At 43.1% G+C, this 57671-nt stretch carries 52 protein-coding genes (2 of these 52 running past the window's edge); 19 read left to right on the forward strand and 33 right to left on the reverse strand.

All coding sequences use genetic code 11. The annotated features are described in order from the left end of the window. From IW18_RS01015 to IW18_RS01095, 17 genes are all read right to left on the reverse strand, one after another. On the reverse strand, positions 1–936 hold the 5' end (the start) of the coding sequence (locus IW18_RS01015; protein ID WP_041515710.1) for a heavy metal translocating P-type ATPase. 1602 nt of this gene lie to the left of the window's left edge; 936 of the gene's 2538 nt are visible here — the first part of the coding sequence; the start codon lies at positions 934–936; its stop codon lies beyond the left edge, outside the window. Between the two features lie 178 nt (positions 937–1114). Continuing rightward, entirely contained in the window at positions 1115–1654 is a 540-nt protein-coding gene (locus tag IW18_RS01020; protein WP_041515711.1) for a DUF3347 domain-containing protein, read from the reverse strand. Between the two features lie 18 nt (positions 1655–1672). Then, a complete protein-coding gene (locus IW18_RS01025; RefSeq protein ID WP_041515712.1) occupies positions 1673–2887 on the reverse strand; it encodes an efflux RND transporter periplasmic adaptor subunit in 1215 nt (404 codons plus the stop codon). Positions 2888–2890: 3 nt separating this feature from the next. Beyond that, complete coding sequence (locus tag IW18_RS01030) at positions 2891–4231, reverse strand: efflux RND transporter periplasmic adaptor subunit (protein ID WP_041515713.1); 1341 nt, start codon at positions 4229–4231, stop codon at positions 2891–2893. Continuing rightward, positions 4209–5459 (reverse strand): TolC family protein, encoded by a 1251-nt coding sequence (locus IW18_RS01035; RefSeq protein WP_240475519.1) that lies wholly within the window; start codon positions 5457–5459, stop codon positions 4209–4211. The genes IW18_RS01030 and IW18_RS01035 overlap by 23 nt, the downstream gene beginning before the upstream one ends. After that, entirely contained in the window at positions 5443–7377 is a 1935-nt protein-coding gene (locus IW18_RS01040) for an efflux RND transporter permease subunit (RefSeq protein WP_008463755.1), read from the reverse strand. The genes IW18_RS01035 and IW18_RS01040 overlap by 17 nt, the downstream gene beginning before the upstream one ends. Then, positions 7364–8674 (reverse strand): efflux RND transporter permease subunit, encoded by a 1311-nt coding sequence (locus IW18_RS01045; protein ID WP_008463756.1) that lies wholly within the window; start codon positions 8672–8674, stop codon positions 7364–7366. Before IW18_RS01045 ends, IW18_RS01040 begins: the two co-directional genes overlap by 14 nt. A gap of 4 nt (positions 8675–8678) precedes the next feature. Continuing rightward, entirely contained in the window at positions 8679–9149 is a 471-nt protein-coding gene (locus IW18_RS01050) for a heme-binding domain-containing protein (RefSeq protein WP_008463760.1), read from the reverse strand. A 1-nt stretch (position 9150) separates the two neighbouring features. Beyond that, positions 9151–9663 carry a DUF3347 domain-containing protein gene (locus IW18_RS01055; RefSeq protein WP_008463761.1) on the reverse strand — a complete coding sequence of 171 codons (513 nt, stop codon included), beginning with the start codon at positions 9661–9663 and terminating at the stop codon, positions 9151–9153. Positions 9664–9902: 239 nt separating this feature from the next. Continuing rightward, the gene (locus IW18_RS01060; RefSeq protein ID WP_008463762.1) at positions 9903–10595 is read right to left on the reverse strand and encodes a DUF3347 domain-containing protein; all 693 of its coding nucleotides are present in this window, start codon (positions 10593–10595) and stop codon (positions 9903–9905) included. Between the two features lie 131 nt (positions 10596–10726). Next, entirely contained in the window at positions 10727–11797 is a 1071-nt protein-coding gene (locus IW18_RS01065; RefSeq protein WP_041515714.1) for a hypothetical protein, read from the reverse strand. Positions 11798–11811: 14 nt separating this feature from the next. After that, positions 11812–12663, reverse strand: coding sequence for a DUF3347 domain-containing protein (locus IW18_RS01070; RefSeq protein ID WP_041515903.1), 852 nt, complete (start codon positions 12661–12663; stop codon positions 11812–11814). A gap of 149 nt (positions 12664–12812) precedes the next feature. Further along, the gene (locus IW18_RS23095) at positions 12813–13184 is read right to left on the reverse strand and encodes a hypothetical protein (RefSeq protein ID WP_035690951.1); all 372 of its coding nucleotides are present in this window, start codon (positions 13182–13184) and stop codon (positions 12813–12815) included. 274 nt (positions 13185–13458) lie between these two features. After that, positions 13459–14766, reverse strand: a complete 1308-nt coding sequence (locus tag IW18_RS01080) for a PcfJ domain-containing protein (protein WP_008463765.1) — start codon at positions 14764–14766, stop codon at positions 13459–13461. After that, complete coding sequence (locus IW18_RS01085) at positions 14763–15146, reverse strand: PcfK-like family protein (protein WP_041515716.1); 384 nt, start codon at positions 15144–15146, stop codon at positions 14763–14765. The genes IW18_RS01080 and IW18_RS01085 overlap by 4 nt, the downstream gene beginning before the upstream one ends. A gap of 23 nt (positions 15147–15169) precedes the next feature. Beyond that, complete coding sequence (locus tag IW18_RS01090; protein WP_008463769.1) at positions 15170–15532, reverse strand: DUF7222 domain-containing protein; 363 nt, start codon at positions 15530–15532, stop codon at positions 15170–15172. A gap of 44 nt (positions 15533–15576) precedes the next feature. Further along, positions 15577–15969 (reverse strand): single-stranded DNA-binding protein, encoded by a 393-nt coding sequence (locus IW18_RS01095; RefSeq protein WP_041515717.1) that lies wholly within the window; start codon positions 15967–15969, stop codon positions 15577–15579. A 601-nt stretch (positions 15970–16570) separates the two neighbouring features. Between IW18_RS01095 and IW18_RS01100 the strand changes: the two genes are divergently transcribed. Together IW18_RS01100 and IW18_RS01105 are read left to right on the forward strand one after the other, a co-directional pair. Further along, positions 16571–17662: an AAA family ATPase gene (locus tag IW18_RS01100; RefSeq protein ID WP_008463771.1), complete on the forward strand. Its 1092-nt coding sequence runs from the start codon at positions 16571–16573 to the stop codon at positions 17660–17662. A 7-nt stretch (positions 17663–17669) separates the two neighbouring features. Then, complete coding sequence (locus IW18_RS01105; RefSeq protein ID WP_041515718.1) at positions 17670–20042, forward strand: S8 family peptidase; 2373 nt, start codon at positions 17670–17672, stop codon at positions 20040–20042. Positions 20043–20295: 253 nt separating this feature from the next. Here the strand turns inward: IW18_RS01105 and istB are convergent, their stop codons facing one another. From istB to IW18_RS01130, 5 genes are all read right to left on the reverse strand, one after another. After that, on the reverse strand, positions 20296–21033 hold the full coding sequence (gene istB / locus IW18_RS01110; RefSeq protein WP_041515719.1) for an IS21-like element helper ATPase IstB: 738 nt from the start codon (positions 21031–21033) through the stop codon (positions 20296–20298). Between the two features lie 12 nt (positions 21034–21045). Continuing rightward, complete coding sequence (gene istA, locus IW18_RS01115) at positions 21046–22599, reverse strand: IS21 family transposase (RefSeq protein WP_041515720.1); 1554 nt, start codon at positions 22597–22599, stop codon at positions 21046–21048. A 156-nt stretch (positions 22600–22755) separates the two neighbouring features. After that, the gene (locus tag IW18_RS01120) at positions 22756–23691 is read right to left on the reverse strand and encodes a M14 family metallopeptidase (RefSeq protein ID WP_041515721.1); all 936 of its coding nucleotides are present in this window, start codon (positions 23689–23691) and stop codon (positions 22756–22758) included. A gap of 370 nt (positions 23692–24061) precedes the next feature. Further along, positions 24062–24397, reverse strand: a complete 336-nt coding sequence (locus tag IW18_RS01125; RefSeq protein WP_041515722.1) for a hypothetical protein — start codon at positions 24395–24397, stop codon at positions 24062–24064. Between the two features lie 237 nt (positions 24398–24634). Further along, entirely contained in the window at positions 24635–25024 is a 390-nt protein-coding gene (locus tag IW18_RS01130; protein ID WP_041515723.1) for a hypothetical protein, read from the reverse strand. Between the two features lie 268 nt (positions 25025–25292). Between IW18_RS01130 and IW18_RS22560 the strand changes: the two genes are divergently transcribed. The 11 genes from IW18_RS22560 (at position 25293) to IW18_RS01180 (ending at position 38848) form a co-directional block, all read left to right on the forward strand. Continuing rightward, positions 25293–26714 (forward strand): DUF6602 domain-containing protein, encoded by a 1422-nt coding sequence (locus IW18_RS22560; protein WP_052480037.1) that lies wholly within the window; start codon positions 25293–25295, stop codon positions 26712–26714. An 83-nt stretch (positions 26715–26797) separates the two neighbouring features. Beyond that, on the forward strand, positions 26798–27256 hold the full coding sequence (locus tag IW18_RS01140) for a GNAT family N-acetyltransferase (RefSeq protein ID WP_041515724.1): 459 nt from the start codon (positions 26798–26800) through the stop codon (positions 27254–27256). A gap of 275 nt (positions 27257–27531) precedes the next feature. Next, a complete protein-coding gene (locus IW18_RS23440; protein WP_368656264.1) occupies positions 27532–27855 on the forward strand; it encodes a DUF6660 family protein in 324 nt (107 codons plus the stop codon). A gap of 173 nt (positions 27856–28028) precedes the next feature. After that, the gene (locus tag IW18_RS01145; RefSeq protein ID WP_041515725.1) at positions 28029–32345 is read left to right on the forward strand and encodes a CusA/CzcA family heavy metal efflux RND transporter; all 4317 of its coding nucleotides are present in this window, start codon (positions 28029–28031) and stop codon (positions 32343–32345) included. Between the two features lie 65 nt (positions 32346–32410). Then, positions 32411–33700 carry an efflux RND transporter periplasmic adaptor subunit gene (locus IW18_RS01150; RefSeq protein ID WP_041515726.1) on the forward strand — a complete coding sequence of 430 codons (1290 nt, stop codon included), beginning with the start codon at positions 32411–32413 and terminating at the stop codon, positions 33698–33700. Between the two features lie 279 nt (positions 33701–33979). Beyond that, positions 33980–34396 (forward strand): Fur family transcriptional regulator, encoded by a 417-nt coding sequence (locus IW18_RS22830; protein ID WP_084607884.1) that lies wholly within the window; start codon positions 33980–33982, stop codon positions 34394–34396. A 54-nt stretch (positions 34397–34450) separates the two neighbouring features. Beyond that, positions 34451–35332 (forward strand): bestrophin family protein, encoded by an 882-nt coding sequence (locus IW18_RS01160; protein ID WP_041515728.1) that lies wholly within the window; start codon positions 34451–34453, stop codon positions 35330–35332. Positions 35333–35364: 32 nt separating this feature from the next. Continuing rightward, positions 35365–35817 (forward strand): MgtC/SapB family protein, encoded by a 453-nt coding sequence (locus tag IW18_RS01165; RefSeq protein WP_041515729.1) that lies wholly within the window; start codon positions 35365–35367, stop codon positions 35815–35817. 85 nt (positions 35818–35902) lie between these two features. Next, positions 35903–37966, forward strand: a complete 2064-nt coding sequence (locus tag IW18_RS01170) for a heavy metal translocating P-type ATPase (protein WP_041515730.1) — start codon at positions 35903–35905, stop codon at positions 37964–37966. Positions 37967–38232: 266 nt separating this feature from the next. Then, positions 38233–38502: a hypothetical protein gene (locus tag IW18_RS01175; protein WP_123902593.1), complete on the forward strand. Its 270-nt coding sequence runs from the start codon at positions 38233–38235 to the stop codon at positions 38500–38502. 121 nt (positions 38503–38623) lie between these two features. Then, positions 38624–38848, forward strand: a complete 225-nt coding sequence (locus tag IW18_RS01180; RefSeq protein WP_041515732.1) for a hypothetical protein — start codon at positions 38624–38626, stop codon at positions 38846–38848. Positions 38849–38934: 86 nt separating this feature from the next. On the opposite strand, the gene IW18_RS01185 is transcribed toward IW18_RS01180, so the two are convergent. The 7 genes from IW18_RS01185 to IW18_RS22850 all read right to left on the reverse strand — a co-directional run bounded on the left by IW18_RS01185 (position 38935) and on the right by IW18_RS22850 (position 47285). After that, positions 38935–39813, reverse strand: a complete 879-nt coding sequence (locus tag IW18_RS01185; RefSeq protein ID WP_041515733.1) for a diacylglycerol/lipid kinase family protein — start codon at positions 39811–39813, stop codon at positions 38935–38937. Positions 39814–39816: 3 nt separating this feature from the next. Continuing rightward, the gene (locus IW18_RS22835) at positions 39817–41775 is read right to left on the reverse strand and encodes an LTA synthase family protein (protein WP_084607885.1); all 1959 of its coding nucleotides are present in this window, start codon (positions 41773–41775) and stop codon (positions 39817–39819) included. Positions 41776–41942: 167 nt separating this feature from the next. Next, positions 41943–43208: a sensor histidine kinase gene (locus tag IW18_RS22840; protein ID WP_240475520.1), complete on the reverse strand. Its 1266-nt coding sequence runs from the start codon at positions 43206–43208 to the stop codon at positions 41943–41945. Beyond that, positions 43205–43879 carry a response regulator transcription factor gene (locus tag IW18_RS01205; RefSeq protein ID WP_041515737.1) on the reverse strand — a complete coding sequence of 225 codons (675 nt, stop codon included), beginning with the start codon at positions 43877–43879 and terminating at the stop codon, positions 43205–43207. The genes IW18_RS22840 and IW18_RS01205 overlap by 4 nt, the downstream gene beginning before the upstream one ends. 309 nt (positions 43880–44188) lie before the next feature. Then, positions 44189–44839, reverse strand: coding sequence for a DUF1345 domain-containing protein (locus IW18_RS22845; protein WP_084607887.1), 651 nt, complete (start codon positions 44837–44839; stop codon positions 44189–44191). A gap of 39 nt (positions 44840–44878) precedes the next feature. Further along, on the reverse strand, positions 44879–46399 hold the full coding sequence (gene eptA, locus IW18_RS01215) for a phosphoethanolamine--lipid A transferase EptA (RefSeq protein WP_041515739.1): 1521 nt from the start codon (positions 46397–46399) through the stop codon (positions 44879–44881). Then, positions 46386–47285, reverse strand: coding sequence for a phosphatase PAP2 family protein (locus IW18_RS22850; protein WP_084607888.1), 900 nt, complete (start codon positions 47283–47285; stop codon positions 46386–46388). Before IW18_RS22850 ends, eptA begins: the two co-directional genes overlap by 14 nt. A 358-nt stretch (positions 47286–47643) precedes the next feature. Between IW18_RS22850 and IW18_RS01225 the strand changes: the two genes are divergently transcribed. The 3 genes from IW18_RS01225 (at position 47644) to IW18_RS01235 (ending at position 54178) form a co-directional block, all read left to right on the forward strand. Continuing rightward, positions 47644–47889: a hypothetical protein gene (locus IW18_RS01225; protein WP_041515741.1), complete on the forward strand. Its 246-nt coding sequence runs from the start codon at positions 47644–47646 to the stop codon at positions 47887–47889. A 125-nt stretch (positions 47890–48014) separates the two neighbouring features. Continuing rightward, positions 48015–49061, forward strand: a complete 1047-nt coding sequence (locus tag IW18_RS01230; RefSeq protein WP_041515742.1) for an MBL fold metallo-hydrolase — start codon at positions 48015–48017, stop codon at positions 49059–49061. Continuing rightward, positions 49058–54178, forward strand: a complete 5121-nt coding sequence (locus IW18_RS01235; RefSeq protein WP_041515743.1) for an ATP-binding protein — start codon at positions 49058–49060, stop codon at positions 54176–54178. Before IW18_RS01230 ends, IW18_RS01235 begins: the two co-directional genes overlap by 4 nt. A 64-nt stretch (positions 54179–54242) precedes the next feature. On the opposite strand, the gene IW18_RS23285 is transcribed toward IW18_RS01235, so the two are convergent. Both IW18_RS23285 and IW18_RS01245 read right to left on the reverse strand, forming a co-directional pair. Beyond that, a complete protein-coding gene (locus IW18_RS23285; RefSeq protein ID WP_123902595.1) occupies positions 54243–54521 on the reverse strand; it encodes a hypothetical protein in 279 nt (92 codons plus the stop codon). Positions 54522–54525: 4 nt separating this feature from the next. Continuing rightward, complete coding sequence (locus IW18_RS01245; RefSeq protein WP_041515745.1) at positions 54526–54927, reverse strand: hypothetical protein; 402 nt, start codon at positions 54925–54927, stop codon at positions 54526–54528. 441 nt (positions 54928–55368) lie between these two features. Here IW18_RS01245 and IW18_RS01250 point away from each other — a divergent pair, with 441 nt between their 5' ends. The 3 genes from IW18_RS01250 to IW18_RS01260 all read left to right on the forward strand — a co-directional run bounded on the left by IW18_RS01250 (position 55369) and on the right by IW18_RS01260 (position 56796). Beyond that, entirely contained in the window at positions 55369–55833 is a 465-nt protein-coding gene (locus IW18_RS01250) for a hypothetical protein (RefSeq protein WP_041515746.1), read from the forward strand. 65 nt (positions 55834–55898) lie between these two features. Next, positions 55899–56291: a hypothetical protein gene (locus IW18_RS01255; protein WP_041515747.1), complete on the forward strand. Its 393-nt coding sequence runs from the start codon at positions 55899–55901 to the stop codon at positions 56289–56291. A 73-nt stretch (positions 56292–56364) separates the two neighbouring features. Continuing rightward, positions 56365–56796, forward strand: a complete 432-nt coding sequence (locus IW18_RS01260) for a DUF1810 domain-containing protein (protein WP_041515748.1) — start codon at positions 56365–56367, stop codon at positions 56794–56796. A gap of 23 nt (positions 56797–56819) precedes the next feature. Here IW18_RS01260 and IW18_RS01265 read toward each other — a convergent pair whose 3' ends face one another. Next, on the reverse strand, positions 56820–57257 hold the full coding sequence (locus tag IW18_RS01265) for a hypothetical protein (protein ID WP_041515749.1): 438 nt from the start codon (positions 57255–57257) through the stop codon (positions 56820–56822). Positions 57258–57268: 11 nt separating this feature from the next. Beyond that, positions 57269–57671 carry the 3' portion of an SOS response-associated peptidase gene (locus tag IW18_RS01270; RefSeq protein WP_041515750.1) on the reverse strand. It continues 221 nt past the right edge of the window, so 403 of the gene's 624 nt are visible here — the last part of the coding sequence; the start codon falls outside the window, past its right edge; the stop codon is at positions 57269–57271.

Below are 57671 nucleotides of genomic sequence, written 5' to 3' on the forward strand. Positions count from 1 at the left end.
CAATTGTCCTAGTAATACCAGTGTAAGAATTACCGTTGCCGCTTCAAAATAAAGATGAATTGTTCCGTGTTCCGATTTAAACTCCTCCGGAAATACATCCGGAAAAAACATTCCAACAATACTAAACAAAAATGCTACCCCAGTACCAATTGCGATAAGGGTAAACATATTTAAATTCCAAGTTACAATTGATTTCCATCCGCGAACGAAAAACATCCAACCGGCATAAAACATCACGGGGAGTGAGAAAATCAGCTGAACCCAATTCCATTTTTGAACGTCCATTATTTTCAATAATGGATTGTCATGCATCATCTCTATCATAGCAATAAAAAAGATAGGCACCGTAAAGAGTATTGCTATTTTCATTTTTTGCAGCAACTCCTTATATACTTTGTTCTCCTCTGTATCCGTTGGCTCCATAGGCACTAAGTCCATTCCACAAATTGGGCATGAACCAGGCGCATTGGTAATAACTTCCGAATGCATCGGACAGGTATATTGCTGTACTTGAATAGCTGCTGGCTCTTGTATCAAATCCATTCCGCACACAGGACAATCTCCGGCTTTATCATACATTTTATCACCTTCACAATGCATTGGGCAATAGTATTTTCCACCGGCATGATTATGAGGTACCGCTATTTTTTTATGATCCTTGTTGTGTTGATGATCATTAGCAGTACTACAGCATGATTTCTCAGCTGTTTTTTCGTGGGAATGAGTAGCATGAGTCATTTCAATGGTGTACTTTCCAACGGCAGTTAATGCGGCTTGAAGTTCTTCGGTGGCAATATGTTTTTCCATCGTAATGGTTGCCATCGGTGGATCTAATGTGACATTTGCCTTTATTCCTTCGACTGCATTTAATGTTTTTTCTACTTTGGTGCGGCATCCATCGCAAGTCATTCCTGATATTGTATAGGTATGTGTCATAAGGTTGTTTTTTTAGATACGATGTGTTATTTGTTTAGTATATAGAAAGTTAGTGTTTTTTTTTGAAGCTAATATGTATTTTAAACTTGTTTCAAATGGCTTGTTTCTCATCAGCTGTTTCAACCAATTGTTTAACACTAAAAAATAATTACAAACCGTCTTCAATCTTAGATTCTGATTATTTAATTGTTTCTTTCACCTCACCACATTTAAGCATTTTTTCTCCAAAGTAAGGGTTACGCACTTCTTTGGTAGTACTAATCCATACTGCCCCTTTATTATCAAAAGCCATTGGACAATAGTGCACATACAGCTCAGCGTCAGCCATTCCTGCTTTCTTCAGCAAGCCAGCCATTTCATTACTTAGTTGAGAATAAGCTACTCGCTGCTTTTCAATATCCGGAGCTGAAACGATTGCCCCAGCACTTGTAACAAGATTACTGTTGGCGCTGATTTTTTGCGCTCCCGCCTCAATCGCATTAGCTGCCAGTTTTGCCTCTGCGATATTACCTTGAGTAAGGGCAACTGTTAAATGAGTATACTGGCTGTAAATTGCGTTTAAAAGATCATCATTTATCTTTACTTCGGATTCCTTAGTAATTGCGACTGACGTTTTCTTATTCTGTGGAATCTCTTTCTTTTTGTTTTCATTATTACCACAGGCAATAAGCAACAAGATTGATAATATGGAGATTCCTGATTTGATTAATTCTTTCATTATTTGCTTGATTAATTATTACATTTTCATTCCTGACATTGGGTTTTTGCCTTTTTTTAATATAAATTCACTGTACAAGAGATAGGCGCCAGTTGCAACCACAATATCACCTTTTGTTAAGCCACTGGTAATTTCGACTTCATCGAAGGTTTCAGAACCAATAGCCACCATTCTAGGCTGATATTTGCCTTTTTCAATTTCAATCCACACATGTGTACCGCTGCCGTCTCTTATTACGGCATCTACAGGTATGGTTAATTTCATTTTTTGTTCTGATGAAGGCAGTAAAACAATTGCCTGTTGACCTGCCTGCCATTGCTTGTTTGGATTGGCAATAGCACCTCGCAGCTGTATGAGCTGTTTGCTTGTCTGCAGGGCAGGATTTATAAAATCTACTGTCATTGTTTGGGGCTGATCTTCATAACCCGAGACTATAACTTTTACTTTTTGGCCTATTTTAACTTTACCAGCATCTGCGGGATAGACATCAGCTTCGACCCATAAACGGGTATAATCTTCCAGTTTCATAATAGAGCCTCCTTCTGCTACATATTGGCCTTCTGTTATGGAAAGTTCTGCAACTATTCCTGAATCCGGGGCATAATAAACAACATAAGGAGAAGCTTTTTGTTTTTTTAATAATTCATTAAGCTGTGCTTCAGATTGTCCATATAATAATAGTTTTTGTTTTGCAGCATTTTTTATTTGGGCAAATCGTTTATCCTCAGTAAAGCTTGCAGCCTGTGCCGTAGCTAGAAGGTACTCCTGCTGCAGGGCTGAAAGCTGCTCTGAATATATTTTGTACAAAGGCTGGCCTTTTCGAACGGGAACACCAGTTTCTTTTACATACAACTCTTCAATCCTTCCTGCCACACGACTTGAAATGTAAATAGTTTGCTCAGGGTCAGTAACCAAACGTCCGTTAAGATGAGAAGAATTTGAAAATTCATTTTCCCCAGCAGTTATTGTAGTCAGATTAGCTAGTGCCTGCTGGCTGGGTCCCAAGGTTAGAAAGTCCTGTGCGTTGTTTTTTTCAAAAGGCACTAAATCCATTCCACAGATCGGGCATGAGCCCGGGCCATCTTTTACAATTTGCGGATGCATGGGGCAGGTATAGGTTTGAGCTTTTTCCTGACTGGTTTTTTTTTCTTCTTTTTGGGCACATGCTGTAAATAGAAGTGGAAAAACCATTGCAATGAGCAAAATAGTACGAATTATTAGTTTATTGTTCATGGCTTAATTTTTTAATTTATTTTCTGAAGCTGTCTTGATAAAACTCTCACTGTCTATCATATAAGCCGCATTACTGGCGATATTCCAATTATTGATGTCTTGGTCTATTAGCACCATTCCATCACCATTATTTTTCGTTTTAACTTCTCTGGGAACAAACACGTCCTGCTCTTTTTTGAAAACGATGGATTTATTTCCTAAATTAAGAACGGCGCTTTGTGGAAGCCACCAGCCTTTACTGACAATAGGAATGGCTGCAGTTACTAATTTTCCGGTCTGAAATTTATTATCCTGCAAATAAATTCGGGCTATGGTAAAGTTGCTTCCCTCTTTAAAGACGGGTTGAATGAGTCCGATAGTACCAGTATACACGGTTTGCTTATCTGAGGGTTCATAAAACACCAACTTTTGTCCTTTTTTAATCTGGGATGATACCGATGGATCAAAAGCAAACTCAGCGATAAGGTTTTTGTTGGTATATATTGTAAAAAGAGATTGTCCTGCACCAACATATTGTCCTTCTCTTAGCATAATAGCAGAGGAAGCAGGGGCAGATGCGCTGCTATTTGATGCTGCACTGCTACTTGAACCCATTGCGCCCATACCATCATCTGACGGTGCGCTTTGAGGCGAAGCCGCAGGAGCTGTTGCAGAAGCATTTGCCGCTCCCGTGTTGTCTAAGATGTACCCGGTGGCATTACTGTAAACAGGAATGCGATAGGAGATTTTACCTGTTTTTAATACCTGTTGAATTTGCCCCTGTTGCATACCCAGCAGAGAGAGTCTGTCTTTTGCTTTTTGAAGCATCGGATTGTTTGGGTCAGATTGATAAATAAATAACAACTCTCTTTGCGCGGCAGCCAGATCAGGGGAATAGATTTCCATGATTAACTGTCCTTTTTTTACGGGCTGATAATTGTACTTAATCAGCAGACGCTCAATCCTTCCGCTTACCCTGCTGGAGATACTGGTCTGCTCGCGGGTATCGTAGGTAATAATTCCCTGTACCTGCATAGAGAATATTTTAGTACCCTCGTCAGGTTTTATGACAGATATGTTTGAAACAACTTGTTCGTTAACTGGTTTTAAAAGGTGTTTCAGGCTGCTGTCTATAGCTGTTTCCGTTCCAGGAGTGTGTCTTGCAACCAATTCCATCCCGCATATTGGGCAGCTGCCGGGCTTATCCTGAATAACTTCGGGATGCATTGGACAAGTATATTCCTGATTTGTACTATGCTGATGTGCGGGCTTACTGTTATGCTCTGTTTTCTTGTTACAGGCTGTCAATACTAATATCGAAACGAATAACAATCCGACTAACTTAGCGATAGAGTTCTTTTTCATAATCGACAATCATTTGATATAGTTTTAATTTTTCATCTAATAAGTTATTCTGCAGCATATTTAAAGCTTCCCAGGAGTCAATTACTACAGGAATCTGCAGTTTGTTTTCCTGATAGTTCAGAAAGTTTACATCCAGCGATTTTTGCATTGAAGGGATTATTTTTGTTTCGAGTCCCTGGATTCTTTTTTGCATGGTCAGTATTTCATATTGCATACCATATAACATACCCTGGGTTTCCTGCAGCATGGCGGATTTCTCTTTCTCCATTGCCTGTACATTATATTGCATTGCTTTAACATCTGATTTATACATTTTTGATGACCATGGAGCAATAGGAATAGACATCATTGCCATTACCGAATAGGCTTTGGGCATCATTTTATCGAAAGAATTCATGTGGTCAAACTGGATTTTAAAAGAGGGATTTTTCTCCGCTTTCATCGCCTGAATACTGAGCTGCATCGATTCAATTCCCGCATCCATCTTTTTAATATCTCCCCGCACAGCAGCAAGACTTGTGGTGTCGTGCAAAGCAGGGTTGAAGACAGGAATAATACTTGTGTCGATTGAAAAATCAGCATTGCCAGGCTGGTTCATCAAGCTGTTGAGCCATGCTCTTGCTTTTGCGATTTCACCTTCCTGCATGCGGATCATATTTTTGTTCTCTTCAATCCTTGCGTCAATCTTGTATACATTACCCAATTGCGACTGATTGTAAGGATAGCGTACTTCCTCAATCTTTTTCATGGTCAACATTATCTTTTCGTTCTGATCCAAAACTTTCATTCGCTCTTCGGCTACCATCCAGCTGTAGTAGAGCTGTTTGGCCTGCGCTTTATAGTCGTTAAGGGTAACGGTCCGCGTAGCGTTCTCAATATTTCCTTGGGACTGGATAAATTTTTTCTTCTTGTTTAGCTTTCCTATATTGGGGATATCTTGTTCAACTCTGAACATTAAAGATCCTTTGTCGCGGTCATCCATAACTTCCTGAAAAGGATAGGGTGTCATAAATGTCCCAACACCCACCATTGGTGCCATCCATGCCGTTGCGGCATCAGCACTATATTTGTACCCTTCAGCCTTTAGGCTATAGCTTTGCAGGAGCACGTTTTTTTTATCAATCCTGTGAAGGATTGTATCAAGAGACAAGACCTGTTGGGTCTGGCTCAATAGCTGTAATGGCAGTAAAAGCAATAGTACTGCCAGTATTTTAATGTTTGACATCATGTACTTCAAGTTTGCCATATTTTCGTAATTCATATTCTTTAGACATTAGGAAAATAAGCGGGGTTACTAATAAGATATGTACGGCAGAGGTAAATACGCCGCCAATCATAGGCAATACGATTGGTTTCATTACATCCATTCCGACACCATTGGACCAAAGGACAGGCACTAATCCAAATAATGAGACACAGACGGTCATTAGTTTTGGGCGTAATCTCTTTGCGGCGCCGTGTACCACATATTCTCTGAGATCGTCTTTAGTAATGGTTTCTCTTGAATTACCTTTGGCCTTGATAAGCTGCTCCATTGCATCATTGAGATAGATAACCATCACAATTCCGGTTTCCACGGCAATACCAAACAAGGCTATAAAACCTACAGCTACTGCCACTGATAGATTGACATCCCAGAAAAAAATTATATAGGCACCTCCAATCAAAGCAAAAGGCACTGTTATAAGACTTAAGAAGGCTTCTCTAAGGGAATTAAAGGCAAAATAGAGGGAGAAGAAAATAATAAGCAATACTATCGGTGCAATGATTTTAAGGGTCTTTTCTCCGCTGATCAGGTTCTCATATTGTCCGCTCCATTCTATAAAGTACCCTTCGGGAAGTATATTTTTGGCACTTTCTAATTTTTTCATAGCTTCCTGTACGGTTCCCCCCATATCACGATCACGTATGTTGAACATGACTGCCCCGCGAAGGAGTGCATTTTCTGAACTAATCATTGGAGGGCCATCTACGAATTTAATATCGGCAACAGAAGATAGGGGCACCTCTCCAAAGGTTGGAGACTGCAGGGGAATGCGTTTAATGCGTTCTACGCTATTTCTATAGTCCTGTGCCATACGAACGCTTATTGAAAATCGTCTTCGTCCTTCAACGGTATTGCCGATGGACGCTCCTCCTAAGGCAAATTCCACGGTTTGGTTTACGTCATCTACAGTGAGTCCATAACGGGCCAGTTCGGAACGATTGACATCAACATCCAGGTATTTGCCACCAGTAATAGGATCCACAAATAAGTCAGACACTCCAGGGGTTCCCTCTAAAGCCATTTTTACTCTTTCTGATACTCGCGCAATGGTATCGAGATTTTGACCGTAGACTTTAATACCCACGTCGGTACGAATTCCTGTAGCGAGCATATTGATACGGTTGATGATAGGCTGTGTCCAACCGTTTACCACACCCGGGATCTGCAGTTTGGTATCGAGTTCCTTAATAATGTCTTTTTTGTCTATTCCTTTACGCCATTCTGATTTTGGTTTTAGCATGATAATGGTCTCAATCATGCTCATTGGGGAATTATCGGTAGCTGTATTAGCCCGTCCGGCTTTGCCTAAAACACTTTCTACTTCGGGAACTGATTTTATTATTTTATCCTGTACCTGCAAGATGCGTTTGATTTCTCCATTGGATACATCAGGCAGGGTAACAGGCATAAATAAAATGCTCTGCTCATCCAGTGGGGGCATGAACTCTGTTCCCAGCCGCATCAATAATGGAATGGAAATCAATAACGCCAAAATATTAACCGTAAGGGTTGTTTTTCTCCATTTTAGGACCCAGCGTATGATAGGCTCATAACCTTTTTCCAAAAAACGATTTACGGGATGTGCATCAGTTGGACGGAATTTCCCTTTCATAAAAAAAGAGATCAGTACCGGAGCTAATGTAAGTACCAACAAGGCATCCACAATCAGTATGAAAGTTTTTGTATAAGCCAAGGGATGGAATAGCTTTCCTTCCTGTCCGGTAAGCATAAATACAGGCAGGAAAGAAGTAATTATAATTATGGTGGCAAAGAATACCCCGCGAGAAACCTGCTTGCTGCTTTTCTCAATTACTTTAAGCCTTTCCTCTTCGGATATCCACTGTGTTTTTTTGCGAAATATATTTTTAATTCTTTTCATCAGAGTTTGTTTCAGTTTTTTGTTCGGATTCCCATTGTGCATACCGTTGTGAGAGATGCTGGTAGGCATTTTCACTCATAATAATACCGTTGTCAACTATTACCCCAATGGCAAGTGCGATACCGGTAAGGGACATGATATTGGAGGATATTCCAAAGGCATTTAGAAGTATGAAACTCGCGGCAATTGTAATTGGGATCTGGATTATGATACTTAATGCGCTGCGCCAATGGAAAAGAAAAATAATAACGATAAGCGAAACCACAATCATCTCTTCAATTAAGGTGCGCTTAACCGAATCAATAGACTCTTTGATCAGATGCCCTCGGTCATATACAATATTGAATTTTACCCCTTTAGGAAGCCCTTTTGCGACTTCTTTCATCTTTTCTTTCACATTATCAATAACGGCATCGGCGTTTTCACCGTAACGCATCACGACGATGCCTCCAACAGCTTCGCCTGTACCATTATGATCAAAGATTCCCAATCGGGTTTCTCCGCTCATCTGGACTGTTCCTATATCGCTGACTTTTATAGGGATACCATTCTGGTTTTTCAGTGGAATATCCTCAATTTCTTTTATGGATTTCAGATAACCGGATGTCTTAATGATATAGCCAATATCACTCATGTCGAATTTTCTTCCGCCGCTTTCGTTATTATTGGCTCGTACGGCGCTTATAACCTCAGGGACAGACAGCTTATAATATAGCAGTTTGTTTGGATCAATGGTAACCTGGTATTCTTTTTGAAATCCTCCAAAAGAAGCAATTTCACTTACTCCGGGGACATTTTGCAAAGCAAATTTGACATACCAGTCCTGCAGTGCCCTTTGTTCGCCAAGGTCAATGCCGGGAGCGTCCAAAGTATACCAGAGTATATGGCCAACTCCGGTTCCATCGGGTCCCAATTGCGGTGCAACTCCTTTGGGCAGGGTGCTGCTAATTGTACTGAGCCTTTCCAGTACTCTTGATCTTGCCCAGTATACATCAACATCATCCTCAAAAATGACATAGATAAAACTCATTCCAAACATGGAAGCAGCCCTTACATATTTAATTTTAGGCAATCCCTGAAGGTTGGTAACCAAGGGATAGGTGATCTGGTCTTCAACGAGCTGTGGAGCACGTCCCATCCATTCTGTAAAAACGATTACCTGATTTTCAGATAGATCTGGAATAGCATCAATAGGATTTTTTTGAATAGAGATAATACCCCAAACAAATATTCCTGCTGATAATAGTAATATGATGAAACGGTTGCGCAGGGACCATTCTATTAATTTGTGTACCATAGATTTAATTTATTTTTGAAAGACTATCACTTACTTTTTCAATCCAATTGAGTAGCTGTTCTTTCTGAACAGTATTCAGTACTGCATCTTTATGGATCAGCGTATAGGAAGCCAAAGGCATTTGATTGGCTTTTATCTGCTTGGCAATTCGGTCTAATTTATTTTCCTGTTTTCGTTTCGAATAACTTCCCCATTGGCTGAAATTCAAATTTTCTTTTCCTTCCTTGATATGTCCTTCCATAAAGGTACGTGCCGGCTGGATGTAGGAGTACCATGGATATTGCGTGTTGCTGCTGTGACAATCGTAACAAGAAGTCTTAAGAATCGTTTGTATATTTTTGGGAATGGGATAGACTTTTGAAATGTGAATTGGTAAAACCTGCCCGTAATCGGAATTGCGGGCAGGCTGATACAATTGCATCAGTAGAAAAATAATTAACCCAATAAAAAGAATCTTTCTGATGAACCGTTTCATTTTACAATTGTTTTTTCATTGAACCGCAGGTAAGCATTTTAGAACCATAGTAAGGGTTTTTTATCTCTTTTGTTTCACTGATCCAGATAGCTCCTTTTCCACCATCATACATAGGGCAAGAATCCTGATATAGTGTTTTTGCAGCTCCAAAAGTTTTGATCAAATCATTTATGTCTTTACTCAATAGAGCGAAATGCTCTCTTTGATGCTCAATATTACCGCCATTGGCCCCAATATGTTCTGCATGCTCTTTGGCATCGTCAGCTATATCAAGATATTCAGCTTTGGATTTTGGATTTATCGATTTTACATTTGTGGTTTTGAAAGCCGAATACAGTGCCTTGCCAGCTTTAGCGGCCCCGTTGCTGTCATCTTTTGCGAGTGCATTTTTTAACGCTAAATAATCTGCAACAATTTGCTGAGTTGAAAATTTTGCTTCTGTTTTTTTGCTTTGCGCATTGCCAGAAACCATTACGCATACCATTAATATGGCTGAAAGAATTGTATTTTTCATTTTAATTATATTTTAAATTGTTTAAAAAATAGGTTGCTATTGATTTTTTTTCTAAATATCTATTGGACTGTCTACACAATAAACACATGGGAAATAAGTGAATATTCAGCAAAGAGTATCGCACGGCGTAGTCTAAAAAAATTAGATACATTTCAATAAATTATGAACATCATTAGTCACGAGAAAATTGAGTGGTCATTATGTAAACAGCCCGATAAATTTATTAGTACTTAGCTGTACTATAGTTCTTTTTTCATAGAACCACAGGTTAACATTTTTTTTCCTTGATATGGGTTTTTGATCTCCTTGGTTTCGCTTATCCAAATAGCTCCTTTTCCGCCATCATACATAGGACAAAAGTCCTGATACAATTTTTGTTCTGATTTGAAAGATTTTATCAAATCATTCATGTCTTTACTTAACACGGCAAAATGCTCTCTCTGGTGTTCAATATTTCCGCCGTTAGCTCCAATATGTTCTGCGTGTTCTTTGGCATCATCAGCAATATCAAGATATTCTGCTTTTAATTTCGCATCTATCGAATTGGGATTTACACTGTTAAAAACTGCATATAATGCCTTGCCTGCATCTGCAGCTCCTTTTGTATCATCTTTGGTTAATGCATTTTTTAGGGACAGATAATTACTCACGATTTCGTTTATAGAAAATGTTCCTTGAGCAGTCTGGGCTGTTTCTACTTCTGCACTTTTTCCGGCCGTTTCCTTTACTGGCTCGGTTAATTCCATTCCGCATTTGGAACATTTGTCTCCTTTTTTTCCTGTAATTTCAGGATGCATGGAACAGGCATACAATTGCGAGTCATTCTGAGCTGTCCCGGAAGCCGCTTCAGGAGCTGCAGTTTCTTTGTTTTTTGAATTACAAGCTGTAAGTACAATTGCCATTACAAGGGTTGAGAAAATTAGTTTTTTCATTTTTTTTAGTTTTTATCTCTAATGAATGTTTTTTTGTCTAACATTCCTTTGTTTGAGTGTTATAAGAATTATTCTTTTTTTGATTGCAAATCCAATCTCTATTTTGCCTTTTAAATGCCTTTATATCAGATTTATATTTTCAGCACCAATCCGTTGGGTTTTCTACCGACATTAATCGTTTTAGAGACCGTATGGTTTGATACATTAACAACAGAGACCGTATTGGCGGTCTGATTGGTCACATAGGCAGTATTTCCATCTGCTGTAAATGTTATAGCATGTGCACCGGCACCAGTAGTGAATACACCTCCATGAACCCACATCATCTTAGTCTGGTCCCAGGTCCAATAATGGACTTTTGCATTGACAGGATCACTTACCCAAAGTTCTTTCTTATTTCCATTGTGAGACGCTATTCCAGGCATAAATCCTAGATCAATGGTTTGGCCTACGGCATCGGTTGCCACATTGATTACCGAGATAGATTGCCCGTCTTCATTATCAACATACATTCTGGCGTCAGTTCCTGTCCAGGCACCCACAGGGTTTTTTCCCACAGCAACTGTGGCTGTAACCTGCTTGGTTGCGGTATTTATAACTGACACAGTATTGTCATCTCCATTAGCAATATAAGCCTTAGTCCCATCAGAAGAAAAGGTAAGCTCAGCGGGCATCATGCCAACTGCAATGGTGCTTTTCAATGCGTATGTTAAGGCGTCATAAACCAGAACTTTTCCATTGATGTCCATTTGCGGCACCCAGATTTCTGAACCATTTGGGCTGTATATTGTGTTGTGGTTCATCATTGACAGGCTGATATTTTTTACTGTTGCCCCACTGGCTGGGTCAATTACAAGGAGTTTACCTGTCATTCCTCCCATACCTGCGGTATGGCCTGCAGAGAAGTCCATTCCGGGTACACCGATAGCCAGATGATTGGAATGTAAAGAAATGTGGTGCGGCCACATGATCATATCGTTGCCGCTGCCCATTAGGCTTAAGGTTTCTGTAACTTCATTAGTTTCCAATTTGATTACTGAAATTGTGCCGTCCTGACCATTGACCACATAAGCGGCAGGATAGTTTATATTCAGTTTTGGATCGGACATATTCATATCATCCATTTTACTGCAAGAAAACAGCGAAACGGTCCCTAAAATTAAAACTCCAAGCATTGAACTAACGGTTATTATATTTTTCATTTTTTGATTTGGGATTATTTGATTGTTTCTATAGTTGATCCACAGCTTAACATCTGTGAACCGTAATACGGATTCTTGATGCCGCTTTCTTTGCTGAGCCAATTCGCATCAACCATTGGACAATGATTATAATAAACCGGCTGCGGCTGATCAGCAGTTTTTATAAGATCGTACGTGTTTTTGGAAAGGCTTTTAAAGGATTCCCTTTGCTTTTTTACATCTTGGTTTTCAGAAATATTTGTGGCATCTGAAGCTAAACTTTTCATTGCATTCATCCATGCAGTATGTTCTTTTGGCTTTAGGTTCTCCATTTTAATAGCATTGATTGCAGTAAGGAGCTCTTTAGATTTCAATGCGGCAGTTTTAGCATCTGTTTTCACCAAAGCATCTTTTACATCAAAGTAGCTGTCGAAAATTGCTTTAAAAGGACTGTTTTCTTGTGCATCTGCAGGAACTGCGGCTGTATGCTGTGAATGATCCATTTTACCCATATCCATTTCGGATTTTTTTATTGGAGCCGCCATATTTGTTCTTTCATATTGGCAGCATTGTGGAAGTTTTGCATAGGCGTCACCAGGAGCTAAGAACTGGTCGCTGTCATATCCTGCTAAGGCAATTCTTTTCAGGACTTCATCCTGATTTGTTTTCTTCTCATCATAGGTAATAGCCGCTATTTTGGTGTTTTCATTCCAGTTTACCGAAGCGATATTTTTGATGTTTCCTGCTTTTTCAATAGCAGTTTTGCACATTAAACAATTACCATAAATTTTTGCATTTATGTTTTTTGCATTTTTTATAGGTGCGCCAAACACTATGACTGACAGCGATAGAGTGATTGCCATCAATCCTTTTTGAATTGATTTCATTTTAAAATGTATTTGAAGTGAATATTGCTTTTGAGAAATAATTGCATACAAGAACTGTATAGAGAATTATTCTACAAAAAGCGAAAAATAAAAAAATGAAGCAGTTAGGCTTCCTTTTTTGACACACGTATGGCTGTCAAAAAAGGTATTTAGCTTATTTTAGGGATAAGCCAGATAGTATAGAAACCAGAGAGAATGGAGGTTTCTGAACTGTGGAATTTTTGTTTTTTAGAAAAAACACTTATAGTGATGTTTTTAAAGTCAAGTTGGTTAAAGAAAGTAATTCCTCCGTTACAGATTGAGACACAACCGCATGACTTGTGCCCACATTTATGACCGCAGCAGCCATCATTATTTTTTTTGGAATGACTGCCATCTTTCGAGCAGCAATCATTGTCATGATTTTTGGAAGCTTCTTTAGTATAAGAAATCTTTCCAGAAAGTTTTCCACAAGCAAAAGTAGCCATTGGCATCAAGAAGAAACCTAAGGTAATAATTACTATGATGTGGAATCTTTTCATAAGACATGTAAAATCGTAAACAAAGATAATTATAAAAATATCTCTGTTTATAAATGAAATGTTAAAATTGTTATTTTTTCATAGTTTATTTAGAAATGGATTTTTCTTCCCCTGTTTAATAGTCTGCATTGAAGGCAGTACGCTATTGAACAGTAATTATTTTTTTTTGATTTGAACAATCTAAGAGGAAGATTGCTATAAATCAGCAAGGAAAATTTCAGTGTCTGAAATGTTATAAAGCGGAAAAACCGAAAGTTCTTCGGTTTTTCCGCTTTTAGCATTGTTCTGCTTTCTTCTTTTTCATTCGGGAGCGAATCTGATAAAGGTTTTTTTTCATCAAACTGAAAATAGCTTTATGATGTTTTGAATTGTGATTCCTCAAACCACGGCACTGTGCTATTTCCATTTTAGAAAGAGAAACCTCTATAGTTTCGATTGGTTTGTTGTCAATGCGTGCAGAGAAGAGCAGGGAATCTATCTTTTTGAAATACTCATTGGTAAAAACACAGTGTCTCAGGCTGTCGCCTTCGGTCATAAATTCAGAAACATTCTCCAATACTGAAATAGTAATTCCTGCCCCTGAAAAGCATAACCCGAAAAACTGTTTTTTCTCCTCAGCATACAGACCTTGCGCTTTTTCTATTTCCGCACGCATTTTCACAAGATATTTTTTTCTCAGCAACTGCTGTTTTTTCTCCACCAATCTGTCATGCTCCAAGTGTAAATCAGCAGGACAGACGAGCAGGGCGGAGGTTATGTCTTTTTTAAACCAACGCAAAAGTTCGATATAATCCTCCCAAATTCCAAAATCGGAAACTGTATAATTCTTTTTAAGACATATTTTTACGGCCTGCCAGTTGCGCAGGACATGCTGATGGGGAGATTCAAGGTAATAGCGGAGCCATGAAATCTGCCTAGTTTTCAGCAGAGTTTCAGCACAGTGGTCTTTTAATAATGATGAAAGCAACACCTGAGGTGCTACCTCATAAAAACTTGTCTTAAAGCCATTTCGTTTCAATACGGGAAGCACTTTCAAGCGTGGATAAAACCTGTAGGGGTTGATTCGGTACTTGGGAGAGTTCTGAAAATCCTTTGGGCGGATTTCAAGGGGCGAATAGTACTGCCATGCATCGTATGCGTGCGAAAAAACATTTGTACTGCGTGACATGGTGCGCACTTCGCCTTTTGGGTTTATCCAATGCTGCATCACTTCGGTATGGGAATAGGAGGGCAGACAGTTCTTCTTCATCTGTTTGGTCGAACAAATGATGCGCACTATTTGAAAATCCGAAAGACAAGTTACTACTGCGCTGTATTCTATTTCCTTGAAATGCACTTGATTGCAACCGTGCATTTTAAGTTTTCCTTTACAGGCTAAGCAAGCCGTAAATTTCGCAGACTGTTTTTCGGATTCGGGTTTCCAAGCGTTTCCACAGTCCAGACAGTGAAATTTTCCACGTGATAAAACGCCCCATTTCAGAAAAATGGTCTTTTCTGCCCATGAGTGTATTTCGGGGGTAATGGGCGCAAGGGATTCGCTTAATGCGACTATCTGTTTTTCTATGGCGGTATGCGGTTTCATAAGTCAAAAAGTGTTAAGGTTTGCTGTACGGGTTTCGCTGTATGCAACACTACAGTTTCAGGTCTTGCGACCTGCGGAGTCATTTCAGGAGTAGAGCTGAATAAATCAGCCTTTACAGGCTGATTTACCACCACTTTACAGTTGATTGGTGCAGGCGCACCAATACTGTCATCGTTATAATATTTGAGTGCCATATCAAAGATTTTCTGATTGTCAAAGGCGCACAATCCTGTTTTTTTGACCTCGCCAAAAATGTAACTGCAACAGCTCTCGATGTTTTTGGTTTCTTTGGCAAGGCTTTGGGCAAAGGCTGAATCGCCCTGCGCAGTTGTATTGAGATAATTCTCTATAGCAGTTTTAAAGTCTTCAGATGGTTTCATGATGGAAAAAGTTTGATTAATAGCTATTGTTCAAAGACATCTCTGTAAATGCCGTAGCAGTACTCCTCAAAGCAGAGCCAGCATAAAAAAGTATAGTGGGGCAGTTTATAGCGGTTGGCTACAGGCTCTCCGAATGCTTCTTCCAAGTCCTCTTTGATGCCTTCCAAATCTTCAATGTGTTTGATGTAAAAAGCTTTGCAGTCGTTGTGGTAGATAAATTCCCCTATCATACCGCTGATACAGCCCCCTTTCTGTAAGTCTTCGAGGAAAGACTTCAACTGCTGTTTTTTCTTTCCGTTATAGCTATCCAAATGGCTTAAAATGATTTCGTTGAATACATGGCTTACATCGTAGTCCGTATACTCGTTTTTGTCTAAGGCTTTCATAATGTGATTTTTTGGCGTTTATAAATACAATCCTAGTATCTGCCTTAGAAAGGCAGGTCATCGGGATCGTCTGAGGAATTTTGTTTTTTAGGTGCAGAAACTGCGCTCGCAGATGTGTCCTCTTTTTTGGCAAAAGCCAAAATCTTAAGGCTGTTGATGTGAAAGGTTAAAGACCCCATAGCCGAGCCGTCGTGACCGATATAAGTACTCAGCCCCACACGCCCGAAGAGCTGAACTAGCGCCCCTTTTTTAAGCCATTCGGCAAGTTTGGCATTGAGCCAATACGAGCAGTCGATAAAAGTTGTAATCTGTTTGTACTCGGTGCTTCCTTTGGGTTTGTAGCTATCATTGATGGCAATGGAGAAGTTAACGACCTGTTTTTTATTTCCCACTTTACGGGCTAATGCATCTTTTGTAATACGTCCTGTGATTTCCATGATTTTAAATTTTAGCGTTACTGTTATTTAAAATTTCTTTCTCCCTGCACTCCCAAAAATTGTTTTCAAAAGAAAAAACGGGAAAAAAGAAAGCAAGAATCAAGTGACCGGTTATGAGGATGCGGAGTGCTATAAGTCCCGAAGGGTGGCAAGCGAAAGCGGCGCCATTATGCGCATGCAGCATACGGCGGGCACTATCTTGGCTGCCTTTTTATGCCGTTTCGAATGAAAATGAATACTTATCTATTTGCTGATTTTTAAAGTTTTATGCAGTTGGTTTTACTACAACAAATGTGGCAGGACTTGAATTCTCATCTTTAGGGTACTGGCTGGATTCGTTATTAGGATGGGTTATGGTCAGCTAGCTATATGGGAGTTATTTTGAAAGAGAATTGATTGTAATCTTTAAGTAAATTTTTTAGATATGCTCTGAATACTGCTGAAGTCCAATATTAGCGAGGTTTTATAGGTTTGTTTGTGTGGTAATATTACGGTTAACCGTAAAAAAAATACGATTTTTTAAAAAAATATTACACTTTTTGTGTTTTGAATATCAAAATTTATTAAATTTGTACCATAACCTACAATAAAAAAACAGAAAATGTACACTGAAATATTAAGAATCATAGAAGGAGGATTGTCGAAAGACTCTAGCAAAGTTTATAGTTATGCTAAGCTTCTTGCTGATAAAGTCATGAAAGACGGTGATGAAAAGATGTCAAAAATGATTTTAAAAGTAATCGAGAAAAAAGAGCCCAGTGTGGCTGTGACTATGGATGAGTTATTGACTGTGCCTGTAGATCATGAAAGCAGAATGAGTATTGTTGATATTGAGATTCCAAATAAAAACGCCAGTCCAATTGTGCTGCCCCCATTGATGCACAATAAAATTTTGGATTTTATAAGTGCAGTTAAGCATCAGAATAAGTTAATTGGACACGGAATCGAAACTTCTAATACTTTGTTGTTGTATGGTATGCCTGGAGGCGGAAAGACAACTCTTGCGAGATATATTTCTCAGCAGACAGGCCTGCCTTTAGTTATTGCAAGATTTGATGCAATTGTATCTTCTCTACTTGGGAATACCGGAAAAAATATCAGAAAAATATTTGATTTTGCTGATAATAAACCCTGTATTTTGTTTTTAGATGAATTTGATGCAATTGCAAAAGCACGAGACGACCAGCATGAACTTGGTGAGTTAAAAAGGGTAATAAATAGTTTATTACAGAATATTGATAGTTTTTCATCAAGTAACATACTTATTGCGGCAACAAATCATCCTGAATTATTAGATAAAGCGATTTGGAGAAGATTTAATCATGTAATAGAGGTCGGAATGCCAAAGGAAAATGAAATCAGTGAATTATTAAAAGAGTTTGTAAACGATTTTAAAACTGATTTTTTTGATGATAAAAAGAAATACGACAGACTAATAAAATTATTGGAGGGTAAATCCCCATCAGATATAAAAACAATAGTTAATAATTCAAAGTCACAGGTTATTATTCATGAGAAAGAGGTACTAACTTATGATGAGCTACTTTTTGAAATTTTTGAATTTAATAATCACGGATCTTTTTCTTATGACAAAATGATTGAATTTTTAAATGATAATGGTATTTCACAAACAGCAATTGCAGATAAAATGAATGTTTCATTAAGACAGGTAAGAAATTATCTAAATAAATAATTAAGATATGGCAACCGAAAGAAATTTACCAATTAAGTTTTTCCAGAAAAGAGAAAAAGATGAATCCGGAACTGAAGGTGCCGGAGGAGGTCCTATGCCTAAATGGGTAAATAAGGACAACATCGCTGGAAAATCTATAATTTTTAGAGAGAAATTGATTGAGGTTGACCAGCTTTTGAAACGAAAAGTAAGTTCGGATAATTATACTCCAACTGTTTTAAGACTTAAAGTCAACGAAGACGCACTTGCCAAGAGATTTCGTAAAGAAATAGCTTTGATCTTCAATGTGGATAAAAAACTTAATTTAATAGGTTTCAATTCAGAAAGTGAATTACTGGTTAAAGTGGACAATGCACGTGATGTTAAGAAGATGATCGATAATTTTGCAAAAGCAGATCAGAATTTTATTTCAGATTCAATTATAATGGGTATCGATGCTATTGAGAATATTGAAGTTTATCATCCATTAATTAATGTTAATCCAAATACCGAATCTAAGATAAAAGTTAAGCTGTTTAATTATGGAGACAGTGAATTAAATAGAATTCTTATCCAGAACTTTGAATCTTTCTGCCAAAACAATGATATTGATGCAGAACAAACTGTTTATTCTGCAGACCTCAACATATATAGTATCGCTTCTATTACTGAAGATGCTCTTGATTTGCTGCAGGATTTCGATGGAATACAAATGATAACAGAAATGCCTACTTATGACATTACTTTTGATGAAATGATCGGTGAAGACGAAATTCCCATAAAATATCCAAAAGCTGGAAAAGAATATCCGATAGTAGGGATACTGGATTCGGGTGTGGCAAACATTCCGCATTTCGAGCCATGGTTGGAGAATGACCGCAGCACTTATTTTATTGATGATGTTATTAATAAGGGGCATGGAACTTTTGTTGCAGGCGTACTGTTGTATGGAGATGATTTCCAGGGTAATAAATATACCGGTCTTGAAGGGTGCAAAATTTATGAGGCTATCGTTATTGCAGATAAAAACAAACAGGCTATTTCTGAAGATGAGCTCATTGAAAACATCAGGGATGCGGTAAGCAGAAATAATCATATAAAAATTTGGAATCTCTCACTTGGTACTGCTACAGAAGCAGATTTATATGAGTTTTCAGATTTTGGAAAAGCATTGGATGAAATTCAGGATCACAACGATGTGCTGATTTGCAAATCGGCAGGAAATTGTGAAAATTTTAAATTCAAAGCACCAAAATCAAGAATCGCTAATTCAGCTGATACGGTTAGAGGGCTGGTAGTGGGATCGATTTCACATGATCAGAATGCAACGGATCAGGTAGGAAAGCATAATCCTTCGCCTTTTTCCAGAAAAGGTCCCGGGCCTTCCTATACGATAAAGCCTGATCTTACTCATATTGGAGGAAATGCAGGTTTGAATTCTAGAAATACTGCAATTTACAATACTGTTAAGTCATTTTCGACCTCTGGAGGGGTAGCTCATAATGTCGGTACAAGTTTTTCGACACCGCGTATTACAGCTATTGCTGCGGGTTTAAATTTTAAGCTAAACGAAGTGTTTAGCCCAACGCTGCTTAAGGGCTTAATCATACATTCTGCGAAATATCCAGATGAGATGAAGATGGAGCTTGCGGAAAAATTAAATCATGCCGGATTTGGTCTGCCTACCAATATTGATGATATCTTGTATAATGAACCAAATGAGATTACATTAATTCTGCAGGATAACTTAGAAAAGGGAAGCTTTATTGATATTTTGGATTTTCCATTTCCTCAGAGTATGATTGATGAGGATGGATATTATTATGGAGAAGTTACAGTTACGCTGGTAACTTCTCCAATTCTCGAAGTTTCACAAGGAGTAGAATACTGCCAAAGTAATATAGATGTTATGTTTGGCAGTTATGATACTAAAGTAGCCAGGGACATTACCCAGAAAACGATTAAAAACCCAATTGGAGCAGATAATCGACAAAATCTTTTGGCGCCTAATCTTTATTCACGAAAAACGCATAAATCTGTAACGGATAAATTTTCAACAGAGCGTATGCTTATTTCTTACGGAAATAAATTTCAGCCGGTCAAAAAGTGGTGCGTTAATTTTGATGATTTCACTCCTGCCAATAAAGAGCATTATTTAAAAGGCCCTAAAAACTGGTATTTAAAACTCGAAGGTTTGTTCAGACATTATACCGAGGCGAAGGCAGAAGCTCAGAATTTTACACCTAGTCAGGAATTTTGCTGCATAATAACAATAAAAGACACAAAGAAGCGCGGTAATATTTATAATGAAGTTACTCAGCTATTGAATAGTTTTAGCTTTATCCATGGCAATGTTAAAATTAGACAAGAAGTTGAAGTGAGAGTTGATAATAAAAATTAATAAAATGAGATAATTGATAAACATAAAAAAACCCAATCAGAACTTGGCGGTGCGGATTGGGTTAGGGAATAAGTTTGTTCGACTTCTATATAGAGGCTTATTGTAAAACTCAGTGATATTGACCACTGTTTTCCAATTTAAAGTGACCACTTCGTTTCGGTTTAAAGTGACCATCTAATTTCGGTGCAAAGTGAGCACCTAAAAAACTACTTTTTTTCGTGTGTTAATTATTGTTTCAAATATAAATAAATAATTATTCCTTGATTATGCTTTTTTTCTTTCTCATTGATTCCCCATGCAGCTCAACCCTGTGGGCTTGATGTATTAATCTGTCCAGGATTGCATCTGCTATGGTTTTCTCGCCTATTATGTCATACCATCCCTGAACGGGGATCTGCGAGGTTACAATAATAGAACCATTGTTGTGCCTGTCCTCGATGATCTCTAAAAGTGTGATTCTGTTCTGGCTGTCCAATGCCTGGAGTCCAAAGTCATCTAGTATGATAACATCCTGCCTTTGTATTTTCATCAGTTCTCTCAGGTATGTGCCATCTGCCTTGGCCATTTTCAGCTTTGCAAATAATTTTGCAGTATTAAAATAACTTACTTTATACCCTTCGATACAGGCCTGATAACCAAGTGCTGTTCCTAAAAAACTTTTACCAACCCCTGTGCTTCCTGTGATTAGTATATTTTCATTCTTTTCTACAAAACTGCATTCTGCAAGCCGGAGTATAAGATTTCTGTCAATGTTCCGGGACTGGTCAAAATTGATGCTTTCAATATTTGATTTGTAATGGAAGCGTGCATTGGCAATACTGCGTTCAATACGCCTGTTGTGGCGTTCATCCCATTCGGCATCTATTATCATTGACATAAACTGGTCAATGGTATAATGATCGGTTTTACCGCTTTCGATAGCTGTCATGAAGGCGTTATGCATTCCATGAAGCTTCATCTGTTTCATTTTTGCTACAGTAGATTCATTCATTGTAAATTGATTTTAGTTATAATAATTTTTTCCTCTGATATTGCCGTGGTCGGGAAGATCCTGATCTTCTTCCTTTTCGTGTTCCATGGGTATCTTATCCAGACTGTTTTCTAAGATGTTCTGTATGGTTTTAAAATTATAAATCTTAAAATCCAGAGCACGTTTGCAGGCATTTGCTAATCTTTCTGCACCTACTTTCTTATCAAAAGACAATATGCCTAAACAGCTTTTATAGGCCTGTTCGGGGTGGTTCCTGCTTTCTATTATCTGCATGATATATTCTCCTACTGCCGGATCAATACTATTGGCCCAGTCAATAAACCTTAAGGCATTCCACTGTGCTACAAACTGATGTGTGCTTGCCATATGTTCGGGATTTGTGGTATAGATATAGGGCTTGGGATTTCTGATATGAGTGGCTATACGGTTGTATTTGAAGTATATTTCAACAGTAGAGCTTGTGTAGAGCAGCTTTACTTTTTTCTTTAAATATTGATAGGGCACGCTGTAGTAGTTTTTATCCTGGCTTAACTGGACGTGCCCATTCTGCATTACTGTTGCCAGAGACTGGTATTTAATCTCAAAGCGTTCCAGAGGAAGAGGCTGCAGTTCATGTCTTTCATCTTCCATAAAGAGTTCAAAACGAGAGTATGGTCTTCCGGTAAGTTTCTTGTTGTTATGTGCATCGAGCAGATTCCATATTTCCTGGTTCAGTTCTTCTATGCTGAAGTATTTAGAGTCTTTCAGATTTGCATAAATTCTTCTGTAAAGTATCTTAACCGCACCCTCAACTAAAGATTTGTCTCTGGGTCTGTATGCTCTTGCAGGCAGAATAGTAGTTTCATAATGTTCAGCTAAATCAGCCAGAGTTTCATTAATGGTGGGTTCGAAGCGGCTGGTTCTGACTACGGCAGATTTTAAGTTGTCAGGCACAATTGCGGCAGGTGTTCCTTGAAAAAAACGCATTGCATTTTCTACCGAAGCTACAAAATCTTCCTTCTGCTGGCTCATTGAAGCTTCTGCGTAAGTATACTGGCTGGCACCGAGTATGGCAACAAAAAACTGTACTTCCTGAACCTCGGATGTGCTTTTGTCTATGATTGAAAGCGTCTTTCCAGCATAGTCAACATACATTTTATCGCCAGCCTTGTGATTCATATGCATCACAGGGTTTACCTTGTTGCTCCAGTCTCGGAAGCGATGCCTGAACTGTGTTACTCTAAGACCGTCAGGATGGGTTTCAATATATCTTTCCCACATAGTCTGTATGGTGATGCCTACCTTTTTTAATTCACGTTCCATCTGAGGAAAATAAGCATACAGATCTTCGATTCTTGAGGAAATAACTTCTGTTGGACCCTGAGAAAACAGTTCGTCTAATTCGGTGTCAGTTTTCTTGTTTACGGTTTCCAGGCTTAATCCAAGAACTTCAAATAAAGAGATATATTTTTTTACAGTATTTCTGGATAAAGATAAATATCGGCTTATAAACAGCTTGCTTTTGCCGTTGCAGTGCAACTTAATGACTTTTCTAATTTTGTTCATGTCTAGTTTGTTATTTGCCATAGTCTGTAGTTTTTATACAGATCCATGGTTTAACAACATGAAAAGAAGTAGTGTTTGGTGGTCAATTTAAACCGAGACAAGGTGGTCAGTTTAAATTGAAAAGTGGTGGTCAGTTTGATCCGAAAGCGGTGGTCACTTTATATTGAAAAAGCGTGGTCAATTTGACCGTTTTTTCCAGCCTATCTTCTGGCTTTCTTTGATTTTATCCTCTGGCTTAATGGAGCTGCAGAATATGCCCTGAAATGGAACCTTTATACAGGCCTTTCTGTTATACCTGGATTTCTTTGTGCGGGAAGGCTTTGTTGTGCCATTATTGTAGATTTCCAATTTTGCCATAATCCTGTAAAGCGCTTCTTCATCCGATGGCTGGCTGGAGGATCCCTGTTTTTCATATCCGCCTAATGTCATGCTCAATGAGGGAATTCCCAGCCTGACCGCCTGCTTCACGGCGCATTTTGAAGGCTCTCCTGATGAGAGCGGGTACGGATGGCTCAGGATGGTGCCGAGTCCGCTTGCTTCGCTCAGGCGGTACGCCAGCATTGTCTGCTGCATGAATTCCGCATTGTCGTAGTAGCACATAAAAGCTATCGGATCACTGCCGGAATAGCAGCCGTTCAGCTCCAGAAATACATCAGTTGCATCAAAGACATCAGTCGAAATAAAATCGGCGATCAATTCTGCCGCGGTTCTCTTGGCGCTGCCCGGAAAAGCATCGGAAAGATGGGACATTCGGATGTTGTCGGATTGGGAGCTGCGGCCGCTGTAGCGCTGCACATCAGCGTCGGGAATTATAATGAGGTTTCCCTTGAGCTTTTCAGGCATTATCTCACGGCGAAGCTGCAGCAGGGAAGCGGCGGCGGAAAATCCGCCTTCGCGGATTCCGGTGGCTAGGGTAAGGGTTGGACCTTTTTCACGCCCCCTGATTAGGGTCACGGGAAGATCAGCCCAGACCGAATCCGAGGATTTCAAACAGATGACCGTATCGGTTGTGGAAGCATCCTGTTTTTCGAGGTATCTCTTAAGCGCGTTTTTTTGTGACTGGGCGCTATGGACTGCCAAAAGCGATATAAAAGAAAGAATTAAATTTTTCATTGCATTAAATAATCGATGATTATTCCGGCTGAATACAGAATAGCCATACTGATTTGCAGACCGTCGGCGGGTCTGGTTTTAATTGGTTTAAACAGGTTTTCAGCTGTATTGGAAAGCGCAGCGGGAGTGCGGGCTGCCATAGTTTTACAGGGCATTTCAGACTCTTGAAGCCGAATGCTAAATAATGGGCTTTTCTCGTAAGCCGGCACTTTTTATATATGGTCTTGCAGCTGGATAGGTCGCTGTTTTACAGGCTGGCAATCGCAGGTGGCAGCAGAGAACATAAAAAACGGCCTTCTTTTACGATGTGATGAGCGTACTATCGATAGTTAAGCCAGCGAATCGGTAAATTTGAAACTGAATTTTGAGTCTAAAAGAAATGGAGTCTGTAGAGGGAGTTTTTTGAAGCGTCTGCAAATGCAGTGTTCAGCTTAAAATAGGCGGTGCTTTTGCTGTGAGGGAGCGATAGCGCTTCATCAGTAAATTTTTCTGATAGCGATTTTAATAGCGCAGGGGTTTTATGCTTTTCTTTTTTGTCCTGGGAAGAAGCGCTTATGCGGATTTTCTTTTTGCTATGGGGCGCATCTACGGCGCACTGGTGGGTTTTCCTGCCTGAAATATTCTGCATCTCGGCGCAATCGGCAAGCACGGAAGAGACGCTGTGGATTTCAACGCCGTAAAGCATTCGCATGGCAAGGAGCGCCATTATCAATATGCCTTTAAAATGCTTCATGCGTAAGGGGAAATGCTGATTTAATTGTTTGTTCCGGCCAAATATAACGCATTTTAAAGAAAATCAGCCGGCATAAAAACAAATATAGCAAAGATTTAACTTCGTCCATTTGTGCAGTAATGCCTATCCAATATTTAAATGCAGTGTCCGCAGCAGAGTGCAAAAATAATGCTGCGGACCGATAAAGGAAAATGCTTTTTCGTCCTTTTTCTATTCTATGGCTAAAATGGCGCGCTCTTCGGGTTTGCTTGACCACTGCACCTGCCAGACACGGCCGTCAAGCTGGTCCAGCAGAATTAAATTGTATATATTGGTGGTGGGGCTGAGGACAAATCTGCTGTTTTTTTCCTGATCGGGTGCGGCGAGCGCCTTGAGCGAAAGGGGAGACTCGAACCTGTTTTTTCCAGTGTCCCACTGGACCTGCCACATCTGTCCGTTTCGGGTGTTGAGTTTGATATAGGTCCACATATTGTTTGTGCTGTAAAGCCTGTATGCAGCATCGATGCAGGGAAATGCATTTGTGCCGGAAGAAGGCTGGTTCTGGGCGGATGCGCTTATAGCCATTGCGAAGAACAGAAGAGAAAATAAAGTTGTTTTCATAATTTTCAGATTAGTTAATCAGCGGTAAATTAATGTTTTATAAAAAAAAAAACAAATAACGTGCCGAAATTTGAGTGATCTCCAAATGCAAGAGGCTCAGGTGCGCTTTACGGTCTGAGCCGATAATTAGCGGCAGTATCTGGCCTGGGGCGAGAAATGCTAAGAAAAAAAATGGTAAATTCGCCTTGCACTGCAGCATTCACTAGTGTATAAACTTGAAGAAAAACTGTAATGTCCAGTTTTAAATATTAACCTAAAAAACATCACATTGCCGACAAAAGATTATTTAAAGTTTTTATTGGAAGGGAAACATCTTATTGTAAATAAGAACGACCATTATAACACTGCCATGCTTGGGCAGATTTCGGAAATAGAGGAAAATGCAGTAAAATTTTTGTGGCACTCAATAGCTCCGGACGCCATGGCAAAAGGAACGGTCAGATATACAATAGAGGAGTTTGAGCAGCAGGTCGATCCGTTTTTAATTGTTGACAGGCGCCGTTCATTCGATTCGGGTCCATATCTTGATCTGCAGAAGAAGATCAGAAAAAATTGGCATATATTTATCAATACGCTGCATTTCTCTGACCAGTACCGATTAAAGACCGCTGACTGCATCAATGTATTGGTTAAAGAACTAGGGGTTTCCGTGTCGGATGCAGAGGGAATAATTAAATCGCATATCGCACTCAATTCATTAAGATATGTCAAATTGAAGAGGGATGAGTATATTGCTTTGAGTCCCGACAGGATCGAACTAGAAAACAAGAAAAGATATCTTTCCTCCATCTCAAATGAAATAAAGAGCCAGAGCGACAGGATCAATTATGTAATAAGCCACGGACAGACTGTTGGAAATTATAGAGAGCAGCTTTTTATTTCCGTACTTCGAAAATATGTGCCAAAAAAGTTTCATGTGGCTACAGGATTCATCGAGGGCAGCAGCAAGCAGATCGATATCATAATTTACGACCAGCATAATTATATTCCGGTTTTTAGAGAGGATGATCTGGTCGTGGTCAAAAAGGAGGCCGTGATTGCCGTAATCGAAATTAAGACGACCCTTGATTCCGGTACACTGGCAGATTCGCTGGAGGGAATAGATAAAATATTCGACTCAGGTATGAGCTCCGTACCTTTCTTTAAAGGCATATTTGCATTTAACACTGATTTGACAAATAAATCGGCGGCTGTAACTATAGGCAATTTCTACAAAAAAAATGAAATCGCTGCTATCCATCATCATCTGGATGTGGTGTGCGTTCCCAATGCAGTTTGCGCGTATATTGATTACAGCGGGATCGATGCAGAGCAGTGTTCTTCTCCAGTATTATATACAGTTGAAGATACAAAAGGATTCAGCGTTGGGGAATCTTTTTTCCTCCAAAGGCTTTTTGCCTTTCTTGAAGTTGAGAATTCGGCAAAAAAAATCAACGGATTATACTTTAGCGAACTTCGCGAGACCGCGGAGTCATCTCCATACGGAAGGCTGACGGAGGAGAATTGGCTGCCGTACAAGACTTTTTTTACAGAAGACAGGAGCACCGCTCATCTGGATCTCGATGACAGTGAAATAATGGAGATCCAAATCAAAAACGTTAAAGAGCGCATCAGAGATGTCAGGAAATGGATGGAAGGAGCCGTTGACAGGGAGTATTTGATTGAAAAATATAATAACATTGCTTACTAGCTTTGCAGGCGTATTGTGGGAACTACTGCACTTAAAAGGCAGTTTAATCTCCTAAGAAGTTTATTTTAAATCAATTAAGCAGTATGAGTTTAAAGTTTAGAAGAGCAGAAGCGCACGATCTGCCCGAAATCATCAGGCTACTGGCGGATGATGCCCTTGGCCAGAACAGGGAGGACTACCAGATCCCCCTACCTGAAGCTTACTTAAGCGCGTTTGAAAATATATGCGCTGATTCCTCGCAGGAGCTGGTCGCCGTCACTAATAAGGCTGGAGATCTGGTCGGAACCATGCAGCTGAGCTATATCCAGTATCTTACCTATCAGGGCGGAGTAAGGGCGCAGATAGAGGCGGTCAGGATAAGGAGGGAAGACCGAGGAAAGGGATTCGGAAAGCTTATGTTCGAGTGGGCCATAAAGCGTTCAAAGCAGAAAGGGGCACATGTGGTCCAGCTGACCACAGACAAGAAAAGGCCAGAGGCTTTGAAGTTTTACGAGAGCCTGGGCTTTATGCCGACACATGAGGGAATGAAGCTTCATATATAAATATTGCATTGCCGGCATGAAGGCAATTATGTCTTCATTAAGCGGAAGAAAAGAAGAAAAGCAATTTTTTTTTACCTAATCTGTCGAAAATTCAGAATGTCTACAATATTGGGTTGTTACTTTGCGTAACATAAAATTATGAAGGAATTAATCCTTGCCTTGCAATCTATATATACGGCAGCGGGTAAGTTTTTAGTTTGCTTACAATGAGTATTTTACAGTGTAGCGGGTCACTTTGCAATCGGATTGCATAAACTATTTTATACATTTGTCCCATGAGATGGAAAACAACAATATTATTACTTTACATTCTAGGGCTGCTTGCAGTTCCATGCAGTGATGTATACAATAGCTGTATTTCCTCTAAAACTGCGCAGAAGGAGCTGTCGCATAATCACAGCAGTGATAATGACGACCACTGCTCGCCATTCTGCCAGTGTTCGTGCTGCAGTGTTTCGGTAATAAAGTTCAGCTTTAAGATGCCGGACTTTAATCTTCCCCAGCAGCCTATCAGTTCAAGGAATACTTTCCTAAAAGAATGCCAGGTAAATTCAAGCTATACCGGCAGCATCTGGCAGCCGCCTAAATTTTCCGTTTAGATTTTTTCGTAGTGCGCATACCGCGTAAAGTGATTTCCGGCAGGCATCTAATGTCCTGCAGGGATTGACAGTGCTTTTCCGTAACCATTCGGAATGCCCGTGCGCACTTCATACTTTCCCCATACAGCTATGGGTGAACAGTCTATTTTCTAAACGTTAAAATTAAATGCATAGTGTTAGATAGTATAATTAAATTCAGTATTAAAAACAAAATCATTATTGGCCTAATGACTTTGGTCCTCATATTATGGGGCTCATGGAGCGCAACCAAACTGCCCATAGATGCCGTTCCTGACATCACAAACAATCAGGTTCAGATTTTCACAAGCTGTCCTACGCTTGCAGGCCAGGAGGTTGAGCAGCTGGTGACATTTCCAATTGAGCAGAGCATTGCCACTGTTCCAAAAATCCAGGAAATCAGAAGCATATCAAGATTCGGGCTTTCGGTAATTACCGTTGTGTTCGATGATGAAACGGATATCTACTTTGCCAGACAGCTTATCAGCGAAAGATTAAAGGAGGCAACCGACAGAATCCCCCAGGGGATAGGAACTCCGGAAATGGCTCCCGTGAGCACGGGTCTGGGCGAGGTGTACCAGTATATAATCCATCCTAAAAAAGGAAGCAAGAATAAGTATAATGCCAAAGACCTGCGCACGATGCAGGACTGGATTGTGGCAAGACAGCTCTACGGAACACCCGGCATTGCAGAGGTAAACAGTTTCGGCGGCGAGCTGAAGCAGTACGAGGTTGCCGTTAACCCGGAAAGGCTCCGCGCCATGGGGGTAAGCATCCCGGACATCTTTACGGCACTTCAGAAAAACAACCAGAATACCGGAGGAGCATATATCGATAAAAAACCAAATGCCTACTTTATCAGAGGCATAGGTCTTGTGACTTCGTTGGACGACGTCAAAAAGATCGTGGTTAAAAATACAGGAGCCGCTCCGATCTATGTGAGCGATGTTGCCGAAGTGAGATTCGGAAAAGCTGTGCGCTACGGTGCCCTGACCTATAATGGGGAGGTTGATGCCGTTGGGGGCGTTGTGATGATGCTGAAGGGAGAAAACAGCAATGAGGTGGTGAAACGCATCAAAGAGAAACTGCCTACGATCCAGAAATCGCTTCCTGCCGATATTGTAATCGAGCCGTATCTTGACCGTACGGATCTTGTGGGCCGTGCGATCAGCACCGTTGAGAAGAACCTTGTTGAGGGAGCCCTGATCGTAATTTTTGTACTGGTTTTATTCCTTGGAAATTTCCGTGCCGGGCTTATCGTGGCATCTGCCATCCCTCTGGCCATGCTTTTTGCTCTCGGGCTTATGAATGTATTCGGGGTGAGCGCCAATCTGATGTCGCTTGGAGCAATTGATTTTGGTCTGATTGTCGACGGTGCGGTCATCGTTGTGGAAGCTACGCTGCATCATCTGGCCATGCGCAAGTCGCTGAACAGCCTGACGCAGGAGGAGATGGACGACGAAGTTTTCGAGTCGGCATCCAAAATACGTACAAGCGCGGCCTTTGGAGAAATTATCATTTTAATTGTATATATCCCGATTCTTACCCTTGTGGGCGTTGAGGGGAAAATGTTCCGTCCGATGGCACAGACCGTAGGATTCGCAATCTTTGGAGCCCTGATATTGTCTCTGACCTACATCCCGATGATGTGCGCGCTGTTCTTGTCTAAAAAGCCGCAGCACAAGGAGACCTTCAGCGATAAGATGATGAACAGAATCCAGAATATCTACCAGCCGCTGCTTGCCAAAGTAATTGAAATTAAATATGTTATTGTTGGAGCAACTGGCGTTGTATTCCTTGCCGCTATATTCTGCTTTACAAGAATGGGAGGAGAGTTCATCCCGCAGCTGCAGGAAGGGGATTATGCATTCCACTGCATCCTGCCGCAGGGAAGTTCGCTGAACCAGAGCATCGAGACCTCAATGCAGGCTTCTAGGATCATCAAGCAGTTTGACGAAGTCAAAATGGTGGTCGGAAAAACCGGTGCTGCAGAGGTTCCCACAGACCCGATGCCACCTGAGGCTACCGATCTGATGGTTGTGCTAAAACCTCAGAAAGAATGGAAATCGGGCAGGAATTATGCCGAACTAGCAGATGCGATAATGGAAAAGCTTGAAGTGATTCCCGGGGTTTTCTTTGAGAAGAACCAGCCGATCCAGATGCGTTTCAACGAGCTTATGACCGGTATCAGGCAGGATGTTGCCGTAAAGATATTCGGGGAGAATCTCGATACGCTTTCACAGTATGCCAAGGAGGTCGGACAGGTTATCCAGAGCGTCCCGGGAGCAACCTCGCCGCAGATTGAAAGGGTGAGCGGCCTTCCGCAGATCAATATAGAATATGACAGGACCAGAATTGCCAATTACGGGCTTACCATCGAAGATGTAAATGACGTTGTCAGCACCGCATTTGCAGGAAAAAGCACCGGACAGGTTTATGAAAACGAAAGACGTTTCGACCTTGTTGTGCGTCTTGACAGCGTGCACAGAAGCAGCATAGACGATGTCAGCAACCTTATGATTCCAACCAACACGGGAGTCCAGGTGCCTTTGTCGCAGGTTGCTAAAATCGACTATAAACTTGGGCCTGCACAGATCAGCAGGGAAGCCGGCAAGAGAAGGATTGTGATCGGATTCAATGTCAAGGGCCGAGATGTGCAGAGCGTAGTGCAGGACATCCAGAAAAAGCTTTCTGAAAAAGTGCAGCTGCCTCCGGGGTATTACTTTACCTATGGAGGACAGTTCGAGAACCTTCAGGCGGCCAGCGCAAGGCTTATGATTGCGGTGCCGGTGTCGCTTCTATTGATTTTTGGGCTGCTTTATTTCACATTCCGTTCATTTAAGCAGGCTATGCTGATCTTTACTGCAATACCTATGAGTGCAATTGGGGGGATTTTTGCCCTAATGCTCAGAGGGATGCCGTTCAGCATCAGTGCCGGAATCGGGTTTATTGCATTGTTCGGGGTGGCGGTTCTGAATGGAATCGTGCTTATCGGAACATTCAACCAGCTTGAAAAAGAGGGTATGAGCAACATTTTTGAAAGGGTAAAAGAGGGCACCATCACAAGGCTTCGTCCCGTGCTTATGACCGCTATGGTGGCATCGCTGGGATTCCTGCCGATGGCTATCAGCAGCAGCGCCGGAGCAGAGGTGCAGAAGCCGCTTGCCACCGTTGTAATCGGAGGTCTGGTAACTGCCACGTTCCTAACGCTTTTTGTCCTTCCCCTTCTTTATATCATTTTTAATACAAAGTTTGACTTTAAAGGAAAATTTAAATTGAGAAACACAACTGCCATTATTATATTGTTTATCGCGGGTCTCGGCTCTGCAAATGCGCAGCAGAGAATCCCGATTGAGAGGGCTGTCGAAACCGCACTGCAGAGCAACCAGCAGCTGGACATCAATAAATCTGAAATCCAGGCTGCCGGGCTGAATGTAAAAACGGCCGTTGATATCCCTAAAACAGGCGTTTTCGCTGAGAATGAGGATTTGAGGCCGTCGGACAGGACAGGGATTCTGAAAATCGGAATCTCACAGAGTTTTGCGTGGCCGGGCCTATATGCAGCCAGAAAAAGCTATTTCAAGAACCAGCTGCAGTACAGCCAGCTTAATACAGCGCTTTTGAACGCAACGATCAAAAGGGATGTGCGCACTGCCTATTACAAGCTCTGGTACCTTCAGGACAAACAGCTGCTGTACAAGCGTCTGGACAGCATCTATACGCAGCTTTCCAAAACTGCCGAGGTGCGTCTTAAGGCCGGTGATGTGGCGCAGCTGGACAAGATTGCGGCCGAGGCCAAACTTCTGGAACTAAAGGCCTTTTCGGACCAGAACAGGAAAGACATGAGCGTGCAGCAGCAGCAGCTGATGATGCTCATGAACCTGAACGAATGGCTGCTTCCGGTGGAAGCTCCGCTGGGCAAAGCGGAAGTCAGCTTGTCTGAGGGCGGGGGACTGCATCCTCTGCTTACCCTTCAGGAGCAGAATGTGAAGATTGCCTCGTCAAATATTTCGGTAATCAGAAACAGCAACATGCCTGAGCTGTCGGGAAGAGTCTTCAGCCAGAGGCTTTATGGGCTGGATGATCCATATACGGGATTTTCGGCCACTGCATCATTTCCGCTTTTCGGAGCCGTATCTGCCCATAACAAGGTAAAGGCGGCAAAGGCGGAAAAGGAAGTGCAGGAAAAGAATCTTGCCTACCAGACCCAGCTTCTGGCTACGCAGAAGAATTCTTCTGCCGCAGAGATTGAAAAAAACCTGTCGTTGCTTAATTTCTATGAGACTTCAGGGCTTAAGCAGGCAGAGGACATCATCAAAGCTTCGACACTGAGCTACCGCTCGGGGGAGATCAGTTTTGCCGAGCTTGGTCAGTTTCTGACCCAGGCAGTGGGAATCCGCCAGAATTATCTTGATGTATTGAACCAGTATAACCTTTCTGCAGTGCAGTTTGACTATTTCAACAATAAATAAATAATATAACAGCCTGTGGGACAGGTACATTCTTCCCACAGGATAATTTTAAATATAGAGCATAGATGAAACTCAAAATCCAATTATTAATCGCGGCCGCTGCAATCTTCTCGCTTGCAGGCTGCGGACAAAAAAGCAATGAAAGCGAAACTGGAGCTAAAACCGAAAAGGCTGAGGGAGCAAAAGAAGAGGAGCACGGCGAGGAGGAAGCTGCCACAATTGCGGTGCTGACCAAGGAGCAGATGAACTCTGTAGGGGTTGAGCTGGGCACTATCGAGAACAAGAACCTGACCGCAGCCATTAAAGTCAACGGCGCGTTAAGGGTTCCCAACAATAACAAGGCCAATGCCACCTCTCTGTACGGAGGCGTGATCAAGACCCTTAAAGTGCAGCTGGGCGACCAGGTGCGCAAGGGCCAGGTGATTGCCACTATCGAGAACCCGCAGTTTGTGCAGCAGCAGGAGGAGTATATCACCATCAACAGCCGCATCACCAATGCGGAGCAGGAGCTGCAGCGCCAGAAAGACCTTCAGGCGGGCAATGCCGGAGCCTTAAAAAATCTTCAGAATGCCACTGCCGAGGTAAGTGCGCTGCGCGCCCGCAAGGCTTCGCTGGCCAAGCAGATCCAGCTTATGGGGATCAATCCGGCAGCGATCACCCCTTCGAATTTAAGAGCGGCATTAACGGTTACAAGTCCGGTTACCGGCACGGTAAGTGCGGAATTTGCGAAGATCGGAAGCTATGTTGACGTTTCATCTCCTGTTGTGGAGATAGTGGACAACCAGCTGATCCATCTTGACCTTCAGGTTTTCGAGAAGGATCTTCCCAAGGTAAAGGTGGGGCAGAGCGTAAGCTTCACCCTGACCAATAACCCGGCGGTTTCCTACACGGCTAAGGTGTTCAATATAGGGTCATCTTTTGAGAACCAGAGCAAGAGCGTTGCAGTGCACTGTACGGTTACGGGCAGCAAGACCGGGCTTATCGACGGAATGAATATCACTGCCCTTGTAGGGGTGGGCACTGCACTTACAGCAGCAGTTCCCAATGATGCCATTGCTGAGGCGGACGGTAAATTCTACATTTTCGTGAAAACGGACAAGAAACCCGAGGAGCATGAGGAGTCGGAAGCTGAGGGAGGCGCCGACGAGGGGGAAAAGCACAGTGCCGAAGAGGAGAAGAAAATCGATGCGGCAAGCATGAATTTTGAAAAAGTGGAGGTCACCAAAGGGGTTTCAGAAGTGGGCTATACGGCAGTTACGCCGGTTAAGGAAATACCTGCCGGATCGCAGATTGTGACCAAAGGAACCTTTTTTGTAAATGCCAAACTGAGCAATTCGGGAGGCCACGAGCATTAAGAAATTGAAGGATTTAATGCAGGTTCCTGTTCGACAGCGTGTGTTTGCCTGTGATTAACCCGGATAATTGGAGACCCTCCCCCTTGGTCTTTAATTGATGGTCTCGAACGGGGAAACCTGCATTAATTTAAAAAATGCCGGCAGTCAGGGCCGATTATCAAGTATCTGCCTGCTGAAAAGTGAATCCGAATGCTGAATTTAAAAATAAGCTTCGTAAATTTACTGTAACTGCCCAGCCGATAGGCCTTGCTGCCGGTTTATTTTTAATGTAAAAATTATATGAAGAAAACAACGGAAGAAGCCTTTAACAGCAAGAACATACGCCTGACCACGATGCGTATCCTGATCTATGAGTACATGCAGACGCTGAGTGAGGCTCTGTCTCTGGCCGATATCGAGAAATATTTCCATAAGGCCGACAAGGTGACCATCTACAGGACGCTCCAGACTTTTCTGGAAAAAGGCCTCGTGCATAAGATCATGGATGAAAACCAGGCCAGGTACCGCTTATGCGCAGATTCATGCGAGCAGGAAGAACATAACGACAGGCATCTGCATTTCTACTGCAGGAAGTGCGGGCAGACCACCTGCAGGGAGGAGATCATTCTTCCCGAAAGCCTGACAGGCAGCCTTCGGATCGACGAGATCCAGATTCTGGCCAAAGGAATCTGCGAGAAGTGCCTCACTGCATCATAATTCAAATCAGATAATTGTGAACAAAGGATAATTGTAAAATTTTAATTTTAAGCTATGCTGTTAAACCGCAGAATATCAGTGCTGTACTTTGTGAGGGAAATAAGATCCCAGATTATTCTCATTGTCATTTTTGCCGCTGCAATCGGCATGCTGGATATGCTTCCCGTTTTCAGGAAAGTATCCCTTCCGCTCAGCATTCCGGCTCTTGTCGGAACCGCAGTCTCGCTGCTGCTGGCCTTCAGGACTGCGCAGTCCTACGAGAGGTGGTGGGAAGCCAGAATGGTATGGGGTGCGATTGTAAACGATTCGCGCACCCTTGTCAGACAGGTGATGCAGGCCGCATCCAAAGAAAACAGCCAGATTGCAGACCAGTTTGCCGAAAGGCAGATCATATGGGTGTATGCCCTTGGAGAAGCGCTGCGCCGCCAGCCCTTCAGCCCGAAGGTGGAGGCCTATCTGAAGTTCCATAAAATTACCGGGACAAACATCCCCAATGCCCTGCTGGACAGGCATTCGCAGGGCGCTGCCGAAATGGAGCAGAAAGGGATCATAACGGATTTCAAGACCGTGCAGCTCAATGAAACCATTTCACGGCTCTGCGACCATATGGGAAAATGCGAACGGATCAAAAATACGGTCTTTCCAAAGTCATACAGCCTTCTGGTGCACACGCTGATCTATGTTTTTGCGGCCATACTGCCCTTCGGGCTCGAGGATTCCCAGCTGGCGGTTGAACTGCTGCTTACCATCCTGATTCCGCTGCTGTTCATTGCGATCGAATCAACTGCCATCATCATGCAGGATCCTTTTGAGAACACGCCTGTGGATACGCCGATGACTTCGCTGGCACAGACCATTGAGATCAATCTCCTTGAGATGACCGGCGCGAAGGATATTCCCGTAAAACCTAAGAACAGCCTTTATTATGAAATGTAGCAATTGGGCTTTCTGCCAAAAATCAGAATCCAATGGATATCGGGGTTGAACTTTATATGTCAGCCAAGCTGCTGCTGGCTGCTGCCCTGGGCGGCCTGATCGGGCTTGAAAGGGAAAGGGAACAGCAGAATACGGGCGTGAGGACTTTTGCATGCATCTGCGCGGCCTCCTGCCTGTTTGTTTCCATTGCGGCCCATCTTACGGAAGATGTCTCGGCTGTGGCCCGAATGCTTGCCGCCATTGCGACCGGGCTGGGATTCATAGGGGCGGGAATAATTTTCAGGGACCAGAGGAACCTGCCCAAAGGCATCACAACCGCCGCGGGCCTTTGGACCACATCAGCGGTTGGAATGGCCATAGCACTGGATATGCTTGTAATTGCCGTTTCGGCGACACTCATCATACTGCTGATTTTCAGCGTGAACCATTTTTCTTGGTACAGAAGACTGGTAGATAGATTAATTAAGAGCAAAAAAAAGGACTAACTAAACCAATGGACTGCCTTTTATCGGCACCGGGACACTTCAGGGAGAATGGTGCCGAATTTTTTAACCTTATAAATTATATATCATGGAACACAAACATAAATACGATAAGAACGGGAAACAGATCTGCTGCACGCAGACCGAGAAGGTGTATGTGCAGGCCGGCGCAAAGGAACTTCTGAAGGGGCACACTCCCGGTGACGGCCACAACCATGCGCACAGCAGCGACGACGGGCACAGCCATGCCCACACCGATGATGACGGCCATAACCACAGCACTGCCGAAGGCGGAGCGTTTAAGATGTTCCTTCCTTCGATAATTTCACTGGTGCTGCTGCTTCTTGCCATTTCTTTTGACAACTGGATCAAGCTGCCGTGGTTTTCTGGCACCCTGCGGTTCGTGTGGTACCTGGTGGCCTATCTGATCGTCGGATTTCCGGTTATCAGGGATGCCTTCAAAAGCATCACCAAAGGGGAGATATTTTCCGAGTTCCTTCTGATGAGCATAGCCACAGTCGGCGCCTTCATCATTAAGGAATATCCCGAAGGGGTTGCGGTAATGCTTTTTTACGCCGTAGGGGAAGTTTTCCAGACCCTTGCCGTATCAAGGGCACAGCGCAACATCAAAAGCCTTCTGGACCAGAGGCCCGATGAAGTGACCATCGTCGCAGACGGAAAGACCAAAACAATCAAAGCCGAACAGGCCCAGATTGGGGATATCATCCAGCTGAAACCAGGAGAAAAGCTTGGGCTTGACGGGGAGCTTCTAACCGACAGCGCCTCATTCAATACGGCGGCCCTTACAGGGGAAAGCAAACCGGACACCAAATCCAAAGGCGAGGCGGTCCTGGCGGGAATGATAAATCTCAACGTGGCGGCACAGGTGAAAGTCACCGCGGCCTTTACCGACAGCAAGCTCAGCAGAATACTGGAACTTGTACAGAATGCGACCTCGCAGAAGGCTCCGACAGAACTGTTCATACGCAGGTTCGCCAAGATCTACACGCCTATTGTGGTTTTTCTGGCTATCGGAATCTGCCTTCTGCCTTATTTCTTTGTGGACAATTATGATTTCAGCAGCTGGCTTTACAGGGCTCTTGTCTTTCTGGTAATTTCCTGTCCGTGTGCGCTTGTCATTTCCATACCGCTGGGCTATTTCGGCGGAATCGGTGCGGCCAGCCGCAACGGGATACTGTTCAAAGGGAGCAATTTCCTTGACGTGATGGCCTCGATCCAGAACGTGGTGATGGACAAGACCGGAACGATGACAGAAGGGGTTTTCAAAGTGCAGGAGACTGTCTTCAAGCCGGAGTTTGACAAGGATGAGATCCTGAAAATGGTCAATGCGGTGGAGAGCCAGAGCTCGCATCCTGTTGCTACGGCAATCCATGAATACGTGGGTGAGGTGGACAGTTCGATAAAACTGGAAAGCACCGAAGAAATTGCGGGCCACGGACTGAAGGCATTAATCGGCGGAAAGGAGCTGCTTGCGGGGAACTTCAAGCTGATGGACAAGTTCGGCATTTCTTATGATGTCGATCCGGCTTCGATAGTATACACGACCATCGCGGTAAGCTATGACAAAAAATATGTCGGGTATATCACCATAGCGGACAGCATCAAGGAAGACTCGCAGCTGACCATCGACCTGCTGCACAAGATGAATATAAAAGCGACGATGCTCAGCGGGGACAAGGGAAGCGTAGTGAAATTTGTAGCAGACAAACTGGGGATTGACAATGCCTACGGAGATCTTCTGCCGGAAGACAAAGTAAACAAAGTGAAGGAGATCAAGGCGCAGTATGGAACGGTTGCCTTTGTCGGTGACGGAGTGAACGATGCGCCTGTGGTAGCGCTCAGCGATGCGGGCATCGCAATGGGCGGGCTGGGAAGCGATGCGACCATCGAAACGGCCGATGTCGTGATACAGGACGACAAGCCTTCAAAAATACCCATGGCCATCAATATCGGCAGGCAGACCAAGAAGATCGTATGGCAGAACATCACCCTGGCTTTCGTAGTCAAGGGCGTAGTGCTCGTTCTTGGAGCAGGCGGGCTGGCCACGATGTGGGAAGCCGTATTTGCCGATGTCGGCGTATCGCTGATTGCGATTCTGAATGCGGTGCGCATCCAGAAAATGAAATTCTAAATTGGATAATTCAAAGATTCTAAAGGCTTAAATCCAAAAGATTTAATGCTGCTGTTTAGCTGCCGGCCAGATGATATCCGCTTACGGATAATCATCTGGCTCAGACGGCAGGGATTCTTTGTGCCCTTATCCAATCGTAATATCCATCAGAAATGCCTGCCGCAACCGCACAGGCAGAAATATCAAACGTGCAGTTTTACCGGCAGTTACTGGTAATGCAATGCCGTATCTGCAGGTATAGCGCATTGAATCGAATTTTATGCGAAATGAAAAAACGAAAGAAGAAATACTATCCCAACATACAGAAGACCTCCAGGGGACAGAAGGGCAGGCCGGTTAGAAAGAAGAACAGGTATTCGGCTGTCAATATCGGAAAAACGATCATACTGGCAATTCTGGGAATTGTGATTGTACTTGGAATTTTTGCAAGGGCAAGACATTTTATCCTGTACCACGTGCAGGACAGGCCGCATGAGCAGGCCAATGGGAAATTGACCAATGAAGGCGCAGGACGCCTTCCTGAATCCCCGAAATGAAATATATAAAAAAAAATATAAAAGGCGATTGTTAATTCAAAACCGCAGGCTTTTTCTAAGGTTCTGCGGTTTATTCTATAAAAAAATAAACCGGGCATTTAAACCAAATGATTAGCAGAATATGAAAAAGTATGCCAATATTTCCAATGTAATCCTTACCATTCTAAGGGACAATCCTGATCGTGATTTTGCTCTGGAGGAGCTTTCGGGCTTAATTTTTCCGACAGATCCGATACAAGAGGAGAAGCATAACCAGGCTGCCGTTCTGGATGTGCTGATTTTTCTGGACGACCAGAAAATGATCCTTCTGGATTTTGAGACGGACCGCTCAAGGCTTGCCAAATAGAACTGATAAGATCAAGGGCGGCAGCCCGTATTTCCGGAGAGCCTTCCCCGAAGGGAAGGCAGTTCCGGAAAAGCCTAATTAAGCGTTCAGACCAGCACGCTGAGTGCGGCAGGCTCTGCCGAAATTCTGCAGGTGTTGGTCCTTAATTTATAATGCTCCCCGTCGATCTGCGCATCGGTGAATATATTCGTGGGCATTTCGATCTGCAGGCTCTGCACCAGATGGTGCTGGGCCTTCTTGAATCTGCTGACTGAGCGGGTGAGAATATGGTATCCAAGGGCTATCTTTTCGAAAAAGGAAAGCTCGGGAATGAGAACCAGATCCAGTTTTCCATCCGTCAGCAGTGCGCCTGGGGTAAGGCTCATGCTGTAGCCCATTTCATTTGAATTGGAAACAAAGACCATAAATGGCTTTATTGGTATGACCCTGTCGTCGAAATATACTATGGCGGGCTTCGCCTTATACTCAAAGGCTGCCACAACTGCAGCCTTGATATAGGCAAAAAGCATCCTTTTTCCCGAATTCTCATACTTTTTTACAATCATCGCGTCAATTCCGATGCCGGTGTTGCTGAAAAAGTAATGCTGGTTGATTCTTCCGGCATCGATCCGCAATTTTCTTCCTTCCCTGATAATTTCAAGAGATTTTCCGATATCGCGCGGAATGTTCAGATGCGATGCCAGTCCGTTTCCCGATCCCACGGGGATGATTCCAAGCTTCACATCGGTTCCGATCAGACGCGAAGCCACCTCATTGATGGTTCCGTCGCCTCCGCATGCCACGATGATGTCGGGATTCTGCTCCAGCGCTTTTTCGGTGAGGATCAGGGCGTGCTTTCTGCTCATGGTGTAATCAGTGCTGATCTTATACCGGTCAGCGGGAAAGAACTGCCTGATGTAAAAATCCGGCAGGCTGTGGCGCCCTGCGCCGGAGACAGGGTTAATGATGAAATGTATATAGGTCATTGCTTATTTTAAAAGTTTGTTTGTAAAAAGGTAGTCAGCGGTCTGGTACCATGCGATGGTCTCTTCAAGAAAGGGCCTGTCCATCGGAAGGGGCGTGAGGCTGTTGTCTGATTTTTTCCAGCTGTAGAAGGCCTGCTTCTTCTGGTCGGAAAGTATCATAACCCGGCTGCCTTTCATGAGCGCGAGCTTGCGGTATGTCCCCAGAAACGCCCGCTGCTCGAAATCCGGGTCAAGGATGTCCCTGCCGAAGAAATCGGATTCGTAGTGCCATTTGAACATCGAAAATACGGTAGGCCAGAGATCGATCTGCGAGCACTGCTTATCCACCTTGCGGCTGGCCGTTTCGGGCATATTGACGATAAAGGCGGGGATATGGTAGTTGGCAATGTCTATCTCATCCTTTCCTGCGCTGCTGGCGCAGTGGTCGGCAACGACAATGAAGACGGTATTCTTGTACCAGGGCTTTTTAGACGCTTGGGCAAAGAGCCTTTTCAGGGCATAGTCGGCATACTTGACAGCCCCCTCGCGTCCCGTTCCCGACGGGATGTCTATCCGGCCCGAAGGATAGGTGTAGGGCCTATGGTTGGAGGTGGTCATCACGAAATTCAGGAACGGCTTTCCTTGCTTATGCTTCTGGTCGGCAGTGCTTAGCATTTTATTGAATATGTCCTCATCGCAGATTCCCCATGCATTTTCAAATGTGACCTCGCTGTCTGCGATATTATGCCTCACTGTGCTGATGCGGTCGCTGAGCACGCTTCCGCGCCCGCGGTCATAAATGCTGAAGCCGTTGCCTCCGAAGTAGGAGTTCATGTTGTCGAAATAGCCGTCGCCGCCGTAAAAAAAGCTGCAGTCATAGTTCTTGGACCTGAAGACATTGCTGATGGTGTAGAGGTCCCGGTTTTCAGGCCTTTTGACAATCGACTGTCCCGGGGTGGGAGGTATGCACAGTGTCAGCGCCTCCATGCCGCGCACGGTTCTGGTTCCGGTGGCGTACATGCCGGTGAAAAAGACGCTTTTCTGGGCAAGGCTGTCCAGGAAAGGGGTCAGGTTCTGCCTGTTTCCGAATTGGGCCATAAAATCCGCACTGAAGCTTTCCATGAGGATAAAGACCACGTTGCTGCGCTGCAGCGGCGACTGGACGTCCTTTATGCTGCGGTGGATCGAGTAGCCTGTAGTGGCAAAGGATACCGTGCTGTCTGCCAGTTTTGATTTGACGATGCTGAACGCGCGGTCATTGCCGATGGAGGTGTAAAACTGCTCGTACTTCATCTGGTTATTGCGAAAAGCGGCAAAAAAGGAATAGATGCCCGATTTGGAAATTTCGGAATTGTAGCGGTTGGGCGACCATTCGGCCAGGCTGCTGGAGATAAAAGTGATATAAAAGGATGCCGCGGCCGTGAAGAGCAGCAATATGGAAACCCTCTTCACTATGTCCGTGTTGTGGGCGAATGCGGCGGCAAAGGCTCTTGATCTGTAAAAGGCAAAAAGCACAAGTGCGGTAACTATCACGACAGCTGACACGAGAAGCGGCAGAGGATAGGACTCCTGTATATTGGCAATGACCTCGTAGGTGTAGATCAGGTAGTCCACCGCAATGAAATTGAAGCGGGTCCTGAATTCCTCCCAGAAGGTGATTTCGGCCAGAAAGGTGAAAACCAGTATGAAAACATTCAGCGCCGTAAAGAACCAGATTACGATCCTGTCGGCCATCGAGCCGGTCCATCTTCCCGCAAATACGGTATAGTATAGAACGGCAGGATAAGAAATCAGCGCGATGGTTCCGATATCAAAAAAAAGCCCTGTAAGGAGCGTGCGGATGACATCAAAAATGCTTTGCGAGACCTGGCCATGCTGCCAGATAAAAAGGATGATGCGCAGCAGCTGCGAAAACAGCAGAAACCATGCAATAAAATGAACCAGCAGTGCGTATCTGCCGGTTCTGATAGACAATTTACCCATAACTCAATAATAACTCAGCAAAGTTTACATTGCAATGTTGTAGTCATTCTGAATTTTTGGTTTTTATTAAGAAATATTAACCCTGTTTATGAAAAAAAAGCGCATTGCAGCCTGGCGCAGCTATGCTGGATCCGAGCGGAAGCTTCCTGCGCGATCAGGTGCCGCCGCTAGAACTTTACGCTGAAGCAGTGGAAATCATTATAATAGGAGTAGGAGATCTTCCATCCGCTTATCTCGGTTATCTTTTTGATGATGGCCAGACCCAGCCCGCTGCCGTTTGCCGAGGTGCCGCCGCTGAAGAAACGTCCGAAGAGCTTCTCGATGGGAAGCGGTTCGGCCGTACCAGTGTTGAGGACCATCAGCTCGCGATCCAGGGTCCTGATTATGATATTTCCCTCGGTGCGGTTATGGCGGATGGCGTTAAGCACCAGGTTGTTGATAAGGATTTCGGCAAGGACAGGGTTGGCTTCTATTTCAAGCTTTTCGGACAGCTGCACATTAATGGCGACCCATTTCTGGCCGGCCTGCTCGGTAAAGAAGTCCAGATGCTTTTCTATATGCTCATTAACCGAGATGCAGGTTTTTTCCAGATAGATCTCATGCTCTATTTTGGAGAGCAGCAGCAGATTTTTGTTGAGCCTGTTGAGTTTTGCGACATCCCTACTCAAGGCGCCCAGCACCCGAGTCTGGTCCTTGTCGAGCCGCATCTGGAAAAGGGTGTCGATCTTGTTCTGGAACAGCGCGAGGGGCGTCTGGAGCTCATGTGCGGCGTTTTCCACAAACTCGCGCTGGCTTTTGTAGATGGCCGTATTTTTTTCGATCAGCGCCTCAAGGCTTCTGTTCAGGCGTTCAAATTCATCGATTCCAGACTGGATAAAGTGCGGGGGCTTGCTTTTGTCGATCTCAAACTCATGGATCTGGTCCAGGGTATTGTAAAAGGGCTTCCATCGTTTGGATGCCGTTTTCTTGGACAGCCAGACTATGCCGATAAAAAGCACCAGAAGGATAAAGGTGAACATGCCAGCTATGGTGAACACCATCCTTTCCATTTCCAGCAGGTGGATCTTTTCGGTGTAGGTGTATTTTCTGCCGGCAATTTCCACTGGGGCGTAAATGATGCGGAAAGGCTCTTTTTCCTCAGCCGTGGAGTCTTCGATCATGGTGCCGACTATGGAATCTTTTTTTACGCCCATATCGGGCATAATGGTGAAATGCAGGTTGTACCTGTTCCAGGTCTTGATGTCTTCGGGAGTGAAATTGCGGCTGGATTGGTTAATGAATGCATTTTTATGCTGCACGAGCACCTCTTCGGTTTCGTAGATAAAAAGCCACTGGCTCACAAAGTAGAATATCGGAGCGCAGATTGTGAGAATTACGGCAGCGAGGATAAGAAAATCGCGCGTGGTTTTGCTGAGCAGTTTTTTGGTATTCATTTTTCCCATTTGTATCCTTCGCCGTAAACGGTTTTAATATAATCTCCCGAACCTGCTTTTGAAAGCTTCTTTTTCAGGTTTTTGATGTGTGCGTATATGAAATCGTGGCTGTCGAGCATATCGGCCATGTCGCCCGATAGGTGTTCGGCGATGGCGGCCTTTGACAGGACCTTGTCATTGTTGCCGATTAGGAACAGAAGAAGGTTGAGCTCCTTTCTGGTCAGCTCGATTTTCTGTTCATTTACAAGGACCGTTTTGGTGAACACCTCGATCCTGATCTCCTGGAACACCACGCTGTTGCTTCCCCTGAAGTTCCTGCGTCTTACCAGTGCCTGCATCCTTACCAGCAGTTCGGCAAGATGGAAGGGTTTTGTGAGGTAGTCGTCGGCTCCCAGACTGAAGCCCTCCAGCCTTGTTTCCAGGGTCTCTTTTGCCGATATGATTATCACCCCGTCGGTTTTGTCCTTGCTTCTCAGCTCCCTGAGGATGTCAAAACCGTTGCCGTCGGGAAGGCTAAGGTCAAGCAGTATGCAGTCGTAATCGTAATTATCGATCTTATGCACGGCCTGCGCATAATTGTGCGCCGTTTCGCATTTTACGCCATTGTCCTTGAAATAGCTCTGTATGCTTTGAGCGATATCCTGTTCGTCTTCTATGATTAAAATTTTCATGATGCCATTTTCTTACCGCCCCATGACAGTGCATATGCCCACTAAATTTAAGAATTTATGGCAATATATGCGCTGCGGGGCATCATTTTTATAAAACGGCTGTGCCGTTTATATTACAGTCTGTAATAATACGGCTCAATTTTGAATTAATTCTGAATTTTTGCCTGCAGCACGTTTTTTTAGCAAAATCTGCCTTAAGATTTCGGGGCTTTGATAAAGATTCCCCCAGCCATGAAAACTGGATGCCGGGAGAATCACATCAAAAAAAAGAGTCTGGGAGCGTATAAATGCCCTATAGGGTTTAATTGCTCAGCGCTGCACCATGCTGGAAATAATATTGATGCTCAATGCCAGTATGGTGGTGTTGAACATAAAGGAAAGCACCCCGTGCACCAGCGCGGTCCTCCTTATCTTCCTGTCCAGTATGGCGACATCGGACACCTGAAAGGTTGTGCCGATCACAAATGAGAAATAGACAAAGTCGAGATAGTCAGGTTCGCCTTTTCCGGGAAAATCAAGGCCGTTGAGCGAATAATGGAGATTGGCGTATTTGAAGGCGAACGTGGTATGGACCACCGCCCAGGCCGTTCCCACCGATGAGAGGGTCATCACCACATGCAGCGCCAGCTCGGAACCGGTCTTCTGATCGGCTGAAACATACAGCAGCAAGATGCCCAGAAGGCTTACGGCCGTTGTAAGGAGCATGAACAGGGACAGCACAGCGCGTCCCGAGTCCTGGTCTTTGGCACTTTTCTTGAGCTCATCCACGCGGCAGGTCAGGATGGTGAACCAGGAGAAGAACAGCTGGGTTAGGGAAAAAGCCAGCCATACCGCCATGATGTGCACCGAGGGCCTGCTGGTTCCGATCTCAAGGACAACGGCGGTGAGCAGTCCCGCCGAAGCGGAAATTGCCAGCCTTGACCTGTTGCTGAGCCGGTTTATAAATACTGTTCCATTCATAAGAAATTATTTTTATGGCTTGTGCCGGTTGTTTGAATGCTATTGGTAAATGTTCATATTTTCATCATAGATGGGACTTTCTATATTCAGAAAGTTCAGCACACTGTGGAAGACATGGTACTGGGATGCGGTTTTATCGGCTTTCAGTTTTTTTGAGCCGGGCGAAACCCAGACAATAAAAGGAATCTCAAACTGCTCCCTTGAAGCAATGCTCATCGGCAGGCCGTGCATGTAGAGATTTTTTTCGCCGAGCGACTCTCCGTGGTCCGAAACAAAAATCATAGTGCTGTCAAATTCCTTGAGCTCTTTCAGGTTCTGGATCACGCGGCTGAGCAGGTAATCGGTATAAACTATCGTATTGTCGTAGGCGTTCATCAGTTCCTGCTTTGAGCAGTCAGCAAGCTCGACGCTGGTGCAGACCGGATTGAAATACTGGAACGCCGGAGGGTACTTTTTGCTGTAGCTGGGGCCGTGGCTGGTGCTGGTATGCAGCACCAGAAATATCTTGTCCCTGCTGCTGGCCAGGATCTGCTCCCGGAAAAGGTTAAGCAGGACCTCGTCGTATGCGCATTCCCTGCCCGGACATGCAGCGCCTAGGTATTTCCGGTCCTGGTAATTTTTGATATGAAGCGGCGGCTCTCCCCAGTTGGCGGTCCTCCAGATGACCTCGACATCGTTACGGTACAGGTAGTTGGGCAGAATCTCATAAAGCTCATCGGTCTTTTTATGGTCCAGTATCGCCTTCACGCCGCCGGTGGTATAGGTTGCCGAGGAGACAGCATTGAAGATATGCAGGTTTTCAGTTTTGGAAAGCAGCGGATTGGTGTTCTTCGGATAGCCGTACAGCGAGAAATTGGCCCTTCTTGCGGATTCCCCGATGACCAGCACCACAATGGATTTCTTCCTGTCCCTGATGCGGGCATCGGGAAGCAGGATTTCCTTCTGGTTTTTATTGTACTGGTGCACGTAAAACAGGGAGGTGTTGACCGCATAAGACCATGGCATTGCAAGCCCTCCCAGCTTTTTGGAATTCTTGTCGATCCAAAGCCAGCCGGCTGAATTGATAAATACCAGCGCCAGCGCAATGAGCAGGCTGCCTGAGCAGAGCGCCGCAAACCTTTTAAGAGGCTCCTTTATGATCTTTATCCTCAAGAGCGCGGCCGAGGGAACTATCCCGAGCACGAGCACATAAAGCGCCAGCCTGATCGAAAAATAGGCGCTTGATTCAGCATAATTGGTGTTGAGGATATTCCCCACCATGCTTTCGTCTATGATCACGCTGTAGGAATTGATGAAATACAGGGCTGCCGCGCTGAGGGCAAAAAAGAGCGAAATGAGAATTCTGCCGAAAATTCCGGTAAGGTAAAGCAGCAGGTAAAAGACCAGGAAATCCAGCACCAGCATCAGCGCGATGAGGCTGGCGATGGTCATAATGCCGCTGAAACCCGCGTAATTCAGGTTCCCGACCACAAAAGAGAAGAAGGGGATATGGAAGAACAGGCAGTTGGCCAGGCTGATTAAGGCTGCCATGCGGGCTGCCGGTAGTTTACCTTTTAACATATGCGGCGGTAATTTTATATAGTGATATGGTCAAAACGAATAAAGACAGGCAGAATATGAAAAGGTGCTCCTGCATGATCCTGAAGGCCAGCGCAAGCCAGCATCCCGTGAAGGCAATGATGAAAAAGGGGTGGTATTTCCTGTTTCCGATCCATTTCCAGATGCGGTACCTTGTTGAGATAAATATGCCGGCAAGGGCGCAGAAGTAGCCTATGATGCCCCCGACAAGAACATCAATGGGGTAATGCGCTCCTAGGGCAACCCTTGTGAGGACAAGCGCGAGACCTGCTGACACAAAAAGTGTGCACCAAAAGATCCTGTTTATCAGCCTGGCAGGCATAAAGGCAAACATAAGGATGGAAAGCGCCGTAAAAATGGTGATGGAATGCCCTGAGGGCAGGCTGTTGTGCCCTGAGAGGGTTCTTCCGATTATAATAAAGCTGCCGTTGTCAAAAAAAGCTGCCGGCCTTGGGACATGAAAGAGCTTTTTCAGCACGCTGGAAAACAGGCAGGAAACCAGAAGGGCAGAGGCAAGAGACTCCCATATCTTAGGCGCGTGCAGCACAAAAATGCTCAGCAGCGACGCCACCACCAGCGTATTTCCGGTTTCGGTGAGATTGTACTGCATTTCAGGATATTGGGACAGGGTGGCATTCAGCATAAAGAAATATTCCCTCTGGATCAGGATATACGATTCGGCGCGCAGCGCATCGAGCATGAAAAGGAACGCGGCGATTAGCAGCAGCAGCACCGCAGGCAGGAAAAAAAGGGTAGGCCGCAGCCTTGAGAAGTTGAATGAAACATAAAGATCCAAAAGGGGATTGGCCTTTTCGGACGTGATTTTTTCGATGCCCCCATCGGCATTTTCGAGGAATAATTGGCGCATTTTCTAGGACTTTGTTAATCATTGTTTTACACTGGCTTAACCAGGGCAAAACATATCGATTCTTTTTTCCCGAAAGTTTACAATCCAATTTTGTAATCATCCTGAATTTTCATTTCACAGACTTTTATTTTGGATAATTTTAGTGTTTATTTGTTTGTATATCAGATTATTAAAAATATTTTAAAATTTTCAGAAGAGCAGCAAGTCTCTCAATGCGAGCAGTTTTTTTTCTGCCGATCCAATGCGTTTTAACATTCGCCGGCGCATTATTTTAACACTGAAATTTTGCATGCGCCGAATGTAAATAGGTATATTTGGATTTAGAATCCACCCAAGACCAACGGTCAGATCTTTCAAAATGGAAAAAGCGATACGACTAAAAGTGAGAAAAGATTTGGATGCCCGCCAGCAGCATACCATCCTTAGGCTCAAGGGCAGCCTGATTTCCAAAGGCTATACCGAGATTATCCACATCCTGGACAAGGATGAGGAGTTTCATATCAATACCTTTGAAACGCCATCTGAAAAGCAAGTCGAAGTTAAGCAGTATATCGCTGCATTTATAAATCAGGAAAACATCCTGGATACTGTAACGATCGAATAGGTTCAATTTTCAAATAAAAGCTGCTTCGGTTGTGAAGGCAGAAGCACTTTTTGGTTTTAAGGTTGCACATGCTGCAAATAATTGTAATTTTATAAAAAATCTTACTAAAAACTTTTGGCGCATTGATGAACATTGATTTTCTGGATGCAGGCTGTGCGGATGCCATCCATATTAATTTTAAAGGCACTGATGATAAAACGCACAACATCATAATTGACGGCGGCAGCGAGAAGAGCCGCCTTTATGAGTCAGGGCTCAGAAAGAGATTGCATGAAATAGCCAACGTCAGAAAAGAAATAATTGATATATGGATCATCACCCACATTGATGATGATCATATAGGCGGAATTCTCCGTCTTCTTAAAGATGCTGACCTTCTGAAAGCCGTGGATCTCTCCAGAACCACTTTCTGGTTCAATTATTCCAACTGGGACTATGACACCGGCATCCGGAGCAATAACTTAAAAAATGTCAAGCAGGGCATTACCCTTAGGGAGTACCTTGCAGCCCATTCACATGTAAAACAGGACATAACCGACAGCCACCCCCTGATTGATTTATGGGGAGCCAAATTGATTATCCTGTCTCCCGACAATGCAAAATACAATTCGCTTCTCAAGCTGTGGAAAAATGAGGAAGTGAAAATGAGGGATAAGGAGCCTTCATCTTTAAAAAGCATTAGAAATAATGACTACGGCAGGAGGATTGAAGATTTCGACACTTCCAGGGAAGTGAAGGATGTTTCGGTGGAAAACGGATCAAGCATAAGTTTTATGCTGCAGTTCAACGGCGAATCATTTCTGTTTACTGCCGACAGCCATCCTGATGTACTTGTCTCGGCTATCAGGAGAAAATTCGGAGGGCAGAAGATCAAGCTAAAGCATATGCAGATTCCCCATCACGGAAGCAGGTATAATACAAGCAATGCTCTACTGGAGCTGGTTGACTGCGAAAATTACATTATTTCAGCAGATGGATATAACCGTTCAAATCTGCCCAACAAGGAAACTTTAGTGAAAGTGCTTCGCGCCAATCCCGATAAAAACATCAATTTTTTTATCACGCAGGAAAATGAACTTACAAGGAACATTTTTAAAGCAGATCCAGAATTTAATACTAATCTAATATTTCCCCAGCCGGGAAACAGCCACCTTCACTTTGAAATAGGATGACAGCAGAGAAAGATTTTATAGTAAGAATTGAAAATCCCCAGGGATTCAGCAGCGGACTTATATATTCGCCGGCCGGCCAATCAGAAGAGGCCTATGTTTTTACGGCAAGACATGCTCTGGTTGGGGATAATGGGATTGCATGGGATTGCAATGAGCTGTCAGTCGGATTTCTTACTGATAATGGATGGTCTGAGTATAAGCTGCATGATGGGGATGTAATATTATTTGGCGAAAACAATGCAAGTGAAGATATAGGAGTACTGATAGTCAAAAAGCAATTCCTTCCCGTATCGCTTAACTATGATAAATGCCCTGAAATCTGCCTGGTGCCGGCTAAAGTCCATGAGCTTGAGATAACAGGTTTTCCTAAAGTGGTTCTTAATCAATTAAAAAGAACGCTGCACCATTTGATGCCCCTTAAGGATAGAGATTACGAAAGGCAGATACAGATTGAAGTATCAGATCCCCTGACCGGGGAGTACAATGACGACAACCTTGTGGAAGGCTATTCGGGAAGTCCGGTATTTGTTAAAGTGAATGACAGATATTTCTGCTGCGGCCTATTTCTTGCCTATGAGACAAAAAATAAAAGAATATTGGGGATCGATCTTTCTCTGGTAAATGATCTTCTGGCGTCAAGATCGCTGCCCCTTTTATCATTGCTGCAGATAGAGACAGACCCTACTGTGCTTGAAGCAGCTGAAAAGCTTAATGAAAATTCTTTCAGGGTGCTTTCAAGAATACGAGACAGCGTTGGAAAAGTCAACCTGCCGAGGACCGAAATTTCAGCCGCTGCTTTGGAAGTTATAAAAAACGGCAAGCTGGCAATATTTACAGGAAAGCCGGGAAGCGGAAAATCGGCGATGGTTAAGAAGATTTTGGATGGACTAAAAAGCGATTTTGAAATATTTGCTTTTCAGGGCGAGCAGCTGGACAAAAAAAGCATCGAGGAGATATTTGCAGATAAGCCCTTCTGCTTTGGCATATCCCTTTCAGAGGTTCTTGATTCCCCGCAATTCGGTAAAAAGAAAATTTTCCTTATAGATAGCATCGAAAAAATACTTGAAACGGATAATGCTGAGACAATATTGGATTTTTTTGAACTGCTTTTTAAAAGAGAGAATATTACATTAGTGTTTACCTGCAGGAGCTATGCGGCCGAGCATTTAAAAATCCGTTTTTTAAGGCAGTTTCCCGCTTTTCCCGATTTTGATGTGCCTGCGCTTGATGCAGCGGAGCTGGAATGCATCGCTGAGAGCTATCCGATGCTGAGAACGTTAGCAAAAAATAAATCCCTTTTGAAAGTTCTCCAGATTCCCTTTAATCTGGATAAGGCAGTGTCTTTACCTCAGAATTCGGTAAAAGATGATATTGATACTGAAGCAAGGTTCAAACAGATCATGTGGGAATATGTGATTGAAGGGCGCGAAAAGGAATCAGATCCCCGAAAAAGACAGCTGCGCGGTGAGACATTTATGGAAATTGCCCTGAAGAGGGCATCGGCAATGAGCGCATATGCAACTGTTGAGCACGCACGTGCTGACATACTTCACGAGCTGACCGCTGACCATATTATTGATCCCGAACCGGTATACAGAAGAAGCTTTGCGGCAGCTCATGACATCTATGAGGACTGGGCATTGACAAGGCATATTGACAGCAATTATCTGCAGTACATTGCTGAAGAGGACAATTACGGCGCTTTTTATGATGCAATAGGAACCGCTCCGGCAGTCCGGCGAGCCTTCAGAATCTGGATATCAGAAAAAATACAGGCAATGGACGGATCTGCAGGCCAGCTCGTAAAATCAACCCTCAACGATTCGGCAATCCAAAACTACTGGAAGGATGAAATATTAGTTGCTGTCATGCAGTCGCATTACAGCAGTGATTTTCTGCGGGAAAACAAGGATTTTCTATTTTTAGATCAGTTTAAATATTTCATAAGGATAATTTTTTTAGTTCGGGTTTCTTGCCAGAAGCCGGATTTTTCCCTCCTGAACGCATTGGATGTGGACAAAAGGACTCAGGTATATCACAATATCAATCTGGTTCCCTACGGTGAAGTATGGGCCAATCTCATTGAATTTATTTTCTTAAACCTGAATCTGCTGCAGCCACAGATGAGATTGATACTATCAATGCTGCTGCAGTGGGAGAAAGGCCTGAAAAAAAACGGACCGTTTCCTGCCGAGGCCGAGCATGCGGCTAAAATTTTAATATGGTTTTACAGTAATTTTACATCAGGTGTCCCATCTGGCCAGGGAAGGGCTAAAACTGAGAATCTTGAAAATGGAATATTAATGCTTTTCCGTCTGTCTGACTTTGTCAAAGATGAATTGAAATCATTAATAGAGGATGCGTTTAGAAATAAAAACAGGGATGCTGATTTTGAAATCGGCAATCTGTATGACAAGATTTTAGAGTATGCCCTTGACGGGTACGAAGGGCAGAAAATATGCAAAAATTATCCTGAACTTGTCCTTGAAATTGCAGAAAGCAAATGGTTTTATTATCCGCCGACTCCTGAGCAGATTGCAGAAATGAAGAGGCAGTCCATCCTGGGGCCGTACCACCGGTCGATGATGCACACTGAACAGGATTTCGGCTTCAGAAGGAGCACAGAAAGGCATTATTCACCTGGAAGCCCTTATGAAACGCCTATATTGAACCTTCTGCTGTATTCTCCCTTTGCAACTGTAGATTTTTTAGTGAAGCTATTTAATCACGCTGCCGATTCCTATATCAAGTCCGATTTCGGCCGGGACAATGAATTTCTGCATCCTGCCGACCACCGTTCGCAGATAACTGTTATAATGGACGACGGAAGAGAGATTAAACAGCATGCCAGCCCTTCATTATGGATGATGTTCAGAGGAACCTATTTTAATTCGCCCGATGTTCTGAAATCCTGCCTAATGGCAGCCGAGTGCTATCTGCTGCAGATCGGCCGAGATATAAAAGAGAACAAGCATGACCAGTACACTAAATTTTTAAAGGCTTCCTGGGACTACACCTTTGAGGCTTTTTTAACCAGATGCAACAGCGTCATGGGGTCGGCAGTGCTTATAAGTGTCGCTAATGAGCATATGGATCTTGCCGGAAGAAGAATTTTTCCTTTACTGAAAATAAGGGAGATTTATCATCTGGATTTCCACAGGTGCCTTAAAGAATCAGAAGCCTACAGTCCTCTGAGCTATAAAAAGCACCGCCAGCTGCGCCACCTGCAGCTGCAGAATTTCCAAACACTAAAGCATAGAAGCAAAAGCATTGAAGATCTGGTTATAAACCTTAGCCTTGGCGAGTTTCAAACCGAAATCTTTGGGATCATAGATAATTTTAATCTGGAAAACCCGACAGACCAAAACTGGCGTTTTGCACTTGCCCGGATAGACCGCAGAAAATTAAGAATAGTAAAGGAAGTTGAAAACGGCTATCTGTTAGAAACACAACTGGAGGATGACTTGCAAAAGGTTGTCGAGGAAAATAAGACGAAGCAGGAAGAGAACCATACCGTTTCTTATGCAGCATACTGGTGCATGCAGAAATTTAAGCATGAAACCGTGGAAGAGGACAGTTATGAAAAATGGTCGGAGTTCCACAAAATCTCTGTGGATGCCCAGGATAATAAAAACATCTCCAAGATGCATAACCAGCCCGTGCTGGTGGCTGCAATGGGAATCAGGGATTTCTATAGGTCATTAAGCGCAGCAGAAAGAGAATGGTGTGAAACAAAAGTAAACGAGCTCTTTAAATACGAACTTTTCGAAAATAGGCTAATGGATTTTACGAATTCCAAATACACGGTGTATGAAACAGAAGCTGCCTTTTCTGTTGTTCCAATTTTGATGCTCAAGTCGGATGAGACGCAAAAGAAGATGTACAAGCAGAATATTCTTTATTACTTAACGCATTTTCATCAGAGATCCGAGCACAATTCCCTGAGAGCGTCAATTAACAGCTACCTATGGAAGCATGATCCCGGTTTTGTATTAAACTGCATCTTCTGCATTGTGGAGTATTCAAAATTCTCGCACCTTAAGCACAGGCTGGAGCATTTAAGCGGATATAAATCTTATAAAAGAAATTTATTTTCCATTATAAAAACAGCACATTATAGAATAAGGTTAAAAATAAATCCCCATTATAAACCCAAAGGCCGCATTGCTGGGCATATCAAATACAACGATGCCCTTAAACAATACAGCGCCGCTATTGATGCCATTATGAATAGGGTCGCTAAAGAGGAAACCCCAGTGCAGATTGCAATTCCTGAATATCAGTCAAATGCAGGCGACTGGCTTTTCGAAGCTTTAAAACTGGTGCCGGCTGAAACAGAACTCAAAATTCTTCGGGACTATTTCAAGAATGTCTTGAGTTTCATTTTTGAAACCTTTGCAAAAGATTCCGATCCATATGACGACACGATCCATCATACCCTGCAGCAGTTTTTTCAAGAAAAATTTGCACTGTTTTTACTCAGCCAGCCTGAGGATACTGCAATTGAGAACTTTAAAGCATTAATTGACTGGGCTTATGCAGATGGCGTAAAAATCTTTTATTCCGATAAAAGATATGATTTTACCGTTAAGTGCCTGGAGGAAGTGGTAAACCAGTTTTTAAATGATGAATCCAAAGCGGCAAATTTCTGGATTTTATGGAGTTATTTAAGCCATAAGATTTTAACGGCTAAGATGTTTATTTTTGATAAAGCCTTTCTATTCAACCATCGCATACTTTCCTTAACGCAGTTAGATTGGAATCCCCTAAAAAATAAAAAGCATTTTTTTGAAACTTTTATACTCCAGGGGGGAGATCTTGAATCTTCCGGAAGATTAACAGCCGGCATTGGATTTGAGGAATTAATGCCTGACGCTGTCAGCTGGCTGGCTGAACGCATTAAAAAAGAGTGGCCCGGAAATAAAGACTGGGATTTTTATCTTGAAAAAATTATTATCCAGACCTATTACGACGGCCGCATGAGAAGAGAAATCACGGCATCTGCCAGATTAAGGAATGATTTTATTGCGCTGCTGGACAAGCTGATAGATCAGAGCGCTTCTTCCACAGCTTATATAATCCGTGAAGATTTCATATCTTCAAAAGGACTGCCGTAAAATTGGTGACATTTTTCAGTAACTCGGAAAAAAATACAGAAAAGATAAAAAAGATTCACGGTATTTATGAACCGCACCATTTTGTCTTTAATGACTGTATCTTTGCCTTTAGTGCAGACAGGTCGTTAATCTCATGGAGATAAAACAGTCCAACTACAATATAATGGGAATTTGGCTTAACGTCTTCATTGAAGGTATCCGTAAAATAAAACTGCGGGTCTGCTGAATTATAAATTAAGGCATATGCATTATCAGGATTCGGAGCCGAGATGCATCCATTAAACAGATTTACAATCTCCTGATCAGTAAGCGCACATAAAAAGTGGCAGATTAGTTCATTCATGGTATTACTTGTAAAATTTATATTCAATTCCAAATTTAAACACCGATGCCGGCGTAGATCCGGTTGGGAAAAAACGGATAATTAAAGTATCGCTGTTTTTTTTAGCTGTGATCTTATAGCCTCTTTCTTCCATGTAGGTGGAGGTTTTGTCCTGAGCATCAATAATTTCAATTTTGGCAGGATTTTTTGAAACCTTAAATATGGAATTATGTGTGTTTTCAAATATAAAAATATTTCCCTGTTTTTCAACTGTAATGTAATCTGCAGAAGCGGTGTCCGAGCTCATGATGCGGTTAACTGCCCCTGCATTTAAATTATAAGTGGTTTCAACCATTTTGCCATAGCCCGGTTTCGAACTGCACGACATTATAACCGCCAGTATGGGCAGCAGCGTTTCTTTTTTCATTTAACCTTCTTTTACGTTAATAAAATATATCCTTCTGATCTAAAGTTTGATACACGATTTGAAATAAGATCAGGAATTAAATTTTCTCGGCATTATTGCCTGCTGTTTAAAGCACAACAGCAGATTTATTCTGTAAATATAGCCCTATAATAATCTCGAGGTTACGGTTTTCCGTATTACGCCAATTTTAAATTTATGGCTGAAGATACGAATATTCGTTCATATCTTCTGGATTTTTGGGTGAATCACCCAATGAAGAAAGCAGGTGGATTTTGATCCGCTAGTATCGGCAGAGCTTCTTTTCATTTCCCGCAGAAACGGGCATGGACTAAACAGCGGATTTAAAACTGCCGAATTTTAATTACTGTGCAGATCGTTTTTTTAGAAGGCTGGAATTAAAAAATTAGCTAACTTTAGGCATAAGAACTAATACAGTACAGTATGGATATTGATTATCAGGACCGTAATATTTTTGAAACGGATTATATTTTCAGGATACAGACCTTTGAGAAGTACCTGGAAAGCCCCGCCGCATCACAGCAGCATTATGCAGAGTATAAGGCGGGACTCATTCCCAACATATTTTACGCGCATAATATGAAGGATGTCCTGAGCCTCTTCAAAGAAGAATATGATGATATAAAGTCCGGACTCGAGCGCTATGAAACGGACGACAACAATGATTTTCCGATGCTCAAGTCCTACGTAAATACGGAAAGGAACCTGCGAAAAATATTGGACAAGGACCAGCTAAGAGACTATACCACACTGCTGGAACGCTCCTTTGACAGCCAGAAGACCGATGCAAAGGCCACAGCAGTGAGCCGTTTTTTTCTGTCCAGCCCGATATTGGAGAGCTATATCTATCAGATTGAGAAGGTTTTCGGGAAAGGCATCCTAGACTGATTTCGGATTTTCTGGTGAGATTTTCGGATCATATGCCGTCCTTTTAATCTCTTAATTTTCGATTTATGGAACTGCATTTTGAAGATTTAGCGCTGACCGTTAGAGCCGGAGAGCTGGACGTGCCTTACGGCCTGAGTGACGAGACCCTGTTTTTATCGGTCCGCAGCCATTTAGCCGGTGTGCTTGGTTTCGGAGGCACAGAAATTTTCTGTTTTGGACCGGCACCGGACAACACGGCAGACGGTCAGGATGAGCTGCTGGAGAACGGCATCTTCTACCGTATCATCGGATATGAAAAGAATCTTGGCATCGATCTGGAGAGTGCGGCGGATGAAATAATGAGCGCCTTCCATTTCTTGGTCGAAAATTTCGAGCCAAGATGGGCCACGATCTTCGTGGAGGAGGGATCCGCAAAAAGAGAGGTGACAATCGAGCTTCTGTATCAGGAAGTGTTCTGAAAATCGTTCCTCACTGCTGTTCTTTGCGCAAAAGGATCAAGCAGGCCAATTATAAATTTAAAATAGAGGAGAGATGAATCCAGAAGACGGCATTGAAAGATTTATCAGCGCGCAGCAGGACACCTACGCCCGGGCATTGGAAGAAATCAGAAGCGGACGCAAGCAGAGCCACTGGATGTGGTTTGTCTTCCCGCAGATCAGGGGTCTGGGTTTTACGGACTATAATGTATATTTTGGCCTAAAAGACCTGGACGAAGCCAGGGAATATCTTAACGATCCGGTGCTGGGCAAACGTCTTGTCGAGGTTTCACAGGCGGTCCTGGGACTGAACGGAAAAACCGCGCTGGAGATTTTCGGAAAGCCTGACCAGCGGAAGCTCAGGTCCTGCATGACGCTGTTCAGCAGGATTGCCGATGCGGATCCGGTCTTCGGAAAAGTGCTTCAGAAATACTATGGCGGCATTTTGGATGAGAAAACAATTTCCATTCTCGGGACTCAAAATTAGGTTCTAATGATTCTATCCAAACCTCACAGGTCGACGTAGATAATTTTTACCTTCTCGCGGTGCCCGTCGATCAGGCAATTTATCTCATTGCTCAGCTCCCTGTACTTGGCTGCCGACTCTTCCTTTTCCTGATTCTTTTCCATTTCCAGCCTATTGGTTTTTTCCTCGGGAGTTTCCTGGACCATCTGCCCCAATTCCATTTCGGTGCCTGGCTCGCCATCATTTTCCAGAGCCTCTTTCTGCTGCCACCTTAAGGCAGCTTTTGCCTCCCTGTGGCAGACGATGATGTAGTCTTTCAGCAGCCCGACACATCTTTGCACATGCTCGCCGAAGCCGCCGTCTTCGTCAAGGAGTTCATAGGGATAGGTGTAATTGATGATCTCCATTCGGGAATGAAGGTCAATTTTAAAGTATTCTATAAATTCAGAGTCTGTGACTCCGTTAAACTTATCGATTTCCATAGCAGTATCTGTTAGATTTGAAAGCCGACCAGGTTTCCCTGATAGGGAAAGGCGAAATCCTCGATTTTCACCGACTGGTCCAGCCATGCGGATTCGTCCTGTCGTTTGAGCATAATGGGCATTCTGAGCTTATGGTTATGGATGTACTGCATCAGGCCATTTGCTTTTGTGGTCACCATGGTGTAGGTGTTTTTAATTTCATTTGTTAGGGGATCCGTCCAGGAGGAATACAGGCCGGCAAACGTAAAGATTTCATCATCCTGCGAATTGATCTGGTACTTGTCCTTGCTTTTTCCCTTCTCATCATTCCAGTGCCATTCGTAATAGGCAGATGCGATTATCAGGCATCGGTTATGTGTTATATTCTTGAATGATGCTTTCTCGTCAATGGATTCAATGCGGGCATTGAGAGTG

Source organism: Flavobacterium hibernum (genome assembly GCF_000832125.1).
Lineage (GTDB): Bacteria > Bacteroidota > Bacteroidia > Flavobacteriales > Flavobacteriaceae > Flavobacterium > Flavobacterium hibernum.

Excerpts from the sequence above, each read along its gene's own strand:
- IW18_RS01020 (WP_041515711.1), bottom strand. The coding sequence starts at position 1,654 with ATGAAAGAATTAATCAAATCAGGAATCTCCATATTATCAATCTTGTTG.
- IW18_RS01025 (WP_041515712.1), bottom strand. The coding sequence starts at position 2,887 with ATGAACAATAAACTAATAATTCGTACTATTTTGCTCATTGCAATGGTT.
- IW18_RS01030 (WP_041515713.1), bottom strand. The coding sequence starts at position 4,231 with ATGAAAAAGAACTCTATCGCTAAGTTAGTCGGATTGTTATTCGTTTCG.
- IW18_RS01035 (WP_240475519.1), bottom strand. The coding sequence starts at position 5,459 with ATGATGTCAAACATTAAAATACTGGCAGTACTATTGCTTTTACTGCCA.
- IW18_RS01040 (WP_008463755.1), bottom strand. The coding sequence starts at position 7,377 with ATGAAAAGAATTAAAAATATATTTCGCAAAAAAACACAGTGGATATCC.
- IW18_RS01045 (WP_008463756.1), bottom strand. The coding sequence starts at position 8,674 with ATGGTACACAAATTAATAGAATGGTCCCTGCGCAACCGTTTCATCATA.
- IW18_RS01050 (WP_008463760.1), bottom strand. The coding sequence starts at position 9,149 with ATGAAACGGTTCATCAGAAAGATTCTTTTTATTGGGTTAATTATTTTT.
- IW18_RS01055 (WP_008463761.1), bottom strand. The coding sequence starts at position 9,663 with ATGAAAAATACAATTCTTTCAGCCATATTAATGGTATGCGTAATGGTT.
- IW18_RS01060 (WP_008463762.1), bottom strand. The coding sequence starts at position 10,595 with ATGAAAAAACTAATTTTCTCAACCCTTGTAATGGCAATTGTACTTACA.
- IW18_RS01065 (WP_041515714.1), bottom strand. The coding sequence starts at position 11,797 with ATGAAAAATATAATAACCGTTAGTTCAATGCTTGGAGTTTTAATTTTA.
- IW18_RS01070 (WP_041515903.1), bottom strand. The coding sequence starts at position 12,663 with ATGAAATCAATTCAAAAAGGATTGATGGCAATCACTCTATCGCTGTCA.
- IW18_RS23095 (WP_035690951.1), bottom strand. The coding sequence starts at position 13,184 with ATGAAAAGATTCCACATCATAGTAATTATTACCTTAGGTTTCTTCTTG.
- IW18_RS01080 (WP_008463765.1), bottom strand. The coding sequence starts at position 14,766 with ATGAAACCGCATACCGCCATAGAAAAACAGATAGTCGCATTAAGCGAA.
- IW18_RS01085 (WP_041515716.1), bottom strand. The coding sequence starts at position 15,146 with ATGAAACCATCTGAAGACTTTAAAACTGCTATAGAGAATTATCTCAAT.
- IW18_RS01090 (WP_008463769.1), bottom strand. The coding sequence starts at position 15,532 with ATGAAAGCCTTAGACAAAAACGAGTATACGGACTACGATGTAAGCCAT.
- IW18_RS01095 (WP_041515717.1), bottom strand. The coding sequence starts at position 15,969 with ATGGAAATCACAGGACGTATTACAAAAGATGCATTAGCCCGTAAAGTG.
- IW18_RS01100 (WP_008463771.1), top strand. The coding sequence starts at position 16,571 with ATGTACACTGAAATATTAAGAATCATAGAAGGAGGATTGTCGAAAGAC.
- IW18_RS01105 (WP_041515718.1), top strand. The coding sequence starts at position 17,670 with ATGGCAACCGAAAGAAATTTACCAATTAAGTTTTTCCAGAAAAGAGAA.
- istB (WP_041515719.1), bottom strand. The coding sequence starts at position 21,033 with ATGAATGAATCTACTGTAGCAAAAATGAAACAGATGAAGCTTCATGGA.
- istA (WP_041515720.1), bottom strand. The coding sequence starts at position 22,599 with ATGGCAAATAACAAACTAGACATGAACAAAATTAGAAAAGTCATTAAG.
- IW18_RS01120 (WP_041515721.1), bottom strand. The coding sequence starts at position 23,691 with ATGAAAAATTTAATTCTTTCTTTTATATCGCTTTTGGCAGTCCATAGC.
- IW18_RS01125 (WP_041515722.1), bottom strand. The coding sequence starts at position 24,397 with ATGGCGCTCCTTGCCATGCGAATGCTTTACGGCGTTGAAATCCACAGC.
- IW18_RS01130 (WP_041515723.1), bottom strand. The coding sequence starts at position 25,024 with ATGAAAACAACTTTATTTTCTCTTCTGTTCTTCGCAATGGCTATAAGC.
- IW18_RS01140 (WP_041515724.1), top strand. The coding sequence starts at position 26,798 with ATGAGTTTAAAGTTTAGAAGAGCAGAAGCGCACGATCTGCCCGAAATC.
- IW18_RS23440 (WP_368656264.1), top strand. The coding sequence starts at position 27,532 with ATGAGATGGAAAACAACAATATTATTACTTTACATTCTAGGGCTGCTT.
- IW18_RS01150 (WP_041515726.1), top strand. The coding sequence starts at position 32,411 with ATGAAACTCAAAATCCAATTATTAATCGCGGCCGCTGCAATCTTCTCG.
- IW18_RS22830 (WP_084607884.1), top strand. The coding sequence starts at position 33,980 with ATGAAGAAAACAACGGAAGAAGCCTTTAACAGCAAGAACATACGCCTG.
- IW18_RS01160 (WP_041515728.1), top strand. The coding sequence starts at position 34,451 with ATGCTGTTAAACCGCAGAATATCAGTGCTGTACTTTGTGAGGGAAATA.
- IW18_RS01165 (WP_041515729.1), top strand. The coding sequence starts at position 35,365 with ATGGATATCGGGGTTGAACTTTATATGTCAGCCAAGCTGCTGCTGGCT.
- IW18_RS01170 (WP_041515730.1), top strand. The coding sequence starts at position 35,903 with ATGGAACACAAACATAAATACGATAAGAACGGGAAACAGATCTGCTGC.
- IW18_RS01175 (WP_123902593.1), top strand. The coding sequence starts at position 38,233 with ATGAAAAAACGAAAGAAGAAATACTATCCCAACATACAGAAGACCTCC.
- IW18_RS01180 (WP_041515732.1), top strand. The coding sequence starts at position 38,624 with ATGAAAAAGTATGCCAATATTTCCAATGTAATCCTTACCATTCTAAGG.
- IW18_RS01185 (WP_041515733.1), bottom strand. The coding sequence starts at position 39,813 with ATGACCTATATACATTTCATCATTAACCCTGTCTCCGGCGCAGGGCGC.
- IW18_RS22835 (WP_084607885.1), bottom strand. The coding sequence starts at position 41,775 with ATGGGTAAATTGTCTATCAGAACCGGCAGATACGCACTGCTGGTTCAT.
- IW18_RS22840 (WP_240475520.1), bottom strand. The coding sequence starts at position 43,208 with ATGAATACCAAAAAACTGCTCAGCAAAACCACGCGCGATTTTCTTATC.
- IW18_RS01205 (WP_041515737.1), bottom strand. The coding sequence starts at position 43,879 with ATGAAAATTTTAATCATAGAAGACGAACAGGATATCGCTCAAAGCATA.
- IW18_RS22845 (WP_084607887.1), bottom strand. The coding sequence starts at position 44,839 with ATGAATGGAACAGTATTTATAAACCGGCTCAGCAACAGGTCAAGGCTG.
- eptA (WP_041515739.1), bottom strand. The coding sequence starts at position 46,399 with ATGTTAAAAGGTAAACTACCGGCAGCCCGCATGGCAGCCTTAATCAGC.
- IW18_RS22850 (WP_084607888.1), bottom strand. The coding sequence starts at position 47,285 with ATGCGCCAATTATTCCTCGAAAATGCCGATGGGGGCATCGAAAAAATC.
- IW18_RS01225 (WP_041515741.1), top strand. The coding sequence starts at position 47,644 with ATGGAAAAAGCGATACGACTAAAAGTGAGAAAAGATTTGGATGCCCGC.
- IW18_RS01230 (WP_041515742.1), top strand. The coding sequence starts at position 48,015 with ATGAACATTGATTTTCTGGATGCAGGCTGTGCGGATGCCATCCATATT.
- IW18_RS01235 (WP_041515743.1), top strand. The coding sequence starts at position 49,058 with ATGACAGCAGAGAAAGATTTTATAGTAAGAATTGAAAATCCCCAGGGA.
- IW18_RS23285 (WP_123902595.1), bottom strand. The coding sequence starts at position 54,521 with ATGAATGAACTAATCTGCCACTTTTTATGTGCGCTTACTGATCAGGAG.
- IW18_RS01245 (WP_041515745.1), bottom strand. The coding sequence starts at position 54,927 with ATGAAAAAAGAAACGCTGCTGCCCATACTGGCGGTTATAATGTCGTGC.
- IW18_RS01250 (WP_041515746.1), top strand. The coding sequence starts at position 55,369 with ATGGATATTGATTATCAGGACCGTAATATTTTTGAAACGGATTATATT.
- IW18_RS01255 (WP_041515747.1), top strand. The coding sequence starts at position 55,899 with ATGGAACTGCATTTTGAAGATTTAGCGCTGACCGTTAGAGCCGGAGAG.
- IW18_RS01260 (WP_041515748.1), top strand. The coding sequence starts at position 56,365 with ATGAATCCAGAAGACGGCATTGAAAGATTTATCAGCGCGCAGCAGGAC.
- IW18_RS01265 (WP_041515749.1), bottom strand. The coding sequence starts at position 57,257 with ATGGAAATCGATAAGTTTAACGGAGTCACAGACTCTGAATTTATAGAA.